This is a genomic window from Massilia orientalis (assembly GCF_030411975.2).
Classification (GTDB): Bacteria; Pseudomonadota; Gammaproteobacteria; order Burkholderiales; family Burkholderiaceae_D; genus Telluria; species Telluria orientalis.
In genome coordinates, this window is record NZ_JASNRB020000018.1 from 1 (window position 1) to 54,710 (window position 54,710).

Below are 54,710 nucleotides of genomic sequence, written 5' to 3' on the forward strand. Positions count from 1 at the left end.
TCCCACGCCCATTTATATTTGAACGGGACCAGCTGGTTGACGTCGGTCTTGGCGTTGATGATGCGCTTGTCGTCCGCATTCACGCGCTTGGCGACGTCGGCGGCGCTGGCTTCAGGATTGACGGCAGCAAGGTTAGCAACCGCGGCCGGTGCGGCGGCCGGTTCATCGTCCCAGGAGAGAGCCATGATATTTTTCCTTCTTGAATTCTTTTAGCGGCATCGCCCGGGAGCCCGGGCGATGCGTGGTTACGTTAAGGTTCTGATCTATTTACTGGCAGCTTATTGGCAAGCCTCGCACTCGTCGAAGCCCGCATCGCCCGGCCGCAGATAGCAGGCCGCGCCGTCCACGACGTCCGGAGCTGCTGCGGCGACCGGTGCCGGTGCTGCCGGTGCGGCTGCCCCGCCGGACAGGCCGCCATCGACCGCCACGGCGTTCAGCGCGCCGGTACGGGTGGTCGACTTCTCCATGTGCGTCGCGGCGATCGTGCGCAGGTAGTAGGTCGTCTTCAGGCCGCGCAGCCAGGCCAGTTTATAGGTCTCGTCCAGCTTCTTGCCGGAGGCGCCGGCCATGTAGATGTTCAGCGACTGGGCCTGGTCGATCCACTTCTGGCGGCGCGACGCGGCTTCCACCAGCCACTTCGGCTCGACTTCGAACGCCGTGGCGTAGATGTCGCGCAGGTCTTGCGGGACGCGGTCGATGCGCGACAGCGAGCCGTCGAAGTATTTCAGGTCGTTGATCATGACCTCGTCCCACAGGCCGCGCGCCTTCAGGTCGCGCACCAGGCAGGCATTGATCTCGGTGAACTCGCCCGACAGGTTCGACTTCACGTACAGGTTCTGGAACGTCGGCTCGATGCAGGCGGAGACGCCGATGATGTTCGAGATGGTCGCGGTCGGGGCGATCGCCACGCAGTTCGAGTTACGCATGCCGAACTGCTTGATGCGGCTACGCACCAGGCTCCAGTCCATCGATTCCGACGTGTCCTGCTCGAGGTAGCCGCCGCGTTCTTCGGCCAGCAGCTTGATCGAGTCCTGCGGCAGGATGCCGCGGTCCCACAGCGAACCTTCGTACGACTGGTACCGGCCGCGTTCCTCGGCCAGCTCGGTCGACGCCAGGTAGGCGTAGTAGCAGACGGCTTCCATCGAGCGGTCGGCGAATTCCACGGCTTTATCCGACGCGAACGGCACGCGCATCATGTGCAGGCAGTCCTGGAAGCCCATGATGCCCAGGCCGACCGGACGGTGGCGCAGGTTCGAGTTCTTCGCCTTGTCGACGGCGTAGTAGTTGATGTCGATGACGTTGTCGAGCATGCGCATCGCGGTGCGGATGGTCTTCTGCAGCTTGACCACGTCCAGCCCGTCGCCCTTCATGTGGGCCGGCAGGTTCACGGAACCCAGGTTGCAGACGGCGATTTCGTCTTCGTTCGTGTTCAGCGTGATCTCGGTGCACAGGTTCGACGAGTGCACGACACCGACGTGCTGCTGCGGCGAACGAATGTTGCACGGATCCTTGAACGTGATCCACGGGTGGCCCGTTTCGAACAGCATCGACAGCATCTTGCGCCACAGGTCGAGCGCCTGGATCTTCTTGTGCACGGTCATCTCGCCGCGGGCCGCCTTTTCCTCGTACTTCAGGTAGGCTTCCTCGAACGCCTTGCCGACCTTGTCGTGCAGGTCCGGGGCTTCCGACGGCGAGAACAGGGTCCATTCGCCCTTTTCCATCACGCGCTTCATGAACAGGTCCGGAATCCAGTTCGCGGTGTTCATGTCGTGCGTGCGGCGGCGGTCGTCGCCCGTGTTCTTGCGCAGGTCGAGGAATTCCTCGATGTCCAGGTGCCACGTTTCCAGGTAGGCGCAAACGGCGCCCTTGCGCTTGCCGCCCTGGTTGACGGCGACGGCGGTGTCGTTGGCGACCTTCAGGAACGGCACGACGCCCTGCGACTTGCCGTTCGTGCCCTTGATGCGCGAGCCGAGCGCACGCACCGGCGTCCAGTCGTTGCCCAGGCCACCGGCGAATTTCGACAGCAGCGCGTTTTCCTTGATGGCGTCGTAGATGCCTTCCAGGTCGTCGGCGACGGTGGTCAGGTAGCACGACGACAGCTGCGAGCGGCGGGTGCCCGAGTTGAACAGCGTCGGGGTCGAGCTCATGAAGTCGAACGTCGACAGCAGGTTGTAGAACTCGACGGCGCGCGCTTCGCGGTTCTCTTCACGCAGGGCCAGGCCCATCGCGACGCGCATGTAGAACGCCTGCGGCATCTCGATGCGGGTCTCGCGGATGTGCAGGAAGTAGCGGTCGTACAGGGTCTGCAGGCCGATGTAGCCGAATTGCAGGTCGCGGTCGGCGACGATGGCCTTGGCCAGCTTCTGCAGATCGAACTTGCCCAGTTCCTCGTCCAGCAGCTCGGCGGCTATGCCCTTGGCGATGTATTGCGGGAAGTAGGTGACGTATTCGGCGGCGGCGCCGGCTTGCGGCACCTCCTTGCCGAAGATCTCCTTGCGGATCGAGTGCAGCAGGATGCGCGCGGTGACCTGGCTGTAGGCCGGATCCTTTTCCATCAGCGCGCGCGCGGCCAGCACGGCCGACTTGTGCAGTTCCTCGACGGGCACGCCGTCGTACAGGTTCTTGACCGTCTCGGCCAGGATGGCGTCGGCGTCGACGTGCTTTTCCAGGCCGGCGCAGGCGGCGTCGATCAGGGACGACACTTCGTTCATGTCCAGCAGGCGGCGCGCGCCGCCGTCGACCACGTGGATCTGCGGGGCGGCGATTTGCGTCGTGCCGGCGGCTTCCTTGGCGGCGCGGCGCTCTTCCATGCGCTTGGCGCGGTACAGCACGTATTCGCGCGCGACGTCATGTTCGCCCGAGCGCATCAGGGACAGTTCCACCTGGTCCTGCACATCCTCGATGTGGAAGGTACCGCCGTTCGGCTGGCGGCGCACGAGCGCCGCGACCACGTTGTTCGTCAGTTGCGCGACCAGCTCGCGGATGCGTGCCGACTCGCGGCCCTGCTCGCCATTGACGGCCAGGAACGCCTTGGTCATCGCGACGGCGATCTTGCTCGGCGCGAACGGCACCACGGCGCCGTTACGGCGGATGATGCGGTAGTCGCTGCCCGCGACCAGTTCGTCCGCGCTCTTGCCGGCCGTCGTAGCTGCCGCGACGGTGTTGATGGAAATGTCCGAAGATGTTTGCATTGAGCCTCCCAGCATTGGCGTCACAGACTGCCACCGCCTTTACGAATTAGGTAGATATGGACCCCTCGGAGTGAATCCAGGGAACGCTGCCAACTCATCAAAATTGGCAACTCGATAACTTTCTGCCGATAAAAAATAGGAGCGGCAATATTGAGAAAAAAAGCGTCGCGCTCCTACTCAGCCTGTTCGGCATTAAGGCCGTTGACCACTAGATGTAGTAGACAACGGCCTTACAGACCTAATTGTAGTCGATGTCCGCGATTTTTATGAGCTCTGTGAGTAAGATTTTTTTCTTGACATCGATCAGTGCCGATACTTGAAGCCTCCACGGCGAAGTAAGCACTAACATTGAATTTGTAGCGCGAATTCGTGTGCTTATTAATCGTGCAAAATCGGCCTGTTTGGCGTTGCTGCGTTGGCGAAAAGACCACGCGCTTCACAGTCCCTGACTCAGGGCTCGGGCGCGTGGATATCCAGTTTCTGCATCTGGTAGCGCAGCTGCCGGACGCTGATGCCGAGCAGGCTCGCCGCCTGCGTGCGGTTGAACTGGGTCTGGTTCAGCGCGCGCAGGATGATGTCGCGCTCGACCTGGCTCAGGTAGTCCGGCAGGTTGCTCGGCAGCGCGCCGTACGCGAGCGGCGGCGGTGGCGCGGCCTGCTCCAGCGCCGCTGTCGGCGCCGGTGCCGCGCTCACCGGCGTCTGCGGCGGCTGCGGCACGACGGCCGCATCGCCCAGCTTCGCCCCTTTCAGCAGCAGGTCGCCCACTTCGATCACGCCGTCGTCGGCAAACGCGAGCGCGCGTTCCAGCACGTTTTCCAGCTCGCGCACATTGCCCGGGAACGCATAGCCGCGCAGCGCGTCCAGCACGCCGGGCCCCAGTCGCGCCCCGCCCGGCCCGGCCAGGCGCGCGAGGATGGCGTCCACCAGCAGCGGCAAATCGTCCAGCCGTTCGCGCAGCGGCGGCAACGTGAGCTCGATAACGTTCAGGCGATAGAACAGGTCCTGGCGGAAGCTGCCGTTTTCCACGCATCTGGCGAGATCCTTGTGCGTGGCGCTGATGATGCGCACGTCGACCGGTTCCTCGACCGTCGCGCCGATCTTGCGCACGCGCCGCTCCTGGATCGCGCGCAGCAGTTTGACCTGCATCGCGAGCGGCAGGTCCGCCACCTCGTCGAGCATCAGCGTGCCGCCGTTGGCGGCCTGGAAGAAGCCGTCGCGCTCGTCGTTCGCGCCCGTGAACGCGCCCTTGCGATAGCCGAAGAACTCGGCCTCCATCAGCGCCTCGGGGATCGCGCCGCAGTTCACGGCGACGAACGGCTTGCCGGCGCGCGCGCTCTGGGCGTGGATCGCGCGCGCGGCCAGTTCCTTGCCGCTGCCGGATTCGCCGTTGATCGCGATCGGCGCCTGCGAGCGGGCCAGCCGCGCGATCTGCGTGCGCAGCGCCTGCATCGCGGGCGATTGGCCAACCAGGCGCGACGTGTCTCCGGCCTGGCTGGCGGCCGGCGCCGCCGCGGGGTCGGACAGTTTCAAGGCCGCGCGCACCATGGCGCGCAAATCGTCCAGCACGACGGGCTTCGACACGTAGTCGAACGCCCCGGCTTTCAGCGCGACGACGGCATTCTCGGCGCTGCCATACGCGGTGATCACGGCGATGGGCGTGCTCTTATGATGGGCAGCGACTTCGCGCACCAGTTCCAGCCCGAGTCCGTCGGGCAGGCGCATGTCGGTCAGCACCAGCGCATAGGGCTTCTGCCCCAGCAGCGCACGCGCCTCGCGGACGGTCGCGGCGCTGTCGACGTCGAGCCCCATCTTGAGCAGGGTGATCTCGAGCAGCTCGCGCAGGTCGGGTTCGTCGTCGACCACCAGGATGCGGGGTGAGCTCATGCCTTCTTTCCGTGACATTAGATAGTTGCACCGAACGTGATCACGAAGCGGCCGCTGGCCTCACCCGTGCCGCCGGTGCCCGCGCCGGGCCGCACGTCCTCGGTGCGGTATTCGTAGTCGAGCATCGCGCCGTTGTTCAGGCACAGCTCGCGCGCCAGGTACAGGCCGAGGCCCGTGCCCTTGCTCGACGTCGTGTAGAACGGTTCGAACAAATGCGCCCGCACTTCCGGCGTAATGCCCGGACCGTCGTCCTGCACGTGCAATTCCATGCGGCCCGTCGCGTCGAGCACGGGGACCACGCGGATGCTGGCCGGCTTGCCGCTCGCGTAGCGGATCGCGTTGCCGAGCAGGTTCACGAGCACTTCGCGCAGGTGCAGGCCGTCGAAACGCACGGACCGGCCGCCCGCATCGCCTACCCACACTATATCACCGGCCATGCCGTGCATTTCCGTGAACTCGGCGCGCAGCTCGGGCAGGAAGTCGTCCAGCGCGACCGGCGTGCCGTTCGGCTGCACCTTGCGCGACAGTTTCAGGATGTCCTCGACCATGCGGTTCACGCGCGCCACGTTGTCGTTCACGATGCGCAGCAGGCGCGTTTCCGCCGGACCGTGCAGGTCTTCCGCGAGCAGCGACGTCGCGTGGCCGATTGCCGACAGGGGATTCCGCACCTCGTGCGCGATACTGGCCGTCAGGCGTCCCATCGATGCGAGCTTGAGTTGCTGCGCCTGGTTTTCGATGGCGCTCACGTCCTGCAGGAAGACGAGGCTGCGTTCGGCCGTGCCCTGCGGCGTGTCCACGCGCGCGAAGCGCAACTTCAGGTGCACCGGCTGGTCGAGGCGGCCGCACACCGGGCCGTCCGTCTCGTGCCAGCGCTTGACGGTGACGAAGCCGCCGGTCGCCGCCGCCGGCGCGTCCATGCAGCGGCCGACCCAGTCCGTGAAGCGCTGCGCCACGGGTTCCAGCGCCGCCAGGTCGGTCAATCGAAACGTGTTGCCGTCCTCGCCCGGCTGCGTCTCCAGCCCGAGCATGCGGCGCGCCGCCGGATTGCCGCCGAAGACGGTGCCATCGCGCCCCAGCACGAGGATGCCGTCGTCCACGTCGTCGACGACGATGCGGTAGATCGCCTGCTGGATGCGCAGGTCGGCGCCGTGCCGCGCGGCCAGCTCTTCCTGCTTGATGAGGCGCGCGGCCAGGCGGTTCACCACCAGCACCACCGCGAAGAATGCAGCGCCGGTGAGCCCGGCCTGGGTCAGCGGCGGGTCGTCCGCGCGCATGAAGATCCCCCAGGTACTCTCGCCCAGCACGAACAGCGTGGCCAGCGCGGCCGAGAACAGGGCCAGCACCAGCGGCGCGAGGATCGCGGCGCCCGCCAGCGGGAACAGGTACAGCAGCGCGAGGCCGCTGCGCATGCCGCCGGCGGCGAGGTACAGCAGCGAGATCGCGACGATGTCGACGAGGACCTGGGCCGACAACTGCCACAGGAAGCGCCGCCGCCAGCGCTGGGCGACGACCGCGAACATCAGCGCGGCCAGCACGTAGGCGATGCACGTCTCGGCATACGCGGTGCCGTCGACGCGGCCGCGCCGCACGTCGATCGACAGGTACAGCAGCAGCACGAACGCGATCACGATGCGCGTGACCGTGAGCGTTTGCAGGGAGCGCCAGAACGTCGAGCGCGACTCGGCGGAAAGGGAAAGCCGGCTCGCCATGCGGCGGCTTACCGGGCCTGCTGGTGCGCCTCGCGCGCGTGCGCCGTGCCGCAATAGTCGCGGCCATCGGCCCGCACGGCTTCCGACGCCGGGAAATAGATGCCGCAATGGGCGCAGCACAGCATCGTCTCGGATTGGTCCTCGACGCGGCTCCAGGCCTTCGTGTCCCCGCCGGCGGACGCCGGTGCCGGCCCGGTGCCGGTGGCCGGGCCTTGTGCGCGCGTCATCGCGGCGCGCAGTTTGCTGCGGATGGCGGCCACCACGAGGATGACGAGCGCAATCCAGAAAAGCAGTCGCGTCATACGAACCCCCGGTGCAGAACGACTTCGAAAACGAACCGGCTGCCGACGTAAGCCAGCGCCAGCGTGGCGAATCCCGCCAGCGTGAAGCGCAGCGCGGTCTTGCCGCGCCAGCCGCGCCAGCGGCGTCCGGCCAGCAGCGCGGCGAACAGCACCCACGACAGCAGCGCGAAAAAGTTCTTGTGGTCCCAGCGCAGCGCGCGGCCGAACAGCTGTTCGGAGAACACGATGCCCGACAGGACGGTCAAACTGAGCAGGACGAAACCGATGCCGATCATGCGGAACAGCAGCCGCTCCATCGTCAGCAGCGCCGGCAGCTGGTCGAGCGCGCCGGTAAACCAGCCCTTCTTCGCGCTCTTCGTGTGCAGACGCGCCTCCTGCAGCGCCATCAGCACGGCGTGGAAGGCGGCGATCGTGAGCGTGCTGTACGCCGACACGGCGACCGCGACGTGCCAGCCGAACGCGGGCGACTGGTCCTGCACGGGCATCAGGTTGCCGGGGAATAGCGGCGGCAGGATCGCCGCGACGGCCGCGCACGGCATGACCATGCGGCGCATGCCGTCCAGCGCGAAATTGCGGTTCTCGATCCAGTAGGCGGCGACGGAAATCCACAGGGCCGCCGACAGCATGAATGCGAAGCCGACACGCAGCGTGCCATTCGACACGATGTCCGGCCACAGCGCGGCACCGTGCACGGCCCAGGCGACGGCGGTCACGGCCGAAATGGCCGAGCCCTGCCGCGACGGCAGCAGGGCACATACCGCGTACAGGATTGCCGCGGCGATGAATAGGGTGAGTTGCATACGCGCGAGTCTACACCATCCGGAATGGGCGAGGTTAGGTTGTCAGAAGAGTAAGCGGCACGTCATTCCCGCGAAGGCGGGAATCCATGCTGAGTTACCGGAGTCGCGCCCGCTTCGCGATCACCAAGATTTCCGAGGCTCAGTATGGGTTCCCGCTTCCGCGGGAACGACGGCTGTTCAATCCACGGCCGCGGCCTTGATTTCCGCGTCGTGATGCCGCTGCTGCTCCTCCATCACCATCAGCCCCAGTTCGCGCTTGAGCGCATTGAACTCGGGCGCCGCCGGATCGCGCAGGCGCGGCAGGTCGACCAGGATGTCGCGCTTGATCGTGCCAGGCCGGTACGTCATCACGACGATGCGGTCGGCGAGATAGATCGCTTCCTCGATGCTGTGCGTGACGAAGATGACGGTCTTCTTCAGTTCCGCCCACAGGCGCAGCAGCTCGTCCTGCAGGTTGCGCCGCGTGAGGGCGTCGAGCGCGCCGAACGGTTCGTCCATCAGCAGGATCGGCGAATCCAGCGCCAGCACGCGCGCGATCGCCACGCGCTGGCGCATGCCGCCGGACAGGTCCTTCGGATAGCGTTTGGCGAAATCCTCCAGCGACAGGAGTTTCAACAGCCCGCCCACGCGCGCCGCGATCTGCGCGCGCGCCATGCCCTTGATCTCCAGGCCGAAGCCGACGTTCTGCTCCACCGTCATCCACGGGAACAGCGCATATTCCTGGAATACCATGCCCCGCTCCGGCCCGGGCCCGGCGACCGGCACGCCGTCGGCCAGCACGCGGCCGGTCGTCGGCGGCGCGAAACCGGCGACGGCGTTCAGCAGGGTCGACTTGCCGCAGCCGGACGGTCCCAGCAGGCAGACGAACTGGCCGTGCGGGATCTCCAGCGAGATGTCCTGCAGCGCGACCATGCGCCGGCCGTCCCCGTCGAACACTTTACTGACATGGTCAATCACGATGTGTGCGGTCATGGTCAGTGCTCCAGGCCGCGGTGCCAGCGCAGCAGATGGTTGTTCAGTTTATTCATGCCGACGTCGATGGCGAGACCGAGCAGGCCGATCGTGATCATGCCGGCGATGATCTTGTCCGACCAGAAGTACTCGCGCGCCTCCGAGATGCGGAAACCGAGGCCGTTGTTCACGGCGATCATCTCGGCCACGATCACGACGATGAACGCCGTGCCGATGCCGATGCGCATGCCGGTCAGGATGTACGGCACGGCCGCCGGCAGGATCACGCGCAGGAACAGCGTCGTCCCGCTCGCGCCCAGGTTGCGCGCCGCGCGCAAATAAATGCCGTCGACCTGGCGCACGCCCGCGATGGTGTTCATCAGCACGGGAAAGAAGGCGCCCAGCGCGATCAGGAAGAAGGCCGGCGGGTTCCCGAGGCCGAACCACAGCATCGACATCGGGATGTAGGCGATCGGCGGAATCGGGCGCAGCAGCTGGAACAACGGATTCAGCCAGGCATGCGCGATGCGGCTCGCGCCCATGGCGAGGCCGATCGGCAGCGCCAGCGCGGCGCCGACGAGGAAGCCGACGATCACGCGGTACATGCTGCCGATGGCGTCGGTGATCAATTCGCCGGAGACCATCCACGCCAGCCGCCCGCCGCCGTTGGCCTCGTGCCAGGCCGGGTAGTCCTGCAGCGGCAGCAGGTACGCGATCCACTTGTGCCAGACCTGCAGCGGGGACGGCAGGACGTGCTCGTTGACCCATCCCATGCTCGCCACCCACTGCCAGATCGCGATCGCGACGATCGGCACGACCAGGCCGATCGCGATGTCCTGCCACCTGCGTTTCAGCATCTCCGCTCCTTGCGTGGTTTCGTTTACTTGATGTTCAGGCTCTTCTTCGCCTCATCCAGCAAATCGGTCTTGACCCAGTCCTTCGCCACCGGCGGCTTGGCCATCCGGCCGACGCCCGTCTTGAACATGATGTCGGCCGTGGTCTGGATGTGCTCCGGCGTGATGTCGTAGGTATAGGGCGAATTGCTGATCGCGTCGTCGAAATCGTCCTTCGTGATCTGGCCCTTGAACACGACTTCGCGCACGTATTTCTCGGCCAGCGCGCGGTCGCGGATGAAGGCGCTCGTGGCCATGACGAAGCAGCGCATGAATTTCTCCGCCACGGGGCGCTTCGTGTTGTAGAACTTTTCCGTCATGACCATCGTCCGCACCGGTTCGCCGATCGGCGTGTCGTACGGTTTCAGGACCTCGACGCCGAAGCCCTTGTTGATCGCCTGCGACGACTGGGGTTCGGACTGCATCATGGCGTCGATGTTCTTGCCCAGCAGCGCCTGGTTGAGGTCGGCGTATGCCAGGTAGACGATCTGCACGTCCTTGCCGGGCGCCGGGTCGGCACTGAGGCCGGCCTTTTGCAACTCGGCCATCAGGAGCACTTCCTGGATGCCGCCGCGCGTCACGCCCACCTTCTTGCCCTTCAGGTCCTTCACGGCCTTGACGTTGGCATCCGCGCGCGCGACGAGCCGGGCGCCGCCCTTCGCGAAGCCGGCCACGACGTAGATCGGCGCACCGCCGGCGCGGCCCGAGATCGCGGCCTCGGACGCCGTCGTGCCGACGTCGAGTTCACCCGCGATGATGGCCTGCATCACGTCCAGGCCCTTCGCGAAGATGCGCTCCTCGACCTTGATCCCGCACTTGGGCGCGATCTCCTTGATGTATGACACCGCGCCGTAGTGCGCGAACTTGAGGTTGCCGAGGCGGACCACGTCCTGCGCCTGGGCGCCGCTCGCGGCCAGCAGCGCGGCGATGGCGAGGGTCTTGCCGAACACGTGTGCTTTCATTGCCTGTCTCTCCGATTGGGGTAGAACTTTTATTGGAATGAACTGCGTGACGCCTCTGGAACATAAACTCGAAGCAATACATTGTCAAACCGTCCAATCAGGTTTTACCAAGAATCAAATCGAATCGTTGACTATGCCGCTTGCGAATGGCTGAATTCGGGTCTTGACGGGGAAAAACCCGCCCCGACATGCGGTAAAATGGCGTGTTGCGCGCCCGCCGCTTATATATATCAGGGAACCTCGAAAAACCGTCGCGAGCGGCAGCAATGTCGTTCGAGAAGCGCAGCTGTACGAGCAGTACAGCGAGCATCGCAGGACGACAGTGCAACGCGCAGTAGGTTTTTCGACGTTCCCATCAGTACAAAAGGTAGAACATGCTGGATAACCTGACACAACGCCTTGCCAAGGTCGTCAAGACGATGCGTGGCGAGGCCCGCCTCACCGAGGCCAACACCGCCGAGATGCTGCGCGAAGTGCGCCTGGCCCTGCTCGAGGCCGACGTCGCGCTGCCGGCCGTGCGCGAATTCATCGCCAAAGTGAAGGAAAAGGCCCTGGGCGAGGAAGTCATCGGCTCCCTGTCGCCGGGCCAGGCCCTCGTCGGCGTCGTGCAGAAGGAACTGGGCGCGCTGATGGGCGCCGACCTCGGTCCGGACGCGTCGCAGCTGTCGTTCGCGCAGCAGCCGCCGGCCGTGATCCTGATGGCCGGCCTGCAGGGTGTCGGTAAAACGACCACCACCGGCAAGCTCGCCAAGTACCTCAAGGAAGAAAAGAAGAAAAAGGTCCTGACCGTCTCCGCCGACGTCTACCGCCCCGCCGCGATCGCGCAGCTGGAATCGGTGACGAAGCAGGTCGGCGCCGACTTCTTCCCGTCCACCGCCAGCGACAAGCCGGTCGACATCGCGAAGAACGCGATCGACTGGGCGAAGAAGCACTATCACGACGTCGTCATCATCGACACGGCCGGCCGCCTGGCCATCGACGAGGCGATGATGCAGGAGATCGCCGCCGTGCACGCGGCCGCGAATCCGATCGAGACGCTGTTCGTCGTCGACGCCATGGTCGGCCAGGACGCGATCAACACCGCGAAAGCCTTCAACGACGCGCTGCCGCTGACCGGCGTGATCCTGACGAAACTCGACGGCGACTCGCGCGGCGGCGCGGCGCTGTCCGTGCGCCACGTGACGGGCAAGCCGATCAAGTTCGCGGGCGTGTCGGAAAAGCTGGACGGGCTGGAAGCGTTCGATCCGGCCCGCATGGCCAACCGCGTGCTGGGCATGGGCGACATCCTCGCGCTGGTCGAGGAAGCGCGCAAGGGCGTGGACATGAAGGCCGCGGCCGACATGGCCAACAAGATCAAGTCGGGCGGCAAGTTCGACATGAACGACTTCCGCGCCCAGCTCGCGCAAATGAAGAAGATGGGCGGCATGGCCGGCCTGCTCGACAAGCTGCCGGCCCAGTTCCAGCAGGCCGCAAACGGCGCCAACATGGACCAGGCCGAGAAACAGGTGCGCCGCATGTGCGGCATCATCGATTCGATGACGCCGGCGGAACGCGCCAAGCCGGAACTGATCAAGGCCAACCGCAAGCGCCGCATCGCGGCCGGCGCCGGCGTGCAGGTGCAGGAAGTGAACCGCATGCTGACCCAGTACGATCAGATGAACACGATGATGAAGAAGCTCAAGGGCGGCGGCCTGATGAAGATGATGCGCGGGATGAAGGGCATGATGCCTGGTATGCGCTGATCCTTGATCCGCCCCAACGACGCCGTGCGCGACCACCGTCCCGCACGGCTTTTTTGTGCTTGGGAGGCCTGTTTTTTCGCTCTAGGGAGGTCCGGGTAACACAACGGGCTGTTTTAGGGCTTGTAAGAGTGAAAAAATTTCGAAAAAGACTTGCACGAACACTAAAACCCTACCAATATAAGCCGGGTGCGCTCAAGCGCAAATTTCCATGTGTTCCGTTTAGGAGGCTCGAAGATGGCAACAGCCAAAAAAACCACCGCAGCGCCCGCGAAGAAAGGCTCGGCTTCGCCAGTGGCGAAGCCGAGCGCCAAGCCGGCGGCGGCCGCTAAAAAGGCAGCAGCTCCTGCCAAAGCAGCAGCACCGAAAGCAACCGCAGCAGCAAAGAAGCCTGCCGCGGCACGCAAGCCCAACGCCGCTTTCATGAAAGAGATGACCCCGTCCGCAACGCTGGCCGCCGTCGTCGGCGCGAAACCGCTGCCGCGCACGGAAGTGACCAAGAAAGTCTGGGACTACATCAAGGCGCAAAACCTGCAGGACGCGGCCAACCGCCGCATGATCAACGCCGACGACAAGCTGAAAGCCGTCTTCGGTGGCAAGGCGCAGGTGTCGATGTTCGAAATGACCAAGCTGATCTCGGATCACCTCAAATAAGAACATCTGGCTGGCTGCCCCATGGCCCCATGCGAAAAGCCCCGGCGAGCCGGGGCTTTTTGCTTTACATGACCTCCGACATGAGATTCGACCTGGTCGACCTGCAGCTGTTCCTGCACGTGCTGGATGCCGGCAGCATCACGGCCGGCAGCCGGCGCGCGCACCTGGCGCTGGCGTCCGCGAGCGAACGCATCCAGCACATGGAAGAGACGCTGGGCGTACCCCTGCTCGTGCGCGGCCGGCGCGGCGTGCAGCCGACGGCAGCGGGCCTCGCCCTGCAGCGCCACGCCCGCCTCGTGTTCCAGCAGCTGGCGCGCCTGCGCGCGGAACTGGGCGAGCATGCGGCGGGCCTCAAGGGCCAGGTGCGGCTGCTGTGCAATACGGCGGCGCTGTCGGAGTACCTGCCGGAGCGGCTGGCCGGCTTCATGGCGCGCCATCCGGACGTCGACATCGACCTCGAAGAACGCACCTCCAGCGACATCGCGCGCGCCGTGCGCGAAGGCGGCGCGGACCTCGGCATCGTGGCCGACACGGTCGACCTGTCCGGCCTGGAGACCTTCCCGTTCTGCACCGACCGCATCGTCGCGGTCGCGCAGCCGGCATTGGCGCGCACGCTCGTCACGCAGGAGGGACAAGCCGTGACGTTCGCGCGGCTCGTGGATTTCGACCACGTCACGCTGACGGGCGACAGCGCCCTGTTCCGCTATCTGACGCAGCTGGCCGAACGCGCGGGCCGCACCTTGCGCGCGCGGGTGCGCCTGCGCAGCTTCGACGCCGTGTGCCGGATGGTGGAGAGCGGGGTCGGGATCGGCCTGGTGTCCGAACCGGCCGCGCGGCGCTGTGCGCGCACGATGGACCTCGCCGTGCTGGAGCTGGCCGACGCGTGGGCGGTGCGCCAGCTGTCGCTGTGCATGCGCAGCTTCGAGGGCTTGCCACGCCACGCGCAGCAGCTGATCGAGGAGATTCGGGCGTAGGCTGAGAAAAATCAGCGGCTGGACACCATCACGTCCTGCTTGAACTCCCAGTTCTTCCACGCCGCCAGCACCGCATTCGGATACTCGGGCTTGCCGCGGCTGCCGTTGTAGCGGCCGAGGGCGAGATACAGATTGCCCCCTTCCATGTCGATGTACATGCGCAGGATCGAGCAGCCGTAGCGCAGATTCGTCTGCATGTCGAACAGCGCGCGGCGGTTCGAGTCGCCGATCACCTTCGTCCAGAACGGCATCACCTGCATGTAGCCGCGCGCGCCGACCATCGACACGGCGTACTTGCGGTACGCCGACTCGACCTGGATCAGGCCCAGCACGAGCCCCGGATCGAGGCCCGCGCGCGTCGCTTCGTACCACGCGATTTCGAGGAATTCCGTGCGCGTCTGATCGTCCGGCAGGCGGCGCTTGAGGCGCGCCGACATCGCGTCGAACCACTGCTGGTAACGGACGCGCGCGACCTCGTCGCGGAGGACCGGCTTGGGCGGCCGGCCGTCGCGAATGGCGTTTTCCAGTGCAAGTCGGACCGCGTCTCCCAACGCTTCCTCTTTCTGGTTGCCGGCCTGCGCCGCGCCGCTGCTCATCAGTGCAGCGGCGAGCAAGACCGGGCCGAGCCGGGCTGCTGCCCGGCTGATCAACCGTCGCGCCATCACTTGCCCAGCTTGCCCTTGATGAAGCCGAGCATGTCCGCGGCAGGAACGGCGGTCGCTTCAAGCTCGCGGCGGCCCTGGTATTCCAGGTTGCCTTCCTTGAGGCCACGCTCGCCGATCACGACACGGTGCGGCACGCCGACCAGTTCCCAGTCGGCGAACATGGCGCCCGGACGCAGGCCGCGGTCGTCGACGATGACGTCCACGCCGGCCGCCTGCAGCTCGGCATACAGGCGATCGGTCTCAAGCTTCACCAGATCGCTGCGGTCATAGCCCATCGGGCACAGCACCAGCTCGAACGGCGCGATGGCGTCCGGCCAGATGATGCCCTTGTCGTCGAAGTTCTGTTCGATGGCGGCGCCCAGGATGCGGGTCACGCCGATACCGTAGCAGCCCATCTGCATCGGGGCCGGCTGGCCTTTCTCGTCCAGGTAGACGCAATTCATCGCGGCGGAGTACGCGGTACCCAGCTGGAACACGTGGCCCACTTCGATGCCGCGCTCGATCGCGAGCTGGCCCTTGCCGTCCGGCGAGGCGTCGCCTTCGACCACGTTGCGCAGGTCGGCGACGACCGGCTCGGCCACGTCGCGGCCCCAGTTGGCGCCGGTCAGGTGGTAGTCGGCTTCGTTCGCGCCGCACACGAAATCGGCCATGTTGGCGACGGTGCGGTCGGCCACGATGTTGACCGGCTGCTTCGTACCGATGGGGCCGAGGTAGCCCGGCACGGTGCCGTAGGCTTCCTGGATCTCGGCTTCGCTGGCGAAGCGGAAGTCCTTCAGGCCCGGCACTTTCGTGACCTTGACTTCGTTCAGTTCATGGTCGCCGCGCAGCAGCAGCAGCCAGTTTTCCCTGACCTGCCTGCCGTCGACGTCCTTCTCGACCGTCAGCGCGATCGACTTGACGGTCTGGTCCAGGCCGATGCCGAGCAGCTTGGCCACGTCTTCGCACTTGGTGGTCTTCGGCGTGGAGACCTTCGTCAGCGGCTGCGTCGCGGCGCCGCGCTGGGCGATCAGCGGCAGCGCCTCGGCCGCTTCCATGTTGGCCGCGAAGTCCGAGTTCGGGCAGTAGACCAGCGCGTCCTCGCCGGTGCTGGCGATGACGTGGAATTCGTGCGAGCCCGTGCCGCCGATGGCGCCGTTGTCGGCCGCCACCGCGCGGAACTTCAGGCCGAAGCGGTTGAAGATGTTGACGTAGGCGTTGAACATCGTCTCGTAGGACTTCTGCATGCCTTCGACGTCGCGGTCGAAGGAATAGGCGTCCTTCATCGTGAACTCGCGGCCGCGCATCAGGCCGAAGCGGGGACGGCGCTCGTCGCGGAACTTGGTCTGGATGTGATAAAAATTCAACGGCAGCTGGCGGTACGACTTGACTTCGGTACGCACGACGTCGGTCACGACTTCTTCCGAGGTCGGCTGCAGCGCGAAGTCGCGGCCGTGGCGATCCTTGAGGCGCAGCAGTTCCGGCCCCATCTTGTCCCAGCGGCCCGTCTCCTGCCACAGCTCGGCCGGCTGCACCAGCGGCATCAAGAGTTCGATCGCGCCCGCCTTGTTCATCTCTTCGCGGATGATGCCCTCGACCTTGCGAATGACGCGCAGGCCCAGCGGCATGTACGTGTAGATGCCGGAGCCGAGTCGCTTGATCATCCCGGCGCGCATCATCAGTTTATGGCTGACGATCTCGGCGTCGGAGGGCGCTTCTTTGAGCGTTGAAATAAAAAATCGTGAGGCGCGCATATCGGTGAATTCTTTTTAAAAAGAGAGGGTTATAATCGACCTAATTTTAAAGGATTAGCTGGCTGATGCATCCAATCTTTATACAAATGGATCCGAAACACGTGGTGCATGCTGTTGTTCCTGTGCAGGTTGCGCGACAGACGTATCTGGATTGCTAGGTGAAAACGTAAGTAAGAGGGATCAGCCGGCAGAAAGTTTCGAGGTGAATTATGCTCGATCGTGAAGGGTTTCGCCCCAACGTCGGCATCATCCTGCTGAACGCCAACAACGAAGTGTGGTGGGGCAAGCGGGTGCGTGAGCATTCTTGGCAATTTCCGCAAGGGGGTATCAAATACGGCGAGACGCCGGAACAGGCGATGTACCGAGAGCTCGAGGAAGAAATCGGCCTGCGCCAGGAGCACGTCAAGATCGTGGGCCGGACCCGCGACTGGCTGCGCTATGAAGTGCCCGATCACTTCATCAAGCGCGAAGTGCGCGGTCACTACCGCGGTCAGAAGCAGATCTGGTTCCTGTTGCGCATGGTGGCACGCGACAACGACGTCAACCTGCGCCTGACCGACCACCCCGAGTTCGACGCCTGGCGCTGGCACGATTACTGGGTCCCGCTGGACGTGGTCATCGAATTCAAGCGCGACGTGTACCAGCGCGCCCTGCAGGAACTGTCGCGTTTCATCACGTGGCCCGCGAACGGCGAACGCCGTCACAGCTCGCGCTACCTGCGCCAGCCGCACGAGCGGCGCAGCCAGGGCGGCAATGGCAACGGCGGTAACAAGGCCGTGGCGAATGGCGGCAACGCCAGCAAGGCGGTGGCGGCAGCCAGCAAGGCCATCGCCGACGCGGCCGGCAGCTCCAAGATGGTGTTGGCGCAGCAAGGTATAACGCGCAAGGAGTGATCTGCGCGATTAGCGCGGAAGCAACACAACAAAGGCAAAGCAGCCGCGCGAGCGGGTGTCTTTGCCTTTTTTACATTTTGGTAATGTTGTTTTTACAAAATTGCGAAGTAGAATCATCGTCATGACGATGCCGACTTTGCCGATTTTCCGTGCCCTCCCCCTCGTGCTGGCCGCGCTGTGCTCGTCCGCACGCGTCCACGCCGAAGACACGCCGCCCAAGTGCACCTACGTCGAAGTGGCCAGCCTGCCCATCCGCTACGTCGGCCAGGGCCTGGAGCCTGCGGTCGACGGCACGATCAACGGCACGCCGGCCACGATGCTGATCGACACCGGCTCCGACCAGACCCACATGACGATGAACGCCGCGACCCGGCGCGACCTGACCTTGTTCATGACGGGGCGGTACGTCGAAGGCCTCGGGGGCCTGTCGCGCCTGTACGCGGTACGGCTGAAGGATTTCGCCATCGGTCCGGCGCACGCGGGCCGCCGTCCGGAACTGACCGTGATCGGCAGCACCACGTTTACGCCGAGCTTCGACGCCATCGTCGGCGCCCCGTTCCTGCTGCAGGCGGACCTCGAGCTCGACCTGCAAGCCAAGCGGATGAAGTTCTACCGCCCGCTCGAATGCCAGAAGGCGGAGCTGCTCCTGTGGAAGGAAAACACGGTCGTGCTGCCGTTCGGGCGCAACTACGGCAAGAGTCCGAACCCGCATTTCACGGTCGTCGTGAACGGCAAGGAGATGGACGCGCTGATCGACTCCGGCGCGCACCGCAGTTTCATGATGCTGGACGCCGCGAAGAAAGCCGGCATCGACGTCAACGGCCCGGGCGCCGTGCGCATGGGCGACAGCGGCGGGATCGGGTCCGACCGCGCGCCCCACTGGATCGCCCCGGTCAAGACCATGCAGATCGGCCAGGAGACCATCAGCAACGTCGAATTGGGCATCATCGATTCGCAGGGCTCGCGCACCGCCGACGTGTACCTCGGCCAGGACTTCCTGCGCACGCACCGCGTGCTGTTCGCGATGAGCCAGGAAACACTGTACATCGCCTACCTGGGCGGCGACGTGTTCACGCGCGGCACGGGGCTGGAACCCTGGATGCGCGCCGAGGCCGACGCCGGCAATGCGGACGCCCAGTACGCGCTGGCCCAGGTCTACAACACCGGCCGCGGCGTGCCGCGCGATCCGCTCCAGGCCGGCGTCTGGCTGGACATGGCGGCGCAAGGCGGCCAACCGAACGCCAGCCTGCTGCGCGGCCGCCGGCAGATGCTGGCCGGGCAACTGGACACGGCGATCCCGCAACTGCGCCACGCGCTCGACCTGCTGCCGGCCGACCGTGTCGGCCCGCTGTGGCTGTACATCGCGCGCGTGCGCCACGGCGAGGCGGCGCTGGCGCAGACCGAGCTGGAAGCGGCGCTGAAACAGCAGAAGGAAGACGACTGGCCCGCGCCGATCGCCGACTTCTACCTCGGCAAGACCAACGCGGCGCGCCTGCTGGAAGAAGCCGGGAAGGACGCGAAGCTCGCGCATGCGCGCACGTGCATGGCCCAGACGTACATGGCGGAGTGGCACGACGCGCGCGGCGATGCGGCCGAAGCGAGCGCGCTCAAGGCCGCGCTGCGTGCGAACTGCGCGCCCGCGGCCGCACGCAAGCCGGCCCCATGACCGCGCCGGCAGGGTGTGCGCCATCGCGCTACAATGACGCCCTTCCTCCTGCTTTTCCGACGGTTCTTCCATGTTCACCCCCTCCTCCAACGACGTCCGCCGCTTCTTCTGCGAGGCCTTGCGCAAGCGCCGCGCCGGTGAGATCCTGACCCCGATGGACGCCATCGCCGCCGACTGGATCGAGCAGCATCCCGAATACCACGACGAGCTGGCGGATGCCGATGCGGCGGTGGCACGCGACTATGCCGTCGAAGGCGGCAAGCCGAATCCGTTCCTGCACCTGTCGATGCACCTGTCGATCACGGAACAGGTGTCGATCGACCAGCCGCGCGGCATCCGCGCCGCCTACGAGGCGCTGGCCGCGCGCGTGGGCGAGCACGAGGCGCACCACGGCATCATGGAATGCCTGGGCGAGATGATCTGGTCGGCGCAGCGTCACGGCACGCAGCCGGACACCGACGCGTACGTGGAGTGCGTGCGCAAGCGCGTGCGCTGAAAAACCTCTCACGAGCATCGCAGGCCGGCAGCGCAACGCGCAGCAGCCCGGGAGACGTTTTTAATCGAGTTTGTCGTCGGCGACCCGATAGCGCGGGTCTTCCGGCAGGTTCACCTCGATCATGTCCTTCGCGCGCTCGAGCAGCGCGCGACAGTCCGGGCTCAGGTGGCGCAGATGCAGCCGTTTGCCGAGGGCGCGGTAGCGTTCCGCCAGGCCGTCGATGGCCTGGATCGCCGAGTGGTCCGCCACGCGCGCGCGGCGGAATTCGACGACGACGTCCTGCGGGTCGTCCTTCGGCGTGAACAGCGCCTGGAAGCCGGCCACCGACGCGAAGAACAGCGTGCCCTCCAGTTCATAGACTTTCCAGCCGTGCGCATCCTGCCCCGATGTCACGCGGATCTGCTTGGCGTGCTGCCACGCGAACACCAGCGCCGACACGACCACGCCCACCAGCACCGCGGTCGCCAGGTTGAAGACGAGCGTCACGCCGGCCACCAGCACGATCACGAGCGCATCGGCGCGCGGCACCTTGCCGAACAGGCGGAACGTGCCCCACTCGAACGTCTTTTCGCACACGACGAACATCACGCCGATCAGTGCGGCCAGCGGAATTTGCTCGATCACGCTCGCGCCGAACAGGATGAACGACAGCAGGAACAGCGACGCGCAGATGCCCGACAGGCGGCCGCGCGCGCCGTTGCCCACGTTGATCATGCTCTGGCCGATCATCGCGCAGCCGCCCATGCCGCCGAAGAACCCGGTGACGACGTTCGCGACACCCTGGGCCAGGCTTTCGCGGTTCGGCTGGCCGCGGGTGTCCGTGATCTCGTCGATCAGCGTGAGCGTCAACAGCGTCTCGATCAGGCCCACGCCCGCCAGCACGAGCGAGTAGGGGAACACGATCTTCAGGGTCTGCAGGTCGAACGGCACGTCCGGCACGCGGAACGCCGGCAGGCCGCCAGCGATGGAGCCGAGGTCGCCCACGGTCTTCGTCTCGATGCCCGTGAAGTGCGCGAGCAGCGCGACGGCGAGGATGCCGACCAGCGTGGCCGGCACGGCCTTCGTGATGCGCGGCGTGAGGTACACGATCGCCATCGTCAGCGCGACGAGGCCGAGCATCGTCCACAGCTGCGGGCCCGCCATCCAGCCGCCGCCCACCTTGAAATGCTCGAACTGCGCGACGAAGATCACGATGGCCAGGCCGTTGACGAAGCCCAGCATCACGGGATGCGGCACCATGCGGATGAATTTACCGAGCCGCGCGGCCGCGAACAGCATTTGCAGCACGCCCATCAGCACGATGGCGGCGAACAGGTATTGCGCGCCGTGCTGGACGACCAGCGCGACCATGACGACCGCCAGCGCGCCGGCCGCACCGGAAATCATGCCGGGCCGGCCGCCGAACGCGGAGGTGATGAAGGAGACCAGCACGGCGGCATACAGGCCGGTCAGCGGCGACACGTGGGCCACGAGGGCGAAGGCGATGGCCTCGGGGACCAGCGCCAGCGCGACCGTCAGGCCGCTCAATACATTGGTCTTGATGTGGGAAGGGGATACGTCGGACACGGCGGAACTCCAAAAAACAAAATCCCCCCGGCCGCCAGGCGGCAGGAGGGATTCGGACAAACCGAAGAAGCCGTTATTGTAACGGCCCGCGTAGATCAGCGTTTCGTGACGAGCGCCGCAGGCAGGCCTTGCAGGTAGGCGGCGATGTCGGCCATGTCGCGATCCGACAACGGCTGGGCCATGCCGGCCATGATCGGGTTGTTGCGACCGTTGGCGGCTTTGGTGCCGCGCTTGTACGCGGTCAGTGCATGCACGAGGTAGTCGGCATGCTGGCCGGCCAGCTTCGGATAGCTGGGATCGATCGGGGTCTTGTAGTCGGCGCCGTGGCAGGACGCGCAGTTGTATTTTTTCGCCAGTTCGGCGCCGTTGGCGGCATTGCCGGAAGCCAGCGCCTGGCCGGACAGGGCCAGCGAGGCGGCGCCCAGGGTCAGCGCGACGATCAGTTTATTCATGGCGCGCTCCTTACTTGGACGGGGTCTGTTGCGAATAATACGCGGCGATATCGGCGATGTCCTGGTCGGACAGGCTGGCCGCGATACCCCGCATGGACGGGTGGTTGCGGTCGCCTTTCTTGTATGCCTGCAGCGCGGCTTCGATGTACTTCGCCGACTGGCCGCCGATCTTCGGTACGCGATAGACTTCAGGGAACGTGCCCTTGTACTCGGGGATGCCGTGGCAGCCGATACACTGTTCGATCTTGTTGGGTGCAGCCTTCGGATTGCCGACGATGTCGGCTGCGCCGGCCGTGCCGGCCATCGAGGCGCCGGCTGCTAGCACGAGTAATGCTGTTGAAATTTTCATGGATGACCTATCGTTGGGTTGAATCGATAGGGCGCCTTGCGACCCGTGCGGCGGCAGCAGGTTTTCTAGACCCCCGGTACTGCAACTGCAATGGCATTTTTGCCACGATCCAATCGATTCTATCCGAAGAATATAGTCGAGTCCATTGGGCAGCGCAGCATGGACGCCCTGCCCGCGCCGCGGTTCTGGCATATACTCGTTGGCATTCCCATACGATAGCCCCAGGCCCATGCACGCACCCCGACGCTTCGAAGGCAGCGATAACTATGTCGCCACCGCCGACCTGAAACTGGCGGTCAACGCCGCCCTCACCCTCGCCCGGCCCCTGCTGATCAAGGGCGAACCCGGCACCGGCAAGACGATGCTGGCCGAAGAGGTCGCGGCCGCGCTGGACATGCCCCTGCTGCAGTGGCACATCAAGTCCACGACCAAGGCCCAGCAGGGCCTGTACGAATACGACGCCGTCTCGCGCCTGCGCGATTCGCAGCTGGGCGACGAGCGCGTGCGCGACATCCACAACTACATCGTCAAGGGCGTGCTGTGGCAGGGGTTCACGGCGCCGGAGCCGGTCGTGCTGCTGATCGACGAGATCGACAAGGCCGACATCGAATTCCCGAACGACCTGCTGCGCGAACTGGACCGCATGGAGTTCTACGTGTACGAGACGCGCGAGATGGTCGTGGCGAAGCACCGCCCCCTCGTCATCATCACGTCGAACAACGAGAAGGATTTGCCGGACGCCTTCCTGCGCCGCTGCTTCTTCCACTACATCAAATTCCCGGACCGCGACACGATGGCGGAAATCGTCAAGGTCCACTACCCCACGCTGAAGGCCGACCTGCTGTCCGCCGCGCTGCAGAGTTTTTATGAACTGCGCGACGTGCCGGGTCTGAAGAAAAAGCCGTCGACGTCGGAATTCCTCGACTGGCTGAAGCTCCTGCTGGCCGAGGACATCCCGGCCGAGATCCTGCGCAGCCAGGACGGCAAGACGATCGTGCCCCCGCTCACGGGCGCCCTGCTCAAGAACGAGCAGGACGTGAGCCTGTTCGAGCGCCTGGTGGCGATGGCGAGGCACAACCGATGATCCAGGTCGCCCCCGTCACCCTCGAATTCAACGGCGTGCGCCTGGAGCCGCTCGGGCTGCACCACCTGGACGGCCTGCGCGCCGCAGCCGCCGACGGCGAACTGTGGAACCTGCGCATCACCTCCGTGCCCGAACCGCAGGACACGGAAGCCTATATCCGCACGGCGCTGGAGACACCGAACCGGGTCGCCTTCGCCGTGGTCGACGCGTCCAGCGACACCGTGATCGGCACGACCAGCTACCACGACATCATGCCCGCGATCGACCGCGTGGAAATCGGCTACACGTGGTATGCGAAGAGCCGCCAGCGCAGCCACGTCAACACGAGCTGCAAGCTCCTGCTGCTGTCGCACGCGTTCGACACCCTGGACTGCGCCGTCGTCGGCCTGCGCACCGATAATTTTAATTACGCGTCGCAGGCCGCCATCGAGCGGCTCGGCGCAAAGAAGGACGGCGTGCTGCGCCACCATGCGCCGCGCCGCGATGGGACCGTGCGCGACACGGTCATGTACAGCATCGTGCGCGGCGAGTGGCACGAAGTGAAGTCGCACCTGCACTATCGTCTCGCGCGCCACGCAGAGTAACAGGGGCGCGCGATGCTGATCGACTTCTTCTTCACCCTGCGCGACGCCAAGGTCCCCGTCACGATCAAGGAATTCCTCACGCTGCTGGAAGCGCTGCAGAAGCAGGTGATCGCGCCGTCGCTCGACGAGTTTTATTATCTCGCGCGCCTGACGCTGGTGAAGGACGAAGCCCATTTCGACAAGTTCGACCGCGCGTTCGGCGCCTTTTTCAAAGGCATCGAGACGGTGTTCGATAGCGGCGGCACTGCCGGCGCGCCGGATATTCCACTCGACTGGCTTTTGAAACGCCTGGAGCGCGAGCTGACGCCGGAGCAGAAGGCGGAGCTGCAGAAGCTCGGCTACGACAAGCTGATGGACCGCCTGCAAGAACTGTTGAAGGAACAGAAGGAGCGCCACGAAGGCGGCAACAAGTGGATCGGCACCGGCGGCACGTCCCCGTTCGGCAACGGCGGCACGAATCCCGAGGGCATCCGGATCGGGGGCAAGGGCGGCAACCGGTCCGCGGTCAAGGTGTGGGACCAGCGCACCTACCGCGACTACGACGGCGAGCGCGAACTGGGCATCCGCAACATCAAGGTCGCGCTGCGTCGCCTGCGCCGCTTCGCGCGCCAGGGCGCGCCGGACGAACTGGCGCTGGACGAAACGATCCGCTCGACCGCCAACAACGCCGGCTGGCTCGACATCAGGATGCAGCCGGAGCGGCGCAACCGCATCAAGGTGCTGATGCTGCTGGACGTGGGCGGCACGATGGACGACCACATCGAGCGCACCGAAGAACTGTTCTCGGCGGCGAAGGCCGAGTTCAAGCACATGGAGTTCTACTATTTCCACAACTGCGTCTACGACCACCTGTGGAAGAACAACCGCCGCCGCCACGCCGAGCGCTTCCCGACGTGGGACGTGCTGCGCACCTACCCGCCCGACACGCGCCTGATCTTCGTCGGCGACGCGACGATGAGTCCCTACGAGATCCTCGCGCCGGGCGGCTCCGTCGAATACGCCAACGAGGAAGCGGGCGCGGAATGGCTGGCCCGGTTCTGCCACGCGTTCCCGAAATTCGCATGGCTGAATCCGGAACCGGAGCACCTGTGGCAGTACCGCCAATCGATCGCCGTCATCCGCCAGATCATGGGTAACCGCATGTTCCCCGTGACGATCGACGGCCTCGAACGGGCGATGCGCCTGCTCAGCAAGTAGTCACCGGGCGCGTGCCGCCGCGCGCACGATCAACAAGCCGATGATGTCGATCCACAGGTGCACGAGCACCGCCGCGATCCAGCCGACGTACTGGTAGATCAGCCCCAGCGCGACGCTGCCGCCGAACACGCCGGCCGCCTGCGCCAGCGTGGCGAAGTCGAGCCGGCGGAAGCGGTATGCAGGCGTGTGCGTGACGACGAAGATCAGCGACGTGATCCAGATACCCAGCAGCGGCTGCAGCGCCGCGCGGAACAGCGTCTCTTCGCCGATGGCGGCGGCCAGCGCGATCCACAGCGGATTCAGGCCGCGCAGATCCAGCCGTGCATAGCTGGCGATCGTGTCGGTGGTCGACTTTGCCCGCGCCGTCAGGCGGAACATGACGTACGAGCCGGCGGCGGCCAGCAGCGCGAGGCCCTGCCCGACCAGCAGCTGCCGCATGGGCGCCATCGGGCCGCCGAACGCCGCGAGCGGATCGCGCTGGCCGAACCAGATGATGGGTGCGGCCAACAGGCAGAACATCAGGCACGTGAGCACCTGGGCCGTGAGGCGGATCGGGGGGCGCGAGGCCGGGGCGGAGATCGATTGGGTCATGCGGCATTCTACCTTCCGCAATTCCTACATGTAATCGTGCGCACATATCCCTCTTGTAGAATCGGTCGCAGGTCGTAACATTTTGACAAAGGAGCAGGTATGCAGGAATTCCTGTCTGTCCTCACGAGCCTTGCCTGGCCCTTCGCGATCACGCTGGCCTGGCTGGTCGGCGAATTCGGGCAGCGCTGGACCGGCCTGCCGCGCATCAGTTTCTATGGCCTCGTCGGCTTCATCCTGGCCGCGCCCCAGCTGGGCGTGCTGCCGTTGCCGCCGTCGGGAGGCGGCACGACCCTGCTGCTGGCCGACGTCGGGTTCGGGCTGATCCTGTTCGAGCTCGGCTACCGCATCAACCTGCGCTGGCTGCGCACGAATCCGTGGATCGGCATCACGGGCCTGTTCGAAGCGGGCCTCACCTTCGTCGGCGTGTACCTCGTCGCGAACGCGTTCGGCGCGGCGCTGATCGACCGGCTGATGCTCGCGTCGCTGTCGATGGCGACGTCGCCGGCGACCGTCGTCCGCGTGATCAACGAACAGAAAAGCTCGGGCCAGGTGACGGAACGGGCATTGCACCTGTGCGCGCTGAACTGCGTGCTGGCCGTGTTCGCGTTCAACGCCACCGTCGGCCTGTGGATCTTCCGCACGTTCGAGGACGTCGGCGACGCGCTGTGGAACAGCCTCGTCGTGCTGGGCGTCTCGGCATTCACGGGCGCCGTGTTCGGCCTCGTCGTGCCGGGCATCCTGCGCCTGCTGGGCAAGCTGGCGCAGGACGCGACCGTCGCCTTCGCACTGGCCGTGATCCTGCTCGTCGCGATCACGTACGCACTGGGCCTGTCGCCCGTCGTCGCAGCGCTCGCGTTCGGACTGGCGGCGCGCCACCGCCGCGTCGCGTTCAGCCAGGCGCAGCGCAATTTCGGCGCGCTGGGCGAACTGCTCACCGTCGTGCTGTTCGTGTTCGCCGCCTCGACGCTCGACTGGCGCCGCGTGTGGGCCGGCGCCCTGCTTGCCGGCGCCCTCGTGCTCGTGCGCCTGCTCGCCAAGACGGCCGGCGTGACCGCGTTCGCGCATTTGTCCGGCATCTCGTGGCGCAAGGGCGCGCTGACGGGCGTGGCGTTGACGCCGTTGTCCGTGTTCGTGATCCTCTTGATCGAGCATGCGCGCCACGCCGGCGTGCAGGTCGTCGAGGAATTGCGCGCGGTGGCCGCCGTGACGATGCTGCTCGAAGTATTCGGTCCCATCATCCTGCAGCGCGCCCTCGTGTGGGCGCGCGAAGCGCCGGAGGTCAACCATGCCGCTTGAACCCTTCGCCACCTCGGCACCGCTGACGTTCGGCGTGGAGCTGGAACTGCAGCTCGTCAGCCTGTCCGACTTCGACCTCACGCCGGCCAGCCCCGACCTGATGCATCTGCTGAAGCGCAAGCCGTTCCCCGGCAACGTCACGCCCGAGATCACGGAAAGCATGATCGAGATAAATTCGAGCGTGCAGACGCACTACCGCACGCTGCTGGCCGAGTTGCTCGACATACGCGATACGCTGGTCGCCGCCAGCGACGTGCTGAACATCGGCATCGCCGGCGGGGGCACGCATCCGTTCCAGCACTGGTCCGAACAGCGCATCTCGGCCAAGCCGCGCTACCAGGAATTGTCGGCGCTGTACGGCTATCTCGCCAAGCAGTTCACCGTGTTCGGCCAGCACGTGCACATCGGCTGCGCCAGCGGCGACGACGCGCTGTTCCTGCTGCACGCCCTGTCGCGCTACATCCCGCACTTCATCGCCCTGTCCGCGTCGTCGCCGTTCGTGCAGGGCCACGACAGCGGCTTCGATTCGGCGCGCCTGAATTCGGTCTCGGCCTTTCCGCTGAGCGGCCGCGCGCCGTTCACGCTCAGCTGGGCGGACTTCGCCGACGTCTACTTCGCCAAGATGGAGCGCACGCGCATCATCAAGAGCATGAAGGATTTTTACTGGGACCTGAGACCGAAACCGGAATACGGCACGATCGAGCTGCGCGTGTGCGACACGCCGCTCACGGTCGAACGGGCCGCGGCCCTCGCGGCCTACCTGCAGGCGCTGTGCCGCCACCTGCTCGAACGGAAGGAAGCGCCGCCGCTGGAAGACGACTACCTCGTCTACAACTACAACCGCTTCCAGGCCAGCCGCTTCGGGCTCGACGGTGTGATCACGCATCCGAAGACCTATGAACAACTCCCGCTGCGCGAGGACATCATCGCCACGCTGGACCTGATGGAACCGCACGCGCAGGCGCTGGGCAGCCTGGACGCGCTGCCGCACCTGGCCGCGGCGGCCAGCGACGGCGGCGACGCGAGTTTCCTGCGCGGGCAGTACGAACGCCAGGGCAGCGCGGAGGGTATGGTCGACGCGGCGATCCGGCGCTTCCGCGGACGATAAATTTTTTATCCTCGTGTCGATCCGCAGGCCGCTCGTTCGTCGTAGGATCAGAGGGATGTCCTCTGCCACTTTCGCCAAGGAGACCGATCATGTCCACGAATACCGTCGAGCTGCACCGCGTCCTGAAATCCACCGCCGACCGCGTCTACCGCGCGTTCGTCACGCCTGCCGCCGTCGCCAAATGGCTGCCGCCGCACGGCTTCACCTGCACCGTGCACGAACAGGACGCCCGCGTCGGCGGCCGCTACCGGATGTCCTTCACGAATTTCACGACGGGCGGCAGCCACTCGTTCGGCGGCGAATACCTGGAACTGGAACCGGGCAAGCGCCTCGTCTACACGGCCGAATTCAACGATCCCAACCTGCCCGGCCGCATGCAGACGACCGTGGAACTGCGCGAGGTGTTCTGCGGGGTCGACATCAAGGTCAAGCAGGAAGGCATCCCGGCCGCGATTCCCGCCGAGATGTGCTACCTCGGCTGGCAGGAGTCGCTGCTGCTGCTCGCTCAACTCGTCGAGCCCGAGATCAAGGAGTAACAAGGTCGGGCGGCACCTCGTCGCGCTCGTGCAAGCCATAGTCGCGCACCACCGCGGCCACGCGCAGGCGGTAGTCGGCAAAGAGGCCGGCCCGCCCCGCCGCCTGCATGGCGCGATGCGCGGGCAAGGTGCGCCAGCGTTTCACAGCGTCCTCGTCGCGCCAGAACGACAGCGACAACATCTTCTCCGGCCGCGTCAGCGATGCGAAACGTTCGATCGAGATGAAGCCGTCGATCGCTTCCAGCGCGGGACGCAGCGCGGCGGCCGCGTCCAGGTAATCCTGGCGCTTGCCGGGCGCCGGTTCGACTTCGAAGATCACGGCGATCATGCGACGTTCTCCAGGAACGTCCGCTCCTCGCGCAGGATGAAGCGTTTTTCGCGCGCAAACTGGAAATTCGCCACTGCCTCGCCGTCGTTCTTCAAGCGCAGCCGATACGCTTCGTAGTCGGCCAGGCTGTCGAAGCCGACGAGACCCCATGCCTCGTAATTGGTGCCTTCGTGCGGCAGGAAGTAGCCGAGCAGGCGGCCACCCAGGCGCGGAATGATGCGGCCCCAGTTCCCGGCATACTCGCGGAAGGCGTCGCGCTGGATGGGGTCGATCTCGTAGCGGATGAAACAGGTGATGGGCATGATGGCTCCTCGTGACGTTGAAGCCCCATGGTAGCCACTGGCCCTGACGCTATGCTTCGGCTAAGATCGAAGCATATGAGAGACGGACCGAATATCGCCAACATCGCCGCCCTGATCGGCGACCAGGCGCGCGCCGAAGTGCTGAACGTGCTGATGAGCGGCATGGCGCTGACGGCGACCGAACTGGCCGACGCCGCCGGCGTCACGCGCCAGACGATCAGCACGCATCTCGCCAAGCTGCGCGAGGCGGGCCTGCTCGCCGTCGAGGCGCAGGGCCGGCACCGCTATTTCCGCATCGCCGACGCCGACGTCGCGCACCTGCTCGAATCCATGATGGGCATCGCGTTCGGCACAGGATCCGTGCGCGTGCGTTCCAGTCCACGCGAACCGGCGCTGCGCAAGGCGCGCGTCTGCTATGACCATCTGGCGGGCGAACTCGGGGTGCTCGTCTACGAAAGCCTGGCCCGGCGCGGCGCGTTCGCGCTGGATGCAGGCGGCGTCACACTGACCGACCGTGGGCGCGCACTGATCGCGGCCATCGGCATCGATCCCCTGCCGTCCGCCACGCGGCGGCCGTTGTGCCGCCATTGCCTGGACTGGAGCGAGCGGCGCCATCATTTGGCGGGCGCGCTCGGGACGGCGCTGCTGGAGCGTTTCCAGCAACTGGGCTGGGCGCGCCGCGTGCCGGAGTCGCGCGTGCTCGCGTTCAGCGCGGACGGCGAAGCGGCGCTGCGGGCCTGGCTCGACTGAGTCAAGCCAACGACGGCCGGCCCTGCCCCAGGATCCGCGCCAGCAGCGGGCGCTTGACGGGCGCCGGCAGGCCGCGGTCGACGAGGCCCGCCCATTTCACGCTCAGCTGCTCGCAGGTGGCGCGCAGCACCGGATCGGCATCCGGCAGGCGCGCCAGCGCATTCAGGTGGCGCTCGATCACCGAGGCCAGTTTCACGCACGGCCCGTCGCCGCTCGCGCGGTCGCAGGCGTCCGCATTGTTCACGGTGTATTGCGACATCAGGTGCAGCAGCGCCGCCACGAGCAGTTCGTGGCGCGTGGTGCGCCGCCCGTCCGGCGTGTTCAGTTCGTCCAGCAGATCGTCGTCCATACAGCCTCCTCGCATTTAAATGAGAATGATTCTCGTTTAGATTATGGAGCGGGACGAGACCGAACGCAAGCGCAATCTGTTATTGCCGGACCACGGCCATGAACCCCGCCGCGAGCAACACCATGCCGCCGGCCGAACCGTCGATCACCCGGCGCCGCTTGTCGCTGAGCTTGCGGCCACCGACCCGGCCCAGGGCAAGGCAGAGCGAGGTGTACACGACCCCGCACCAGAACATGAAGGCCGCGGACAGGGCGACCGCCTGCAGCGTCGTGTCGCCGCCGTGCCGGTCCATGAACTGGGGCAGGATGGCGACGTAGACCATCATCCCTTTCGGGTTCAGCAGGGACGTGAGGAATCCCCTGGAGAGCTGGTTCGCGACCTGCCCCTGCGGCACGACGAGCTCGCCGGCGCGCAGCGCCGCCCGGATCAGCTTCGAGGCCAGGTAGACCAGGTACGTGATCCCCGCCCAGCGGATCACCTCGAACAGGAGAGGCGACGCGGCCACGACGGCGGCAAGGCCGAGCGCCACCAGGAAGGAATGGACGCAGTAGCCGAGTAGCACACCCGTCGTGGCGCGCAGGCCAGCGGGCGTCCCGCCGGACATCGCTTGCGACGCGATGAAAAGGATGTCGGGGCCGGGCGTGCAGATCAACGGCAGCACGGTGGCGGAAAACAGCAGGAGGGTATGGGTATTCATGAGGAACAGCGTACTGCGCCGCCACGAAAATGTGCTGCCTAAGGCTTGTCAACCAACCACGATTTCGGGCAACATCTCCCGCATGGACGATTACGACCGGAAGATTCTTGCGGAACTCCAAAAGGATGGGCGCCTTTCTCTCACCGACCTGGGAGAACGCATTGGCTTGAGCCTGTCGCCGTGCCACCGGCGCGTGCGGGCACTGGAAGACGCGGGGATCATTGCCGACTACCGCGCGACCATCGAGCCGGCGGCCGTCGGACTGAATTTCTCGGCCATCGTCTTCGTTACCTTGCGCGCCACGGACCGGGAGAGCGTACGTGCCTTCGAAGAACGCGTGCCCGGCGTTCCGGAAATCATCCAGGCGCAGCGCCTGTTCGGCGACCCGGACTACATCCTGAACGTCATCACGACGGACCTGGCGGCGTACCAGAAACTGTGGGACGACAGCCTGTCGACGTTGCCGAACGTGTTGCGGCTGACGTCGACGCTCGTGATGAAGAGCGTCGTCCAGGGGCGGCCCTTACCATTTTGATCAGAGGCGTGTCTCGCGCGCGGCGCGCAGGAATTCATCCAGCACCGGCGTGCAGTCGAGCAGGTCGCCGCCCGTGGCGCGGTGGAATTCCGGATGCCACTGCAGGCCCATCACGAACGGCGCGCGCTGGTAGCGGATCGCCTCGACGACGCCGTCCGGCTCGGACATCGCTTCCACGTGGATATCGCGCCCGAGGTCCTTGACGGCCTGGTGGTGGATCGAGTTCACGACGGCGCGCTCATGCTGGGGAAACATCTTGCGCAGCGACGACCCGTGTGGGAACACGATGGCGTGGCGGTGGGCGTCGTAGATGTCGTGCACGTGCGGCTGGGCGCCGGTCACGTTCGTCACGATGTCCTGGTGCAAGGTCCCGCCGAATGCGACGTTGATCAGCTGGCAACCGCGGCAGATGCCCAGCACGGGCTTGCCCGCGTCGACGAATTCGTGCAGCAGTTCCAGTTCGTACACGTCGCGCGGGCGGTCGCCGCTCCATTCGGGCCGCGTCGGCGTTTCGGAATATGTCATCGGCGACACGTCCGCCCCGCCCTGCAGCACGAGGCCGTCCAGGTGGCGCGCGTAATGACGCATTGTGATGTTGCTGGGGTGCAGCAGCCCGTTCGTATTCACGGTCGGGACCATGAACACGAGCACGTCCCGCGACATCACCCATTGCGCGATCGATTCTTCGAGGTATTGGAGGTTCTTGCTGCGCAGGCCTTTCGCGCCCTCTTCCGGGTGGAAGATGCGGGCGGAGACGCCAATGCGCAGCGTGCGCCGCATGAAGTCGCGGTTGAACTTGTCGGCCAACGCGCGCCAGCGCGAGCGCAATACGCGGCCGGCCAGGTTCAGCGGCGTGTCGTCGGTACGCAGGTAGCGTGACACGCCGCCGTTGGCGCGCCGGTCGGGCACACGCGGCGGCGGTCCGTCCTGCGGCGGGCCGGCGTCGTTAGCATACTTGTCATTGTCCTCAGCCATGATCTCAATATATCCTTGCGACGGTCGCGCACGATTCGTTTTAAAAAAAATATCGTTTTAGTAATGAAATTCCCGCAGCCACCCGCATATGCACAGGATGCCGCGATGCCGCTTACTTGGCAATCCGTGCAACGAACACTTGCAAACTTGCGCTTAACAAGCAAAAATACTGTGCTTCCATACAGTTGTTTCGACCGCACGCCGCGTCCCGCCCTGTAGAACCCACCGCGTGAAGTCGCTTATTTTCCGCGCGACAAGATAGAATGCGCAGCATTCGAATGATTGAAGATCAAGCATGGCCACCAAGAAACCCGCACCCGATTACAGCGAATCATCCATCCGCGTCCTGAAAGGACTGGAGCCCGTCAAGCAGCGTCCGGGCATGTACACCCGCACCGAGAATCCGCTGCACATCATCCAGGAAGTGATCGACAACGCCTCGGACGAGGCGCTGGGCGGCCACTGCAAGAACATCGACGTGACGATGAATGCGGACGGTTCCATCACCGTCGAGGACGACGGCCGCGGCATCCCGGTCGGCCTGCATCCGGAAGAAGGCGTCTCGACCGTCGAGATCGTGTTCACCCGCCTGCACGCCGGCGGCAAGTTCGACAAGGGCTCCGGTGGCGCCTACGCGTTCTCGGGCGGCCTGCACGGCGTCGGCGTGTCCGTCACGAACGCGCTGTCGAAGCGTCTCGAAATCACGGTGTGGCGCAAGGACGACGACGGCAACGGCGTGCACAAGCTCGTGTTCGCCGACGGCGACGTCATCGAACCGCTGACCTCCGAACCGTTCGAACGGGGCGGCAAGAAGAACGGCACGCGCGTCACCGCCTGGCCGGACGGTAAATACTTCGATTCGCCGAACATCCCGATGAGCGAGCTGCAGCGCCTGTTGCGCTCGAAAGCCGTGCTGCTGCCGGGCGTCACCGTCACGCTGACCAATGCCAAGACCGGCGACAAGCAGACCTGGCGCTACGACGAAGGCCTGCGCGGCTACCTGACGGAAGCGCTGGCGCAGACGGCCGGCGGCGGCCAGACCGTGATCCCGCTGTTCGAAGGCGCGCAGTACGCCGCCGCCGGCGATGAAGGCTTTGCCGAGGGCGAAGGCGCGGCTTGGGTCGTGGCCTGGACCGAGGAAGGTTCGGTGGTACGCGAATCGTATGTCAACCTGATCCCGACGGTCAGCGGCGGCACGCACGAGTCCGGCCTGCGCGACGGCCTGTTCGGCGCCGTGAAGGGCTTCGTCGAGATGCACTCGCTGCTGCCGAAGGGCGTCAAGCTGCTGCCGGAAGACGTGTTCGCGCGCGTCTCGTTCGTGCTGTCCGCGAAAGTGCTGGACCCGCAATTCCAGGGCCAGACGAAGGAACGCCTGAACTCGCGCGACGCGGTGAAACTCGTGTCGGCGTTCACCAAGCCGCCGCTCGAACTGTGGCTGAACCAGCACGTCGAATATGGCCGCAAGCTGGCGGAACTCGTCATCAAGCAGGCGCAATCGCGTCTCCGCTCGCTGCAAAAGGTCGAGAAGAAGAAGTCGTCGGGCGTGGCCGTTTTGCCGGGCAAGCTGACCGACTGCGAATCGACCGACATCACCCGCAACGAGCTGTTCCTCGTCGAGGGCGATTCGGCGGGCGGCTCCGCGAAGATGGGCCGCGACAAGGAATTCCAGGCGATCCTGCCGCTGCGCGGCAAGGTCCTGAACACGTGGGAAACGGACCGCGACCGCCTGTTCGCGAACAACGAGATCCACGACATCGCGGTGGCGATCGGCGTCGATCCGCACGGCCCGGACGACAATCCGGATATCTCGGGCCTGCGCTACGGGAAGATCTGCATCCTCTCCGATGCGGACGTCGACGGCTCGCACATCCAGGTCCTGCTGCTCACTTTGTTCTTCAAACATTTTCCGGCCCTCTTCAAGAACGGCCACGTGTGCGTCGCGCGCCCGCCGCTGTACCGCGTGGACGTGCCGGCGCGCGGCAAGAAGCCGATCCAGAAGCTGTACGCGCTGGACGACGGCGAACTGCTCGCCATCGAGGACAAGCTGAAAAAAGAAGGCCTGAAGGAAGGCACGTGGAGCATTTCCCGCTTCAAGGGCCTGGGCGAGATGAACGCCGAGCAGCTGTGGGAAACGACGATGAACCCGGACACCCGCCGCCTGCTGCCGGTGGCCTTCGGCGACTACGGCCTGGCCGAATCGTCGGCGCGCTTCAACATGCTGATGGGTAAAGGCGAAGCCGCCGCCCGCCGCGCGTGGCTGGAAGAGCACGGAAACGAGACGGAAGCGGATATTTGATCTGAAAAGCAAATTGGGCCCCTGCCTTCGCAGGGACGACGTATCCGAGTGCGTTGGCCTTAATACCGTCGTTCCCGGCCTCGGCGGCCCCCTTGGCGGGAACCCAAGTTCGGCGAGCAGCCAACAGCGCCACCAGAAACGAACCAAACATATGACCCAAGCAAGCCTCTTCGAACAAACCACTCCCCCCGGCGGCGGCGACGACGCCGAGACGCTGACCCTCTCGACTTTCGCCGAGCGCGCCTATCTGGACTATGCCGTCTCGGTCGTCAAAGGCCGCGCGCTGCCGGACGTCTCGGACGGCCAGAAGCCCGTCCAGCGCCGCATCCTGTATTCGATGAACGAACTGGGTCTCGGCCCGACCGCGAAGCCCCGCAAGTCCGCGACCGTCGTCGGCGACGTGCTCGGCAAGCTGCACCCGCACGGCGACCAGTCGGTGTACGACGCCCTCGTGCGCATGGCCCAGGACTTTTCGCTGCGCTATCCGCTGATCGACGGCCAGGGCAACTTCGGCTCGCGCGACGGCGACGGCGCCGCCGCGATGCGTTACACGGAAGCCCGTCTGACGCCCGTCTCGCGCCTGCTGCTCGACGAGATCGACATGGGCACCGTCGACTTCCAGCCGAACTACGACGGTTCGAGCGAGGAACCGCGCACCCTGCCCGCGCGCCTGCCGATGCTGCTGCTGAACGGCGCATCCGGCATCGCGGTCGGCATGGCCACCGAGATCCCGTCGCACAACCTGCGCGAAGTGGCCGCCGCCGCCGTCGCGATGATCCGCAATCCGAAGATCACGCACGCCGAGCTGATGACCCTCATGCCCGGTCCGGACTATCCGGGCGGCGGCCAGATCATCACCCCGGCATCCGCCATCGCCGACATGTACGCGTCGGGCCGCGGCTCGATGAAGGTGCGTGCGCGCTGGAAGATCGAGGAGCTGGCGCGCGGCCAGTGGCAGGCCGTCGTCACCGAGCTGCCGCCCGGCGTGTCGTCGCAGCGCGTGCTGGAAGAGATCGAGGAACTGACCAACCCGAAGATCAAGGTCGGCAAGAAGACCCTGCTGCCCGAGCAGCTCACGCTGAAGCAGACGATCCTCGGCGCGCTGGATGCCGTGCGCGACGAATCCGGCCGCGAAGCGCCGGTGCGCCTCGTGTTCGAGCCGAAGTCGAAGAACCAGGACCAGACCGAATTCATGCTGATGCTGCTGGCGCACACGTCGCTGGAAACGTCGGCCCCGATCAACCTCGTGATGATCGGCGGCGACGGCCGTCCGCGCCAGAAGGGTCTCACCGAGATCCTGCAGGAATGGATCGAGTACCGCTTCGTCACGGTCCGCCGCCGCACGGAATTCAAGCTGGGCAAGGTCAACGACCGCATCCACATCCTGGAAGGCCGCGAGATCGTCCTGCTGAACATCGATGAGGTCATCCACATCATCCGCAATTCGGACGATCCGAAGGCCGCGTTGGTCGAGCGTTTCCGCCTGTCCGAGCGCCAGGCCGAGGACATCCTCGAGATCCGCCTGCGCCAGCTGGCGCGCCTGGAAGCGATCAAGATCCAGCAGGAGCTGGCCGAGCTGCGCGGCGAAAAGGAAAAACTGGAAGACATCCTCGAGAACCCGTCGTCGATGAAGCGCCTGATCATCCGCGAGATCGAGGCCGATTCGAAACAGTACGGCGACGACCGCCGCACGCTGATCGAGGAAGCGCAGAAGGCCGTGGCCGAGCAGAAGATCATCGACGAGCCGGTGACGGTCATCGTCTCCGAAAAAGGCTGGGTGCGCGCGCGTACCGGCGTCGGCCACGATCCGGCCCAGTTCACGTTCAAGGCGGGCGACTCGCTGTACGGCGCGTTCGAGTGCCGCACGGTCGATACGCTGTTGTGCGTCGGCGACAACGGCAAGGTGTATTCCGTGCCCGTGGCCGCCCTGCCCGGCGCGCGCGGCGACGGCGTCCCCATCACGACGTTGGTCGACCTGTCGGGCGGCGGCCGTATCCTGTACTACTACGTGGGCCCGGCCGAGACACGCCTGCTGCTCGCGACGACGACCGGCTTCGGCTTCATCACGAAGGCCGGCGACATGATCACGCGCCTGAAAGGTGGTAAATCGTTTATCACGCTGGACGACGGCGCCGTGCCGCTGGCGCCGCGCGTCGTGGTGGACAACGCAGGCGCCATCGCCTGCCTGTCCGAGAAGGGCCGCGTGCTGGTGTTCGGCATCGACGAGATGAAGGTGCTGCAGAACGGCGGCCGCGGCGTGATCCTGATGGGCCTCGAGCCGAAGGAAAAGCTGCTGGCCGTGCAGCCGATCAGCCAGAAAGGCCTGAACGTGGTCGGCACCTGGGCCGGCGACAAGCCGCGCACGGTGGAGTTGTTCGCCTCCGGCCTGGAGCCGCACTTCGGCAAGCGCGCCAACAAGGGCAAGCCGTTGTCGGCCAAGCTGAAGGCGAAAGACCTCGCGATGCGCCAGACGGACGGCGGTTGATGAAAAAACAAACGGACCCACGCGGGTCCGTTTGTTTTTGGGCGACCGCAGGATTACTTGGCGGCGTCCTTGTGTGCCTCGGCAGTGGCTTCGGCACGCTTTTCGTTGGCCTTGGCGTGGGCCTTGGCTTTATCGGCGTTGGCGTCCACGACCTTCTTCTGGGCCTTTTCGTCGGCCTTGATCATGGTCTTCTGGGCGTCGTAATTGGCTTCGGCGGTCTTTTCCTCGGCCTTGGCAGCAGCCTTGGCCTTGTCTTCCGGATCAGCCTTGGCGACTTTCTCGTGAGCCTTGGCAACCTTCTTCTCCGCCTTGTCGTGTGCCTTGGCCTTCTTCTCGTTGGCCTTGTCGACGGCCTTGTTAATCTTCTCGTCCTGTTTCGACATCTCCTTGGCTTCCTTCTCGTTGGCCTTGGCGATCTTCTTGTCGGCGTCCGCATTGCCGGTCGAGGTCGTACCAGCGGTGCCGCTCTGGCCCGACGACATGGTGGTGTCGGTGGTGGTCGTGACCGGGGTCGCCGGTGCGGTCGTGGTCTGGGCGTAGACCGAGGTGGCGAACAGGCCGGCGATCAGGGTGGCGAGCAGTTTATTCATCGTAGTTCTCCTGAAGATTATGGTGGGGCGCGCCGTGACGCGCCATATGTTTTTGTTAAGTCAGGGCTTCAGAATATGCTTCGGACAACTTTCGCTCTGTTCGGCAGCGCACGCAGTACATACTGGCCATCATCCAATTTGTGACAAGATTTTTCAGCGTTGGGCCGCCTTCTCGGCACCCTTGCGTTTCGACTCCGCATGCTTTTTCTTGCTTGCCTTCACGGCCGCTTGCGTTTTCATGCGGCTTCCCGGCGGCTCTTTCACGGAGCGCGCGTTCGCCCGCATGACTTCGCTCTCGGCCTTCGTGCCGGCCTTGCCGCGCCCGCCGGTAGCGGCCGCATCGGTGTCGGTGTTGTTGGGTGCCGTCGTGTTGGTGGCCTGGGCATTCACGCTGTCGGCCTTGCCCGGCGCGGGATTGATGACGGCCGTGCTCTTGCCGACGACCTGGCCGGCGTTGTTGACGCCGGCGGCCTGGCGGCCCGTGGCGTCATGCGCGGAACCGGTGTTCGCCGTGCCATCCGTGCGCAGGCCCGTGCCGGACACGCCGGCGGCCGTGGTGTTGTGGCCGGAGACAGCCTGGCCGATGGGCGCCGTATTGGCCGTGGTCTGGGCCCAGGCCGACGATGCCAGCAGCGCACACACGAGGGTGGGGAGGAATTTGTTCATGATGATCTCGTTTCGTAAGGTGAGTAACTCGAAACGAGGATAGGTGCGCCGCCCGGGTGACTCTGTTCGGCAGCGCACCCGCCGGTGCTACTTTTTGGCAGGACGGCCCGCGTACAGGTCGATGATGTCGCTGATGCCGTCCTGGCAGACGGGGCAGAACTCGCCGCTGCGGTCGAACATGATGCATTGCATGGCCGGACGGTAATAGCCGGTCGCTTCATAGTTCGCCCCTTCGAACGCGCCGATCGCCTTGCGGTACCTGGCCTGCGCAAACAGGGCGTTCGAGTGCGCCAGGTCTTCGCGGAACAGCGCGCTCATCTCCGACTCCGGCCGGTTGGCCGCCCGCAGCGCCGCCCGCTTTTTCTGGTACTCGCGCGAATACGCTTCGTACTCGGCCTTGGGCCACGGCGTCGGCAACGGCGTGCCGGCCTGCACGTATTGCTTCCACTTCAGGCGGGCCGGATCGCGCAACGCCGTCACGTTCGGCTCCCACGGCTCCATGCGCGCGCCGCTGGACTGGTACGCGACGGGCGACGTGTAGTACTCGTCGGCCAGCCCGGCGAAGTGGTGGCCGAACTCGTGCACGAACAGATAGTCCGCCCAGTCGTTGTCCGCGGCCGCCGTGCTGAACTGGCCGAAGATGCCGCCGCCGCCATACGTGTCGTTGTTGACGAGGATCTCGATGAATTCGTAAGGCGCGTACTGCGCGATGTCGCGCAGCGCACGGTTGTCCAGGGTCAGCACATAGCGCTCGCTGCCGAAAATGTCGTAGCGCGTGCCCAGCGCGGACGCGTGATGGACGCCTGTCGACGGCCGCGACACGCCCGATTCCTGCGTCGGCACGGCCAGCGCCCACACGTTGAAATCGTTCGCGCGCTCCCTGAACGGCGACACCTCGAACAAATGCTGCGCGAGGCGGCGCACCGCGGCTTCGAACTTCGGCATCTCGGCCTGCGTGTAGCCGTCGCCCAGCACGAGCAGGTCGACCTTGCGCGGCGACGGTCCGCTCACGCGGATCGGAATCGGCCTGGCCGGCGCCGGCCCCTGCGCGCGCACGACATCCTGCGCATCCGTATCCACGTCCACGCTCCACGCGACGGAGAACTGGTTGCGCTCGTCGCGCTTCAGGATGCGCACGCGCACGGGACGGTCGGGCTTCGGAAAGCGCACGGACTCATGGAACCCGCGGCTGAGTTTATTTGCCTCTTCCGTCGTCTTCCACTCGCCGAACACGGTGGAAAAGTCGCGCGAATACAGCACATCTCCCGTCTTCGCATCGGCCACCTCGACGCGGTTGTTGCCGCGGTTGGTGTCGTCGAACGGCCGCGCCATGTCGCCCGGCCATGGCAGCGGTTCGATCAGCACGCGCTCGATCGCGTATTGTTCGGACAGGGCATTGCCGCTGTGGATGTAGTCGAGGCGGACGGTGGCGGGCTGGGCGGCGAGTGCCAGTGAGGGGAAGGCGCAGGCGGCCAGCAGGGAGAACAGGGATCGGATCATGGGGCGCTCCGTCGTCAGTTTGGCAGGCTCTTCAGCAAGCCTTGCAGGTTGCCGTCGATGCTGCCGTAAGCGCTGCGTATCTGGGTCAAGGTCTTGAGCATCTGGTGCGGTGTCGCGATGCCCGTTTCGAGGTCGCTCAACATGTCCATCATGCGCGGGCCGTCGAGGAAATTCGCACTGCCGGCGCCCGTGAGCGTCTGTACGTCACGCATGTTGGCATAGGCCGTCACATAGCGCTGCAACTGCTCGTCCTGCATCCACGTCACGGCCTGGTTGGCGACGGCGGCGTCCCATGCTTCGTGGCGCAACGTGGGTACCTGGATGCCGAGGGTGATGCCTTCCTTCCAGTCGGTCTTGAAGCGCGCCATCAACACATCGTCGACCACCTTGTCGCGGATGCCCTGCAACAATTCGGCGCGAACCCGCTTGACTTCTTTCAGGTCGCTCTCGTTATGCGCGAGCACGGTCTGGACGTCCTTCGCATTGAGGCGCAGTTCGGCCTCGATCTTCTCGGCGGCCTCGTGCGCAAGATGCTTGTGATGGATGGTCTGTACGGCGTGCTCGAGCGCCAGGGCGGTCAGGATACTGATGACGATCATCACGTACTCGCCGCCGAACTCCTTCAGCTTCTTCGATTTCGGGACTTCGAAATGCATAGTCAAACCCGCAGATATAGGAAAGTTGCAATCTAGCGCAGGTTTGGCTTTCTGACAATCAACCTTCGGTTGACACCTCGGGCAACGCGAGCCGCCAGTGTTCCCAATCCGGATCGGGCGCGCCGCCGAAGCGGCGGTACAGCCGTTTCGCGCCAACGTTGGTGGGGAGCACGAGCCAGGTGATCTGTCCGGCGCCGATGCATTCCGCCTCGCGCCGCAAGTGGGCAAACAGATCCGCCGCAATGCCCCGGTTTCGGTACGCGGCGTCGACGAACAATTCCTTCAGAGTCACAGTTGGGCGCAGGTCGAACGTGAATGCCTGGACGAGCCAGACGGCATAGCCGGCAAGCCTCCCGCCCTCGCCCTGTGCGACGAGGATCCCGCACTGTGCACCCGGCCCGAAGGCACGGGTACGCAGGTCGCGGGCCGTCACCCGGAACCGGGGCAGATAACCCTCGCATGCCGCCAGCGCGCGCATCATGCCGATGAGCGCCTCCGCGTCTTCCGGCCGCGCGGGCCGGATCGGACAGCGATCATGCGCCATCGCCGGTCGCCAGTTCGAACCCTTCGTCGATCCAGCCCGTGACCCCGCCGATCATCAGCTTGACGGGCCGCCCCAGCTTCGCCAGCCGGTACGCGGCGCGGTGCGCGCCATTGCAATGGGGGCCGGCGCAATAGACGACGAACAAGGTGTCCAGCGGATAATCGCGGAGCTTCGCCTCGACGATCTTCCCGTGCGGCATGCTAATGGCCTGCGGAACATGTCCCCGAGCATATAGGTCAGGGCTGCGCGCATCGAACAGGACGAAATCCTGCGTTCCACTGGCGATCGCGTCGTACACGTCCCAGCAATCCGTCTCGAATTCGAAGGCGGTACCAAAATGAACCATCGCGCGCTCGCCGGAGGCTGCGGGGATGGCGGATACGGATGAAGTCATGGATCTTTCCTGTGTATGAGACGCTAGTGTCGCAGCGCCGGCGCACTGGCGGCAGTGCCTTGCGCGACAGAAATTGGTAACATCGTGCCATGTCCCATCACGTCTCCATCATCGCCTACGACGGCCTGTGCACCTTCGAATTCGCCTGCGCCATCGAGCTGTTCGCCCTGGAGCGTCCGGAGCTGGGCGTGCATTGGTACAGCCATACGGTGTGCGCCATCGAGCCGGGCCCCCTGCGCGCCAGGGGCGGCCTGACGGTGCAGGTCCCGCACGGCCTCGACGCGCTCGACCGGGCCGACACGATCGTCATTCCCGGCTGGCGCGACCTGGCGGACGTGCCGCCGCGCGCCCTGATCGACGCGTTGCGCGCCGCCCATGCACGAGGTGCGCGCATCTGCTCGATCTGCACGGGCGCGTACGTGCTCGCCTATGCCGGCCTGCTCGACGGCCGCGTGGCGACCACGCACTGGCACTACCTGGACGACATGCGCGCCCGCTTTCCCGACATCGCGATCGATACCGACGCACTGTATGTCGACGCGGGACGCATCGTCACGTCGGCCGGGTCGGCGGCCGGCCTGGACATGCTGCTGCATATCGTCCGCTCCGACTTCGGCGCGGACATCGCCAACAAGGTCGCACAACGCCTCGTGATCCCGGCTCACCGCGACGGCGACCAGGCGCAACTCGTGGCGCGCCCCCTCCCCACCGCCGGCGCGGACACCATTGCCCGCCTGATGGACTGGGTGCGCGAGCACATCCGCGCCAATCACACGGTCGCCTCGATGGCCGACCAGGCACGCCTTGGGACGCGCACGTTCCAGCGCCGGTTCAAGGAGCGAACGGGCCTGCCGCCTCTCGCATGGCTCGTGCGCGAGCGCATCGCGCTGGCGACCCGGTTGCTCGAATCGCGACAGGCGCTCGACATCGACGCGATCGCCGACCTGGCCGGGCTCGGCTCGGCCGAATCGCTGCGCCGCCATTTCCGCGCGCATGGCCTCGCGCCGCCGGGACGGTATCGCCGCCAGCGCAGCGAGCGGAGCATGGCGTGACTTTTATCGAATCGATCGGAGAATCCAATGTACGTGGTGCTTCTGAAATTTGCGGAGAACAAGAGTCGGGCCGGCGACTTCATGCAGGACCACAATGCGTGGATCCGGCAAGGCCTCGACGACGGTGTGTTCCTCCTCGTCGGCAGCCTGCACCCGAGCCTGGGCGGTGCGATCCTGGCCCACGGCGTGTCGCCGGCGGACCTGCAGGCGCGCGTGGATGCCGATCCGTTCGTCGTCCATGGCGTGGTCCAGGCCGAGATCCTGGAGATCAAGCCGGGCAAGGCCGATCCCCGTCTGGAATTCCTGCTCCAGTGAGCACGCGACCTATTTGTACTGGTATAGCGGACGGCGGATGAGGATCGGCCGGATGTCCAGCCGCACGTCGTAGATCGAATAGGATTCCATCGACGACGACTGGTAGCCGACGCTGTCGTCCGTACGTGTAAAGCGGAATTCGAAGCCGAGGTCGGGCTGGACGCCGTTCGGGCTGCCGAGCGTGATGCCGATCGCGTCCGGCTGGTCGCTGTCGATCAGCTTGCTCATCAGGTCGACGACGGTGCTGTTGCCGAGGATGTCGGCGGTGAACAGCGGTTCGCGGTAGTACGGCCGCGACGGGTCGAGCTTGTTGTCGGCCTTGTCCTCGGACGGCGTGCATTCGCGCGTGACGATATTGAAGTGGTCGCCGTTGTCGAGGTAGCTGACGCGCACGTTGGTCACGTTGAACGCGCCCTCATGCACGATCGCGTTCGACAGGTCGAGCACGAGCGCACCCTTGTAGCCGATCACCTCGACGTCGCGGTTGGGCAGCACCACCATCGCCGTGTCCTCGTCGATGCCCAGGCCCAGCTTGTAGCCTTTCTTGAGCATGGCGGGCAGCATGCGCGCGAAACGGCCGCGCACGAGCAGGTGCTGGTCGATGAATACGTCGTCGCCGACGAAGCCGAGCCCGTCCGTGATTTCCTCGCCCTCTTCCACGCCCAGCTTGAGCGTGGCCAGCACGGTGCGGGGCCGGCCGAACATCGTGCTGCTCATGATGGCGGCACCGGCGCTGGAGCCGGCGATCACGCCGCCGCGCCGGTACATGTCCCACAGGGCATCCAGGACGCGGGTATTGCTGCCGTCCTCGTGGCGCAGTGCGCGCGTGATCCGGCTCTGGTCGCCGCCCGCGAAGAACGCACCGTTCGCGTTGCGCACGGCTTCGGCCAGGCCCCGGTCGTCGGCCGCCGCCTGGTAATTACTGCCGGACAGCTTGACCGCGACGGGGACGAAAAATGCTTTGGCGCCATAGCTGTTGAGGCGCTCGACGAGGCTCTTGCCGGACCGTTCCGGCGTGCCCGACGCGGACGCGAACACGGCGATGCGCGCCCCCTTCCCGCCCGCGAGCTGGATGATGCGTTCCCACACGGGACCATTCGAGGGGCGCAGATTGCCGCCGATGATGACGAGGGATCCCTTGGGCTGTACCACCGCATCGGCGGCGGCGCACCAGGGCGCGCCGGCCAACAGCAGCACGGCCAGGAAAAGACGCAACGCAGACCGAACCATAAAACCCTTCCCGACTTCGACAAACAGTAAGCCTGATTGTAGAGGACCGGCAGCGTGTTGCGTCCGGTCAGGAAAGATATATGTTCGGGTAGTAGCGTTCCATCAGTGTGTCAGGACGCTCGGACGGCGCGAAGCCGAAGCGGGAAAACAGGCTGTGCGCGTCGTTCGTGTTGAGGGTGAACCGGCGCATGCGCTGCAGACTCGGATGCTCCATGACGATGCGGATCAGCTGCTTCGCGTAGCCGCGCCCGCGGTACTCGGGCACGACGAAGACGTCGCACAAGTGGGCCATCGTCGCATAGTCGGTGATGACCCGCGCGAACGCGATCTGGCGGCCGTCGATGTAGCCGCCGAAGCACAGCGAATTCTCGATCGAGCGCTCGACCACGGTACGCGAGATGCCGACGGCCCAGGTCGACTGCTCGCTGAGGAAGCGGTAGATCATGGGAATATCGAGCGTCGTCCGGTCCGTGCTGACCTGGAAACTGGAATCGTTGGTGGTTGGAATCATGGACACGCCAAACCGTCAATCTGGTAAAAAAACCAATTCTAGCCCCGTTCCGGTCCGCATGGACGTTTCCGCCAATCGTGCGCGCATGAACCGGTCAGCGCCTGGGCAGATAGCGCTCCGGCAGGCGCAGCGACGCGTCCTCGGCGCGCCACAACAAGTTCACGATCCACCAGCGCTTTCCGTCGTGGTACAGCTGGATGCTGTTGATGCCGCGCTGGAACGGTACGGCGTCCCCGCGCGCATGCCGCGATTCGTATGTGCTGAACACATGGACGATCTGGCCGAACGTCTCCGTGCTGCGCGCTGCCTCGCGCTCGAAAAAGCCCATCGTCGCGAACGCCTTCGAGTTACGGGCGATATAGTCCTCGACCGTCATGGCACGCAGGGCATACACGCCCTCCGGCCGCGCGCCGACGGCCATCAGCCGGCCTTCCGGTGCGAACAGCGAGCGCATCCGGTCCCAGTCGCGCGGCTGGCCGGCCGTGCCGGAAATGATGTCGTACAGCGCGGCAACGATGCCGTCGACAGTGGCGACGTCGACCGGGCGGGCGGCAGGGCTCGCCGCCGGGGTTGCGGCCGGCGTGGTCGCGGCGGCCACCGGCCCCGCCGGCGGCACCTGTCCCGGCTGGGCATGCGCCCCGCCCACGATCGCCATCGCCGCCATCCAACCCATCCAGTGTCTCGCTGACATGTCCGTCTCCCGTCGTTATGTTATGGAATTACCAATAACAACGACATCATCGGCCATTTGCGGATGAAAGTCATCGGGGCGCAATCGCCGGGGGTAAGTCTGCACAGTTTATAATCAGGAAATCCAAGAACATCCCGTCACCCGTCTCCCATCATGACTGATCAATTTGCCAAAAAAGCGGAAGCCTGGTCGGCCCGCTTCTCCGAACCCGTCTCCGACCTCGTCAAGCGCTACACCGCGTCCGTCTTCTTCGACAAGCGCCTGGCCCTGTTCGACATCCAGGGTTCGCTCGCCCACGCCGAGATGCTGGCTGCCCAGGGCATCATCAGCGCCGCAGACCGTGCCGAGATCGAGCGCGGCATGGCGCAGATCCGCAGCGAGATCGAAGCCGGCCAGTTCGAGTGGCTGCTCGACCTGGAAGACGTGCACCTGAACATCGAAAAACGCCTGACGGAACTGGTCGGCGACGCCGGCAAGCGCCTGCACACGGGCCGTTCCCGCAACGACCAGGTGGCGACCGACATCCGCCTGTACATGCGCGCCGCCATCGACGACATCCTCGCCCTCTTGAGAAGCCTGCGCGGCGCCCTGACCGACCTGGCGGAACGCAACGCGGACACCATCATGCCGGGCTTTACGCACCTGCAGGTGGCGCAGCCGGTGACCTTCGGCCACCACCTGCTGGCCTATGTGGAAATGTTCGGCCGCGACGCCGAGCGCATGGCCGACACGCGCCGCCGCGTGAACCGCCTGCCGCTGGGTGCCGCCGCCCTGGCGGGCACCACCTTCCCCATCGACCGCCTGCGCGTGGCCAGGACCCTCGGTTTCGAAGACGTCTGCCACAACTCGCTCGACGCTGTATCTGATCGCGATTTCGCCATCGAGTTCACGGCGGCCGCATCGGTCTTGATGATGCACATCTCGCGCATGTCGGAAGAGCTGGTGACGTGGATGAGCCCGCGCATCGGCTTCATCGACATCGCCGACCGCTTCTGCACCGGCTCGTCGATCATGCCGCAGAAAAAGAACCCGGACGTACCGGAACTGGCGCGCGGCAAGACGGGCCGCGTCTACGGTCACCTGATGGGCCTGCTGACCCTGATGAAGGGCCAGCCGCTCGCTTACAACAAGGACAACCAGGAAGACAAGGAGCCGCTGTTCGACACCGTCGACACCGTGCTGGACACCCTGCGCATCTTCACCGACATGGCTTCCGGCATCACCGTCAAGCCCGACAACATGCGCGCCGCCGCCCTGCAGGGCTATGCGACGGCGACCGACCTGGCCGACTACCTCGTCAAGAAGGGCCTGCCGTTCCGCGATGCGCACGAAGCCGTGGCGCACGCCGTGCGCGCGTGCGACGACGCGAAATGCGACCTGTCGGAGATGTCGCTGGAGCGCCTGCGCGAGTTCTCGCCGCTGATCGAGCAGGACGTGTTCGCCGTGCTGACCTTGGAAGGTTCCGTCGCGGCGCGCGACCACGTGGGCGGCACGGCGCCGAACCAGGTGCGCGCGGCCATTGCCCGTGTCCGGGCACAATTGGCGGAATAAGGACGCCCCGGGTGTCCGCCCTGACGGAGGACACCCATGCAACGCTACGGCGACCAGAGTCGTGAATCCGGCGTCGTCGCCTACGACATCGACGCCGGCCAGATCATCGTCCAGTTCAGGAACGGCGAACGCTATCTCTACACGGAAGACAGCGCCGGCGCCGCCAACATCGCGCGCATGCAGGAACTGGCCCGGGCCGGCCGCGGGCTGTCGAGCTTCATCAGCCAGCACGTCCACGACCGCTACGCCCGCAAGATCAACTCGCGCCGACTGTAACCCACAAGAAAGATTCATGACTGCAACGCCAGCACTGCCCCAACGCGATTTTTCCGCCTTCCTGTTCGACATGGACGGCACCATTCTCACTTCGATCAAGGCCGCCGAGCGGGTCTGGGGCGACTGGGCCGCCGGCCACGGGCTCGACGTGGCCGCCTTCCTGCCCACGATCCACGGCAAACGCACCGAGGAAACCATCCGCGCACTGGAACTGCCCGGCGTGGACCCGGTAGCGGAAGCCGCGTTCATCACGCGCGCGGAGATCGAGGACGTGGCCGGTATCGAAGCCATCGAAGGCGCGGCCGACTTCATCGCCAGCCTGCCGGCCGGGCGCTGGGCCATCGTCACGTCCGCGCCGCGCGCGCTGGCCGAAGCGCGCATCGCGGCGGCCGGCCTGCCGTTGCCGGCCGTGCTGGTGGCCGCCGAGGACGTCGAACGGGGCAAGCCCGCGCCCGATCCTTTCCTGCTGGGCGCGCGCAAGCTGGGCGTGAAGCCGGAAGACTGCCTCGTGTTCGAAGACACACTGGCCGGCCTGCGTTCGGCCGCCGCTGCCGGCATGGACAGCATCGTCGTAACGGTCACCCACGCACATCCGCTCGAGACCGATGTTGCTTCCGTGCTCGATTACGCGGATCTGCGCGCCGTAACGACGGCCGACGGCCTGCTGCGCGTGCAGCGCCGGCCGTAACGTCTGTGAGGTGCCGCTAGCGGGGTTCGTCCGGCACGATGCCGGCCTGCTCCCCGTGGTCGGCCCGGAACACGCGCGGGTCCAGCGTCTTTTCGTCCGTTTCGAGCGCTGCGGCCGGCGCGGCCGCCGGCATGGACGAGGTGCGCGTATCACGCTTGGGATACGGCGTGCCGTCGCGGTGGGCATAACTGTCGGTCTTGCCGTCGTACACGAGGTCGATGTCCGGATACTCGGCGCGGTCCTCGGGAATGCGCGAGCCCACGCACAGGAGCAGCGCATTGCCCCAACCGCGATTGATGAGCTGGTGGCCATTCGGCCGCCCGGCCGGGAACGCCGCGCAGTCGCCCGCGCGCATCAGGGTTTCGCCTTCGTCCGTGACGAGCGTCAGCTCGCCGGAGACGACCATCACGAATTCATCCTCGTGGCTGTGCCAGTGGCGCTGCGACGAGGCGGCGCCGGGCAGCAGCTCGACGAGGTTGACGCCGAACTGCGTCAGGCCGCCGGCATCGCCCAGCGCCTGCTTGCTGCGGCCATTGACGGCTTCGGCAAAGGGATCGGGATACCCGGTACCGGTCAGGACGGGAATACTGCTCAGGTCTAGCCGCGACATGATCACTCCTTATCAGGTTTGCGCGCGGCCTTGGCCCTTCCTCAGCCGCGTTTTTGCACCAGCGTCAGGATATCGTAACTTGCGACAAGTTCGTCGTTCTGATTCGTCACCTGGACGTCCCACGCCACCACGCCCTGCCCCCGCCCCTGGTCGTCCGTGCGGTTGCGGTCGACCTTGCGCTTGCACGTGAGGCGCGCGCGGATCGTGTCGCCGATCGCCACCGGCGCCACGAAACGCAGGTTGTCCAGGCCATAGTTCGCCAGCACGGGGCCGGGCGCCGGCGACACGAACAGGCCCGCCGCCGCCGACAGCACGAAGTAGCCGTGCGCGATGCGCTTGCCGAACTGCGTATCCTTCGCCGCGATCTCGTCGAAGTGCATGTAGAAATAATCGCCCGAGACGCCGCCGAAGTTCACGATGTCCGCCTCGCTGACCGTCCGGCGGTGCGTCAGCAGCGAGTGGCCGGTCTCCAGGTCTTCGAAATAGCGCCGGAACGGGTGCACTTCCGATTCCTTGACGGCCGCGCCGCGCACGTATTCTCCCGTGACGGCCGCCAGCATCGTCGGCGAACCTTGCACCGCCGCCCGCTGCAGGAAGTGTTTGACCGCGCGGATACCGCCGAGTTCCTCACCGCCGCCGGCGCGGCCCGGGCCGCCGTGCTTGAGCATCGGCAGCGGCGAGCCGTGGCCCGTGGAGTCCACGGCCGCGACGCGGTCGAGGATGTGCACGCGGCCATGCGATGCCGCCGCCACGGGCACCGCATGCGCCGCGATGGCCGGGTCCTTCGTCACCAGGGTCGTCACGAGGCTGCCCCTGCCGCGCGCCGCCAGCGCCAGCCCTTCGTCGATGTCGCGGTAGGTCATCATCGTGCTGACGGGGCCGAACGCCTCGATGTCGTGCACGGCATCGTTGACCATCGCGTTGCGGCACAGCAGCAAGGTGGGTGCGAAGAACGCACCAGCCGCGCAGCCGTCGCCGACAGGCTGGAAACCGTCGCGGGCGCTGAACAGCACCTCGTTGCCGCGCGCGAGCATCTCGACGCGCTCGCTGACGTCGCGCTGCTGGTCCAGCGACGCCAGTGCCCCCATGCGCACGCCCTCGACCTTCGGATTGCCGACGACGATCTTCGCGAGGCGCGCACGCAGGCGCTCGCCGACGACGTCCGCCAGGTGTTCGGGCACGATCACGCGGCGGATCGCCGTGCACTTCTGGCCCGCCTTGCCCGTCATCTCGCGCGCCACTTCCTTGACGAACAGGTCCAGTTCTTCGTCATCGGGCGTGACGTCCGGCGCGAGGATGGCGGCGTTCAGCGAATCCGCCTCCCCCGTGAACGGCACGGATTCGCGGATCAGGTTCGCGTTGCCGCGCAGCTTCGCGGCCGTGTCGGCGGAACCCGTGAACGTCACCGCATCGAAGCCGTTCAGGCGGTCGAGCAGGTCGCCCGTCGAGCCGATGACGAGCTGCAGGCAGCCCTCCGGCAGCAGCGCCGACTCCATCATCATCTTGACCACCGCATGCGTGAGGTAGCTGGTGGCGGTGGCCGGCTTGGCGATGCAGGGCATGGCCGCGAGGAAGCTCGGCGCGAATTTCTCCAGCAGGCCCCAGATCGGGAAATTGAAAGCATTGATGTGCACGGCGACGCCGCCGCGCGGCACGAGGATGTGCGTGCCCGCGAAGCCGCCCCGCTTCCCGAGTGCCAAGGCCGGCCCTTCGTGCAGCACGTTCGACGACGGCAGCTCGCGCCCGCCGATGCTGGCATACGCGAACAGCGTGCCGATGCCGCCTTCGACGTCCACCCAGCTGTCCTGCCGCGTGGCGCCGGTCAGGTGCGAGATCTCGTACAGTTCTTCCTTCCGCTCCATCAGGTAAGCCGCGAGGGCTTTCAGGCGCTGGGCGCGCTTCTGGAAGTCCATCGCCATCAGCGCCTGCACGCCCGTCTTGCGGGCATACGCGACGGCTTCGCCGAAGTCGATCCGGTCGGCGTGCGTGTGATAGATCAGCTGGTTGTCCAGGGCGCTGTGCAGCGGCTGGTGCGCTTCGCTGCCGAGCCAGCGGCCGGCGATCAGGCTTTGCAGGGTGGTTGGGGTGTGCATCCTCGTCTCCTTATGTCTTTGGCTTGTGCGGCTCGTCGAACACGATGCGCTGCCGCTCCGGTTCCACTTCCGTGTACGCTTCCACTTCACGCATCGTGCGCATCGACCTGACGTTCAGGTCGTGGTACTGCCGCGTGCCATAGCTCTTCCATGCGATCTCCTCGTCCGACACGGCCCGCACGATCTTCGCCGGCGCGCCCAGCACGAGGCTGCGCGGCGGGATCACCATGCCCGCCTTCACGAACGCCGCCGCGCCCACGATGGATTCCGCGCCGACGACGGCCTTGTCCATCACGACCGCATTCATCCCGACCATCGCGTTCCTTCCCACGCGGCAGCCGTGCAGCACGGCGCCGTGGCCGATGTGGCCGTCCACTTCGACGACCGTGTCGTCTTCCGGAAAGCCATGCATCACGCACGTGTCCTGCACGTTCGCGCCCTCTTCCAGGATCAGCCGCCCGAAGTCGCCGCGCAGCGACGCCAGCGGCCCGACATAGCAGCGCGGACCGACGATCACGTCGCCGATCAGCACCGCCGTCGGGTGCACGTACGCCGTCGGGTGCACGACGGGGCGCAGTCCGTCGATTTCATAGACTTTCACCATGACGTTCTCTCTTCCTTACACGCGTTCCACGATCATTGCGATGCCTTGGCCGACGCCAATGCACATCGTGCACAGCGCGTAGCGGCCACCGGTGCGGTGCAGCTGGTTGACGGCCGCCGTGACGAGCCGCGCACCGGAGGCGCCCAGCGGATGGCCGATGGCGATGGCGCCGCCGTTCGGGTTCACGTGCGCGGCGTCGTCCGGCAAGCCCAGGTCGCGCAGCACGGCCAATCCTTGGGACGCGAACGCTTCGTTCAGTTCGATCACGTCCATCTGGCCGATGCTCAAGCCGGTCATCGCCAGCAGTTTCTTCGTCGCAGGCGCGGGGCCGAAGCCCATGATGCGCGGCGCCAGGCCCACCGTCGTCATGCCGACGACGCGCGCGCGCGGCGTCAGGCCGAATTTGTCGATGGCCGCGCCGGAGGCGACCAGCACCGCACAGGCGCCGTCGTTGACGCCGGACGCGTTGCCTGCCGTGACCGTGCCGTCCGGCGTCACGACGCCTTTCAGACGGGACAGCGATTCCAGGCTCGTGTCGGGGCGCGGGTGCTCGTCGGTGTCGAATACGCGCGACTCGCCTTTCTTGCCATGCAGCGTCACCGGCACGATCTCGTCCTTGAACACGCCGGCCGCCTGCGCCGCCGCCCAGCGCTGCTGGCTGCGCAGCGCGAACGCATCCTGGTCGCCGCGCGCGATGCCGAAATCGCGCGCCACGTTCTCCGCCGTCTCCGGCATCGAGTCGATGCCGTACTGCGCCTTCATCTTCGGGTTGACGAAGCGCCAGCCGATCGTCGTGTCTTCGATCTTCGCGCTGCGCGAGAACGCGCTGTCCGCCTTGGCCATCACGAACGGCGCGCGCGTCATGCTCTCCACGCCGCCGGCGACGATCAGGTTCGCCTCGCCCGCGCGGATCGCGCGCGCGGCGCTGCCGACGGCGTCCAGGCTGGAGCCGCACAGGCGGTTGATCGTGGAACCCGGCACGGATGGCGGCAGGCCGGCCAGCAGCGCGGCCATGCGCGCGACGTTGCGGTTGTCCTCGCCGGCGCCGTTGGCGCAGCCGTACAGCACGTCGTCGACCTGGGACCAGTCGACGCCGGGATTGCGGGCCATGAGCGCGGCGATCGGCAGCGCGGCCAGGTCGTCCGCACGCACGCCGGACAGGGCGCCGCCGAAGCGGCCGAACGGGGTGCGGATGGCGTCGACGATGAATGCGTCAGTCATTGGAATCTCCTTAGTTATTCTTGGGCCGCCTGTCGACCACGCGGCGCGCCTTGCCCGTGAGCGAGCGTTCGATGCCCTGCGCGGGCAGCAGGGTGACGGCCGTCGTCACGCCGATATACGTCTTGATGCGGTGCTGCAGCTCGCGGGCCAGCGCGTCCACGTTGTCCGCGCCCTCTTCGCGCAGCTCGCAATGGACGGCCAGCGCATCGAGGTGTCCGTCGCGCGTGACGACGAGCTGGTAGTGCGGCGCCAGCGCCGGCATCTGCAGGATCTGTTCCTCGACCTGGCTGGGGAACACGTTCACGCCGCGGATGATCAGCATGTCGTCCGAGCGGCCGTTGATGCGGCCCATGCGGCGCATGGAGCGCGCCGTCGGCGGCAACAGCTTCGTGAGATCGCGCGTGCGGTAGCGGATGATCGGCAGCGCTTCCTTCGTCAGCGACGTGAATACGAGCTCGCCCTCTGCGCCGTCCGGCAGCACCTCGCCCGTGTCCGGGTCGATGATCTCGGGGTAGAAGTGATCCTCCCAGATCACGGGGCCGTCCTTCGCTTCGATGCATTCGCCGGCGACGCCGGGCCCCATCACTTCCGACAGGCCGTAGATGTCGACGGCGTCGATGCCGGCGCGTTCCTCGATCTCGCGGCGCATGGCGTCCGTCCACGGCTCGGCGCCGAAAATGCCCACCTTGAGCGAGGACGCGGCCGGATCGAGGCCCTGGCGCCTGAATTCCTCGACGATGTTCAGCATGTACGACGGGGTCACCATGATGATCGAGGGTTTGAAGTCCTGGATCAGCTGGACCTGCTTTTCCGTCTGCCCGCCCGACATCGGCACGACCGTGCAGCCCAGGCGCTCCGCGCCGTAGTGGGCGCCGAGACCGCCCGTGAACAGGCCGTAGCCATAGGCGATGTGCACCATGTCGCCGGGACGTCCGCCCGCCGCGCGGATCGAGCGGGCGACGACGCCGGCCCACGTGTCGATGTCGCGCTGCGTGTAGCCGACGACGGTCGGCTTGCCCGTCGTGCCGGACGACGCGTGCACGCGCACGACCTGCTCGCGCGGCACGGCGAACAGGCCGAACGGATAATTGTCGCGCAGCGTCTTCTTGTCCGTGAACGGGAATTTCGCCAGGTCGGCCAGCGTCTTCAGGTCGTCCGGATGCACGCCCGCCTCGTCGAACGCGCGGCGGTAGTGCGGCACGTTGTCGTAGGCGTGCTTCAGGCTCCACTTCAGCCGTTCCAGTTGCAGGGCCTGCAGTTCGTCGCGGCTGGCGCACTCGATCGGCTCCAGTTCACCCGGTTGCGGAATGCGTTGCACCATCGTTGTCTCCTCCGTTTATAGATCGACGACATGGCCCGCGACGCGATGCGACTTCCCGCGGAACAGCGCGACCTTGCGCCCGTCCTGGTCGGTCACGACGACGTCGTAGACACCCGTCTTGCCGGCCAGCGCCTGCTCGACCGCTTCGGCCACGAGCACGTCGCCCGCGCGGCCCGGCGCGAGGTAGTCGATCGTGCAGCCGGCGCCCACCGTGTTGAAATTGTGCGAGTTGCAGGCGAATGCGAACGCGCTGTCGGCCAGCATGAAGATATAGCCGCCGTGGCAGGTGCCGTGGCCGTTCAGCATGTCCTCGCGCACCCGCATGCGCATGCGCGCAAAGCCGGGGCGGATCGCGTCGAGCGTCATGCCCAGCGCCTGGCTGGCGGGATCGCGTTCGTACATCGTTTTGCCGGCCAGTTCGGCCAGCGCTTGTGCGTCACTGTGCATGGATGCGTGCTCCGGTCGGGTTGGCGGCGAGCTTGCGGCGCAGCAGCGGCGACACGCGGTAGCGGTCTTCGCCATACGTCGCGCCCAGGTTGGCCAGCACGGTGAACACATGATGCAGGCCGATCGCATCGGCCCAGGCCAGCGGACCGCGCGGGTAGTTCACGCCCTTCTGCATCGCGATATCGACGGCGGCCGCGCTGCACACGCCCTGGTTGACGGCGTCGAGCGCCTCGTTGGCCAGCATCGCGACGGTGCGCATCACGGCCAGGCCCGGCACGTCGTCGAGGCGCGTCACGGTGAACCCGGCCTGCTGGAACAGGCCCACGGCGGCATTCCAGGCGGCGGCGCTGCACTGGTCCGCGCGCGCCAGCGCGATGCGCGTGGCCTTCACGGGGTCCAGCAGCAGGTCGAACAGAATCGTGTCCGGGCGGCCTTCATCGAGAGCGCGCTGGGTGGCGCTGCGGCCGTCGGTCAGGAAGATCGTGGCGGCGCCCTCCGAGCTGCCCACACGCGCTTTCAGGGCAGCGGTTACCGGATCGGCGCCGCCAAGCGTCGCCTGTGCGGCCCCCTGCTGCGCGGACTCGGCCTGCGCCTGCGGCGGCACCACGTCGTCGCCGTAGCGATAGAATCCACGGCCCGTCTTGCGGCCCAGGAAGCCGGCATTCACCAGTTCCTGCTGCACGACCGACGGCGCGAAGCGAGGGTCGCCGTAGTAGGCATTGAAGACGGATTGCGTGACCGAGTAATTGACGTCGTGGCCG

At 65.9% G+C, this 54,710-nt stretch carries 56 protein-coding genes and 1 pseudogene (1 of these 57 running past the window's edge); 21 read left to right on the forward strand and 36 right to left on the reverse strand.

The genetic code is table 11. The annotated features are described in order from the left end of the window. The 9 genes and pseudogenes from QPK29_RS24700 to QPK29_RS24740 all read right to left on the reverse strand — a co-directional run. Positions 1 to 185 (reverse strand): annotated as a pseudogene (locus QPK29_RS24700) (ribonucleotide-diphosphate reductase subunit beta); the annotation flags it as partial. Positions 186 to 278: 93 nt separating this feature from the next. Beyond that, complete coding sequence (locus tag QPK29_RS24705; protein ID WP_371768933.1) at positions 279 to 3,191, reverse strand: ribonucleoside-diphosphate reductase subunit alpha; 2,913 nt, start codon at positions 3,189 to 3,191, stop codon at positions 279 to 281. A 450-nt stretch (positions 3,192 to 3,641) separates the two neighbouring features. Beyond that, on the reverse strand, positions 3,642 to 5,075 hold the full coding sequence (locus QPK29_RS24710) for a sigma-54-dependent transcriptional regulator (RefSeq protein WP_371768932.1): 1,434 nt from the start codon (positions 5,073 to 5,075) through the stop codon (positions 3,642 to 3,644). Positions 5,076 to 5,092: 17 nt separating this feature from the next. Then, entirely contained in the window at positions 5,093 to 6,784 is a 1,692-nt protein-coding gene (locus tag QPK29_RS24715; RefSeq protein WP_056124232.1) for a two-component system sensor histidine kinase NtrB, read from the reverse strand. An 8-nt stretch (positions 6,785 to 6,792) separates the two neighbouring features. Further along, on the reverse strand, positions 6,793 to 7,086 hold the full coding sequence (locus QPK29_RS24720; protein ID WP_056124235.1) for a PP0621 family protein: 294 nt from the start codon (positions 7,084 to 7,086) through the stop codon (positions 6,793 to 6,795). Continuing rightward, positions 7,083 to 7,886 (reverse strand): cytochrome C assembly family protein, encoded by an 804-nt coding sequence (locus QPK29_RS24725; RefSeq protein WP_056124239.1) that lies wholly within the window; start codon positions 7,884 to 7,886, stop codon positions 7,083 to 7,085. Before QPK29_RS24725 ends, QPK29_RS24720 begins: the two co-directional genes overlap by 4 nt. A 177-nt stretch (positions 7,887 to 8,063) precedes the next feature. Continuing rightward, positions 8,064 to 8,858, reverse strand: a complete 795-nt coding sequence (locus QPK29_RS24730; protein WP_371768931.1) for an ABC transporter ATP-binding protein — start codon at positions 8,856 to 8,858, stop codon at positions 8,064 to 8,066. Positions 8,859 to 8,860: 2 nt separating this feature from the next. Continuing rightward, a complete protein-coding gene (locus QPK29_RS24735) occupies positions 8,861 to 9,694 on the reverse strand; it encodes an ABC transporter permease (RefSeq protein ID WP_056124244.1) in 834 nt (277 codons plus the stop codon). Positions 9,695 to 9,717: 23 nt separating this feature from the next. Then, a complete protein-coding gene (locus tag QPK29_RS24740; RefSeq protein ID WP_056124248.1) occupies positions 9,718 to 10,692 on the reverse strand; it encodes an ABC transporter substrate-binding protein in 975 nt (324 codons plus the stop codon). 374 nt (positions 10,693 to 11,066) lie between these two features. Between QPK29_RS24740 and ffh the strand changes: the two genes are divergently transcribed. The 3 genes from ffh (at position 11,067) to QPK29_RS24755 (ending at position 14,059) form a co-directional block, all read left to right on the forward strand. Beyond that, entirely contained in the window at positions 11,067 to 12,434 is a 1,368-nt protein-coding gene (gene ffh, locus QPK29_RS24745) for a signal recognition particle protein (protein WP_056124251.1), read from the forward strand. 234 nt (positions 12,435 to 12,668) lie between these two features. After that, on the forward strand, positions 12,669 to 13,085 hold the full coding sequence (locus QPK29_RS24750; protein WP_082577110.1) for an SWIB/MDM2 domain-containing protein: 417 nt from the start codon (positions 12,669 to 12,671) through the stop codon (positions 13,083 to 13,085). Positions 13,086 to 13,165: 80 nt separating this feature from the next. Next, a complete protein-coding gene (locus QPK29_RS24755) occupies positions 13,166 to 14,059 on the forward strand; it encodes a LysR substrate-binding domain-containing protein (protein ID WP_056124257.1) in 894 nt (297 codons plus the stop codon). A gap of 11 nt (positions 14,060 to 14,070) precedes the next feature. Here the strand turns inward: QPK29_RS24755 and QPK29_RS24760 are convergent, their stop codons facing one another. Together QPK29_RS24760 and QPK29_RS24765 are read right to left on the reverse strand one after the other, a co-directional pair. Beyond that, positions 14,071 to 14,721 carry a lytic transglycosylase domain-containing protein gene (locus tag QPK29_RS24760; RefSeq protein ID WP_371768930.1) on the reverse strand — a complete coding sequence of 217 codons (651 nt, stop codon included), beginning with the start codon at positions 14,719 to 14,721 and terminating at the stop codon, positions 14,071 to 14,073. Then, positions 14,721 to 16,454 carry a proline--tRNA ligase gene (locus QPK29_RS24765; RefSeq protein ID WP_371768929.1) on the reverse strand — a complete coding sequence of 578 codons (1,734 nt, stop codon included), beginning with the start codon at positions 16,452 to 16,454 and terminating at the stop codon, positions 14,721 to 14,723. The genes QPK29_RS24760 and QPK29_RS24765 overlap by 1 nt, the downstream gene beginning before the upstream one ends. Positions 16,455 to 16,663: 209 nt before the next feature. Here QPK29_RS24765 and QPK29_RS24770 point away from each other — a divergent pair, with 209 nt between their 5' ends. The 3 genes from QPK29_RS24770 (at position 16,664) to QPK29_RS24780 (ending at position 19,509) form a co-directional block, all read left to right on the forward strand. Next, positions 16,664 to 17,347, forward strand: coding sequence for an RNA pyrophosphohydrolase (locus QPK29_RS24770; protein WP_371768928.1), 684 nt, complete (start codon positions 16,664 to 16,666; stop codon positions 17,345 to 17,347). A 121-nt stretch (positions 17,348 to 17,468) separates the two neighbouring features. Then, positions 17,469 to 19,013: an aspartyl protease family protein gene (locus QPK29_RS24775; protein ID WP_371768927.1), complete on the forward strand. Its 1,545-nt coding sequence runs from the start codon at positions 17,469 to 17,471 to the stop codon at positions 19,011 to 19,013. Between the two features lie 70 nt (positions 19,014 to 19,083). Further along, positions 19,084 to 19,509, forward strand: coding sequence for a DUF1841 family protein (locus QPK29_RS24780; RefSeq protein WP_056124268.1), 426 nt, complete (start codon positions 19,084 to 19,086; stop codon positions 19,507 to 19,509). 60 nt (positions 19,510 to 19,569) lie between these two features. On the opposite strand, the gene QPK29_RS24785 is transcribed toward QPK29_RS24780, so the two are convergent. The 3 genes from QPK29_RS24785 to QPK29_RS24795 form a co-directional block, all read right to left on the reverse strand. Continuing rightward, entirely contained in the window at positions 19,570 to 21,075 is a 1,506-nt protein-coding gene (locus tag QPK29_RS24785) for a SulP family inorganic anion transporter (RefSeq protein ID WP_160409425.1), read from the reverse strand. A gap of 95 nt (positions 21,076 to 21,170) precedes the next feature. Further along, complete coding sequence (locus tag QPK29_RS24790) at positions 21,171 to 21,527, reverse strand: c-type cytochrome (RefSeq protein WP_056124275.1); 357 nt, start codon at positions 21,525 to 21,527, stop codon at positions 21,171 to 21,173. A 10-nt stretch (positions 21,528 to 21,537) separates the two neighbouring features. Continuing rightward, positions 21,538 to 21,876 (reverse strand): c-type cytochrome, encoded by a 339-nt coding sequence (locus QPK29_RS24795; RefSeq protein ID WP_105376421.1) that lies wholly within the window; start codon positions 21,874 to 21,876, stop codon positions 21,538 to 21,540. 229 nt (positions 21,877 to 22,105) lie between these two features. Here QPK29_RS24795 and QPK29_RS24800 point away from each other — a divergent pair, with 229 nt between their 5' ends. The 3 genes from QPK29_RS24800 to QPK29_RS24810 are packed head-to-tail and all read left to right on the forward strand — an operon-like array spanning position 22,106 to position 24,741. Beyond that, the gene (locus QPK29_RS24800; RefSeq protein ID WP_371768926.1) at positions 22,106 to 22,960 is read left to right on the forward strand and encodes an AAA family ATPase; all 855 of its coding nucleotides are present in this window, start codon (positions 22,106 to 22,108) and stop codon (positions 22,958 to 22,960) included. Further along, positions 22,957 to 23,544 carry a GNAT family N-acetyltransferase gene (locus tag QPK29_RS24805; protein ID WP_371768925.1) on the forward strand — a complete coding sequence of 196 codons (588 nt, stop codon included), beginning with the start codon at positions 22,957 to 22,959 and terminating at the stop codon, positions 23,542 to 23,544. The genes QPK29_RS24800 and QPK29_RS24805 overlap by 4 nt, the downstream gene beginning before the upstream one ends. A 12-nt stretch (positions 23,545 to 23,556) precedes the next feature. Then, complete coding sequence (locus tag QPK29_RS24810) at positions 23,557 to 24,741, forward strand: vWA domain-containing protein (protein ID WP_056124286.1); 1,185 nt, start codon at positions 23,557 to 23,559, stop codon at positions 24,739 to 24,741. Here QPK29_RS24810 and QPK29_RS24815 read toward each other — a convergent pair whose 3' ends face one another. Continuing rightward, a complete protein-coding gene (locus QPK29_RS24815; RefSeq protein WP_056124289.1) occupies positions 24,742 to 25,332 on the reverse strand; it encodes a CPBP family intramembrane glutamic endopeptidase in 591 nt (196 codons plus the stop codon). Between the two features lie 99 nt (positions 25,333 to 25,431). Between QPK29_RS24815 and QPK29_RS24820 the strand changes: the two genes are divergently transcribed. From QPK29_RS24820 to QPK29_RS24830, 3 genes are all read left to right on the forward strand, one after another. Next, positions 25,432 to 26,628, forward strand: coding sequence for a cation:proton antiporter (locus QPK29_RS24820; RefSeq protein ID WP_056124292.1), 1,197 nt, complete (start codon positions 25,432 to 25,434; stop codon positions 26,626 to 26,628). Further along, positions 26,618 to 27,736 (forward strand): YbdK family carboxylate-amine ligase, encoded by a 1,119-nt coding sequence (locus QPK29_RS24825; protein ID WP_056124296.1) that lies wholly within the window; start codon positions 26,618 to 26,620, stop codon positions 27,734 to 27,736. Before QPK29_RS24820 ends, QPK29_RS24825 begins: the two co-directional genes overlap by 11 nt. Positions 27,737 to 27,825: 89 nt before the next feature. Next, complete coding sequence (locus tag QPK29_RS24830) at positions 27,826 to 28,272, forward strand: SRPBCC family protein (protein WP_371768924.1); 447 nt, start codon at positions 27,826 to 27,828, stop codon at positions 28,270 to 28,272. On the opposite strand, the gene QPK29_RS24835 is transcribed toward QPK29_RS24830, so the two are convergent. Further along, on the reverse strand, positions 28,262 to 28,600 hold the full coding sequence (locus QPK29_RS24835) for an antibiotic biosynthesis monooxygenase family protein (protein ID WP_371768923.1): 339 nt from the start codon (positions 28,598 to 28,600) through the stop codon (positions 28,262 to 28,264). The genes QPK29_RS24830 and QPK29_RS24835 overlap by 11 nt on opposite strands. Further along, positions 28,597 to 28,902 (reverse strand): NIPSNAP family protein, encoded by a 306-nt coding sequence (locus tag QPK29_RS24840; protein WP_056124303.1) that lies wholly within the window; start codon positions 28,900 to 28,902, stop codon positions 28,597 to 28,599. The genes QPK29_RS24835 and QPK29_RS24840 overlap by 4 nt, the downstream gene beginning before the upstream one ends. A gap of 75 nt (positions 28,903 to 28,977) precedes the next feature. Between QPK29_RS24840 and QPK29_RS24845 the strand changes: the two genes are divergently transcribed. Next, positions 28,978 to 29,652, forward strand: a complete 675-nt coding sequence (locus QPK29_RS24845; RefSeq protein WP_056124305.1) for an ArsR/SmtB family transcription factor — start codon at positions 28,978 to 28,980, stop codon at positions 29,650 to 29,652. Between the two features lies 1 nt (position 29,653). On the opposite strand, the gene QPK29_RS24850 is transcribed toward QPK29_RS24845, so the two are convergent. Beyond that, positions 29,654 to 30,001, reverse strand: a complete 348-nt coding sequence (locus QPK29_RS24850; protein ID WP_056124306.1) for a hypothetical protein — start codon at positions 29,999 to 30,001, stop codon at positions 29,654 to 29,656. A 79-nt stretch (positions 30,002 to 30,080) separates the two neighbouring features. Then, positions 30,081 to 30,698, reverse strand: a complete 618-nt coding sequence (locus tag QPK29_RS24855; RefSeq protein ID WP_056124310.1) for a LysE family translocator — start codon at positions 30,696 to 30,698, stop codon at positions 30,081 to 30,083. A gap of 82 nt (positions 30,699 to 30,780) precedes the next feature. Between QPK29_RS24855 and QPK29_RS24860 the strand changes: the two genes are divergently transcribed. Continuing rightward, entirely contained in the window at positions 30,781 to 31,233 is a 453-nt protein-coding gene (locus QPK29_RS24860) for an Lrp/AsnC family transcriptional regulator (protein WP_056124313.1), read from the forward strand. Here the strand turns inward: QPK29_RS24860 and QPK29_RS24865 are convergent, their stop codons facing one another. Then, the gene (locus QPK29_RS24865; protein WP_371768922.1) at positions 31,234 to 32,208 is read right to left on the reverse strand and encodes a gamma-glutamyl-gamma-aminobutyrate hydrolase family protein; all 975 of its coding nucleotides are present in this window, start codon (positions 32,206 to 32,208) and stop codon (positions 31,234 to 31,236) included. A gap of 295 nt (positions 32,209 to 32,503) precedes the next feature. Here QPK29_RS24865 and QPK29_RS24870 point away from each other — a divergent pair, with 295 nt between their 5' ends. Together QPK29_RS24870 and parC are read left to right on the forward strand one after the other, a co-directional pair. Next, complete coding sequence (locus tag QPK29_RS24870) at positions 32,504 to 34,504, forward strand: DNA topoisomerase IV subunit B (protein ID WP_056124316.1); 2,001 nt, start codon at positions 32,504 to 32,506, stop codon at positions 34,502 to 34,504. A gap of 151 nt (positions 34,505 to 34,655) precedes the next feature. Then, entirely contained in the window at positions 34,656 to 36,989 is a 2,334-nt protein-coding gene (gene parC, locus QPK29_RS24875; protein ID WP_371768921.1) for a DNA topoisomerase IV subunit A, read from the forward strand. 53 nt (positions 36,990 to 37,042) lie between these two features. Here parC and QPK29_RS24880 read toward each other — a convergent pair whose 3' ends face one another. The 6 genes from QPK29_RS24880 to QPK29_RS24905 form a co-directional block, all read right to left on the reverse strand. Next, complete coding sequence (locus tag QPK29_RS24880) at positions 37,043 to 37,579, reverse strand: hypothetical protein (RefSeq protein ID WP_371768920.1); 537 nt, start codon at positions 37,577 to 37,579, stop codon at positions 37,043 to 37,045. Between the two features lie 153 nt (positions 37,580 to 37,732). Further along, the gene (locus tag QPK29_RS24885; protein WP_371768919.1) at positions 37,733 to 38,245 is read right to left on the reverse strand and encodes a hypothetical protein; all 513 of its coding nucleotides are present in this window, start codon (positions 38,243 to 38,245) and stop codon (positions 37,733 to 37,735) included. A gap of 87 nt (positions 38,246 to 38,332) precedes the next feature. Next, positions 38,333 to 39,745: an IgA Peptidase M64 gene (locus QPK29_RS24890; RefSeq protein ID WP_371768918.1), complete on the reverse strand. Its 1,413-nt coding sequence runs from the start codon at positions 39,743 to 39,745 to the stop codon at positions 38,333 to 38,335. A 14-nt stretch (positions 39,746 to 39,759) separates the two neighbouring features. Then, positions 39,760 to 40,401, reverse strand: coding sequence for a hypothetical protein (locus tag QPK29_RS24895; RefSeq protein WP_371768917.1), 642 nt, complete (start codon positions 40,399 to 40,401; stop codon positions 39,760 to 39,762). A gap of 58 nt (positions 40,402 to 40,459) precedes the next feature. After that, a complete protein-coding gene (locus tag QPK29_RS24900) occupies positions 40,460 to 40,945 on the reverse strand; it encodes a GNAT family N-acetyltransferase (RefSeq protein ID WP_371768916.1) in 486 nt (161 codons plus the stop codon). After that, complete coding sequence (locus tag QPK29_RS24905) at positions 40,935 to 41,339, reverse strand: rhodanese-like domain-containing protein (protein WP_371768915.1); 405 nt, start codon at positions 41,337 to 41,339, stop codon at positions 40,935 to 40,937. The genes QPK29_RS24900 and QPK29_RS24905 overlap by 11 nt, the downstream gene beginning before the upstream one ends. 89 nt (positions 41,340 to 41,428) lie before the next feature. Between QPK29_RS24905 and ftrA the strand changes: the two genes are divergently transcribed. Next, entirely contained in the window at positions 41,429 to 42,391 is a 963-nt protein-coding gene (ftrA, locus tag QPK29_RS24910; RefSeq protein ID WP_160409435.1) for a transcriptional regulator FtrA, read from the forward strand. 27 nt (positions 42,392 to 42,418) lie between these two features. After that, positions 42,419 to 42,706, forward strand: a complete 288-nt coding sequence (locus QPK29_RS24915; RefSeq protein ID WP_371768914.1) for a YciI family protein — start codon at positions 42,419 to 42,421, stop codon at positions 42,704 to 42,706. Between the two features lie 9 nt (positions 42,707 to 42,715). On the opposite strand, the gene QPK29_RS24920 is transcribed toward QPK29_RS24915, so the two are convergent. The 3 genes from QPK29_RS24920 to QPK29_RS24930 form a co-directional block, all read right to left on the reverse strand. After that, entirely contained in the window at positions 42,716 to 43,921 is a 1,206-nt protein-coding gene (locus QPK29_RS24920) for a cyanophycinase (RefSeq protein ID WP_229411982.1), read from the reverse strand. Between the two features lie 82 nt (positions 43,922 to 44,003). Beyond that, on the reverse strand, positions 44,004 to 44,447 hold the full coding sequence (locus tag QPK29_RS24925; RefSeq protein WP_056124352.1) for a GNAT family N-acetyltransferase: 444 nt from the start codon (positions 44,445 to 44,447) through the stop codon (positions 44,004 to 44,006). Between the two features lie 94 nt (positions 44,448 to 44,541). Next, positions 44,542 to 45,138: a hypothetical protein gene (locus QPK29_RS24930; RefSeq protein WP_371768913.1), complete on the reverse strand. Its 597-nt coding sequence runs from the start codon at positions 45,136 to 45,138 to the stop codon at positions 44,542 to 44,544. 153 nt (positions 45,139 to 45,291) lie between these two features. On the opposite strand from QPK29_RS24930, the gene argH reads away from it, so the two are divergent. The 3 genes from argH to QPK29_RS24945 are packed head-to-tail and all read left to right on the forward strand — an operon-like array spanning position 45,292 to position 47,653. After that, positions 45,292 to 46,689, forward strand: coding sequence for an argininosuccinate lyase (gene argH / locus QPK29_RS24935; RefSeq protein ID WP_056124355.1), 1,398 nt, complete (start codon positions 45,292 to 45,294; stop codon positions 46,687 to 46,689). Between the two features lie 36 nt (positions 46,690 to 46,725). After that, a complete protein-coding gene (locus QPK29_RS24940) occupies positions 46,726 to 46,965 on the forward strand; it encodes a hypothetical protein (RefSeq protein ID WP_160409437.1) in 240 nt (79 codons plus the stop codon). Between the two features lie 16 nt (positions 46,966 to 46,981). Next, a complete protein-coding gene (locus QPK29_RS24945) occupies positions 46,982 to 47,653 on the forward strand; it encodes an HAD-IA family hydrolase (protein ID WP_160409438.1) in 672 nt (223 codons plus the stop codon). Between the two features lie 16 nt (positions 47,654 to 47,669). Here the strand turns inward: QPK29_RS24945 and QPK29_RS24950 are convergent, their stop codons facing one another. The 7 genes in view from QPK29_RS24950 to paaH are tightly spaced (at most 41 nt apart) and all read right to left on the reverse strand, a layout consistent with a single transcriptional unit that may run on beyond the window. Continuing rightward, positions 47,670 to 48,263: a cupin domain-containing protein gene (locus tag QPK29_RS24950; RefSeq protein WP_160409439.1), complete on the reverse strand. Its 594-nt coding sequence runs from the start codon at positions 48,261 to 48,263 to the stop codon at positions 47,670 to 47,672. Between the two features lie 41 nt (positions 48,264 to 48,304). Then, positions 48,305 to 50,356: a phenylacetic acid degradation bifunctional protein PaaZ gene (gene paaZ, locus QPK29_RS24955; protein WP_371768912.1), complete on the reverse strand. Its 2,052-nt coding sequence runs from the start codon at positions 50,354 to 50,356 to the stop codon at positions 48,305 to 48,307. Positions 50,357 to 50,366: 10 nt separating this feature from the next. Next, on the reverse strand, positions 50,367 to 50,960 hold the full coding sequence (gene paaY, locus QPK29_RS24960; protein WP_056124366.1) for a phenylacetic acid degradation protein PaaY: 594 nt from the start codon (positions 50,958 to 50,960) through the stop codon (positions 50,367 to 50,369). Positions 50,961 to 50,975: 15 nt separating this feature from the next. Next, the gene (gene pcaF / locus QPK29_RS24965) at positions 50,976 to 52,181 is read right to left on the reverse strand and encodes a 3-oxoadipyl-CoA thiolase (protein ID WP_371768911.1); all 1,206 of its coding nucleotides are present in this window, start codon (positions 52,179 to 52,181) and stop codon (positions 50,976 to 50,978) included. Between the two features lie 10 nt (positions 52,182 to 52,191). Beyond that, positions 52,192 to 53,502, reverse strand: a complete 1,311-nt coding sequence (paaK, locus tag QPK29_RS24970; RefSeq protein ID WP_371768910.1) for a phenylacetate--CoA ligase PaaK — start codon at positions 53,500 to 53,502, stop codon at positions 52,192 to 52,194. A 15-nt stretch (positions 53,503 to 53,517) separates the two neighbouring features. Further along, positions 53,518 to 53,949 (reverse strand): hydroxyphenylacetyl-CoA thioesterase PaaI, encoded by a 432-nt coding sequence (gene paaI / locus QPK29_RS24975; RefSeq protein ID WP_371768909.1) that lies wholly within the window; start codon positions 53,947 to 53,949, stop codon positions 53,518 to 53,520. Then, positions 53,939 to 54,710 carry the 3' portion of a 3-hydroxyacyl-CoA dehydrogenase PaaH gene (gene paaH, locus QPK29_RS24980; RefSeq protein WP_371768908.1) on the reverse strand. It continues 719 nt past the right edge of the window, so the window shows 772 of its 1,491 coding nt (coding positions 720–1,491); the start codon falls outside the window, past its right edge — the gene reads right to left on this strand; the stop codon is at positions 53,939 to 53,941. The genes paaI and paaH overlap by 11 nt, the downstream gene beginning before the upstream one ends.

Coding starts and splice junctions, on each gene's coding strand:
- QPK29_RS24705 (WP_371768933.1), bottom strand. CDS start 3,191: ATGCAAACATCTTCGGACATTTCCATCAACACCGTCGCGGCAGCTACG.
- QPK29_RS24710 (WP_371768932.1), bottom strand. CDS start 5,075: ATGAGCTCACCCCGCATCCTGGTGGTCGACGACGAACCCGACCTGCGC.
- QPK29_RS24715 (WP_056124232.1), bottom strand. CDS start 6,784: ATGGCGAGCCGGCTTTCCCTTTCCGCCGAGTCGCGCTCGACGTTCTGG.
- QPK29_RS24720 (WP_056124235.1), bottom strand. CDS start 7,086: ATGACGCGACTGCTTTTCTGGATTGCGCTCGTCATCCTCGTGGTGGCC.
- QPK29_RS24725 (WP_056124239.1), bottom strand. CDS start 7,886: ATGCAACTCACCCTATTCATCGCCGCGGCAATCCTGTACGCGGTATGT.
- QPK29_RS24730 (WP_371768931.1), bottom strand. CDS start 8,858: ATGACCGCACACATCGTGATTGACCATGTCAGTAAAGTGTTCGACGGG.
- QPK29_RS24735 (WP_056124244.1), bottom strand. CDS start 9,694: ATGCTGAAACGCAGGTGGCAGGACATCGCGATCGGCCTGGTCGTGCCG.
- QPK29_RS24740 (WP_056124248.1), bottom strand. CDS start 10,692: ATGAAAGCACACGTGTTCGGCAAGACCCTCGCCATCGCCGCGCTGCTG.
- ffh (WP_056124251.1), top strand. CDS start 11,067: ATGCTGGATAACCTGACACAACGCCTTGCCAAGGTCGTCAAGACGATG.
- QPK29_RS24750 (WP_082577110.1), top strand. CDS start 12,669: ATGGCAACAGCCAAAAAAACCACCGCAGCGCCCGCGAAGAAAGGCTCG.
- QPK29_RS24755 (WP_056124257.1), top strand. CDS start 13,166: ATGAGATTCGACCTGGTCGACCTGCAGCTGTTCCTGCACGTGCTGGAT.
- QPK29_RS24760 (WP_371768930.1), bottom strand. CDS start 14,721: ATGGCGCGACGGTTGATCAGCCGGGCAGCAGCCCGGCTCGGCCCGGTC.
- QPK29_RS24765 (WP_371768929.1), bottom strand. CDS start 16,454: ATGCGCGCCTCACGATTTTTTATTTCAACGCTCAAAGAAGCGCCCTCC.
- QPK29_RS24770 (WP_371768928.1), top strand. CDS start 16,664: ATGCTCGATCGTGAAGGGTTTCGCCCCAACGTCGGCATCATCCTGCTG.
- QPK29_RS24775 (WP_371768927.1), top strand. CDS start 17,469: ATGACGATGCCGACTTTGCCGATTTTCCGTGCCCTCCCCCTCGTGCTG.
- QPK29_RS24780 (WP_056124268.1), top strand. CDS start 19,084: ATGTTCACCCCCTCCTCCAACGACGTCCGCCGCTTCTTCTGCGAGGCC.
- QPK29_RS24790 (WP_056124275.1), bottom strand. CDS start 21,527: ATGAATAAACTGATCGTCGCGCTGACCCTGGGCGCCGCCTCGCTGGCC.
- QPK29_RS24795 (WP_105376421.1), bottom strand. CDS start 21,876: ATGAAAATTTCAACAGCATTACTCGTGCTAGCAGCCGGCGCCTCGATG.
- QPK29_RS24800 (WP_371768926.1), top strand. CDS start 22,106: ATGCACGCACCCCGACGCTTCGAAGGCAGCGATAACTATGTCGCCACC.
- QPK29_RS24805 (WP_371768925.1), top strand. CDS start 22,957: ATGATCCAGGTCGCCCCCGTCACCCTCGAATTCAACGGCGTGCGCCTG.
- QPK29_RS24810 (WP_056124286.1), top strand. CDS start 23,557: ATGCTGATCGACTTCTTCTTCACCCTGCGCGACGCCAAGGTCCCCGTC.
- QPK29_RS24815 (WP_056124289.1), bottom strand. CDS start 25,332: ATGACCCAATCGATCTCCGCCCCGGCCTCGCGCCCCCCGATCCGCCTC.
- QPK29_RS24820 (WP_056124292.1), top strand. CDS start 25,432: ATGCAGGAATTCCTGTCTGTCCTCACGAGCCTTGCCTGGCCCTTCGCG.
- QPK29_RS24825 (WP_056124296.1), top strand. CDS start 26,618: ATGCCGCTTGAACCCTTCGCCACCTCGGCACCGCTGACGTTCGGCGTG.
- QPK29_RS24830 (WP_371768924.1), top strand. CDS start 27,826: ATGTCCACGAATACCGTCGAGCTGCACCGCGTCCTGAAATCCACCGCC.
- QPK29_RS24835 (WP_371768923.1), bottom strand. CDS start 28,600: ATGATCGCCGTGATCTTCGAAGTCGAACCGGCGCCCGGCAAGCGCCAG.
- QPK29_RS24840 (WP_056124303.1), bottom strand. CDS start 28,902: ATGCCCATCACCTGTTTCATCCGCTACGAGATCGACCCCATCCAGCGC.
- QPK29_RS24845 (WP_056124305.1), top strand. CDS start 28,978: ATGAGAGACGGACCGAATATCGCCAACATCGCCGCCCTGATCGGCGAC.
- QPK29_RS24850 (WP_056124306.1), bottom strand. CDS start 30,001: ATGGACGACGATCTGCTGGACGAACTGAACACGCCGGACGGGCGGCGC.
- QPK29_RS24855 (WP_056124310.1), bottom strand. CDS start 30,698: ATGAATACCCATACCCTCCTGCTGTTTTCCGCCACCGTGCTGCCGTTG.
- QPK29_RS24860 (WP_056124313.1), top strand. CDS start 30,781: ATGGACGATTACGACCGGAAGATTCTTGCGGAACTCCAAAAGGATGGG.
- QPK29_RS24865 (WP_371768922.1), bottom strand. CDS start 32,208: ATGGCTGAGGACAATGACAAGTATGCTAACGACGCCGGCCCGCCGCAG.
- QPK29_RS24870 (WP_056124316.1), top strand. CDS start 32,504: ATGGCCACCAAGAAACCCGCACCCGATTACAGCGAATCATCCATCCGC.
- parC (WP_371768921.1), top strand. CDS start 34,656: ATGACCCAAGCAAGCCTCTTCGAACAAACCACTCCCCCCGGCGGCGGC.
- QPK29_RS24880 (WP_371768920.1), bottom strand. CDS start 37,579: ATGAATAAACTGCTCGCCACCCTGATCGCCGGCCTGTTCGCCACCTCG.
- QPK29_RS24885 (WP_371768919.1), bottom strand. CDS start 38,245: ATGAACAAATTCCTCCCCACCCTCGTGTGTGCGCTGCTGGCATCGTCG.
- QPK29_RS24890 (WP_371768918.1), bottom strand. CDS start 39,745: ATGATCCGATCCCTGTTCTCCCTGCTGGCCGCCTGCGCCTTCCCCTCA.
- QPK29_RS24895 (WP_371768917.1), bottom strand. CDS start 40,401: ATGCATTTCGAAGTCCCGAAATCGAAGAAGCTGAAGGAGTTCGGCGGC.
- QPK29_RS24900 (WP_371768916.1), bottom strand. CDS start 40,945: ATGGCGCATGATCGCTGTCCGATCCGGCCCGCGCGGCCGGAAGACGCG.
- QPK29_RS24905 (WP_371768915.1), bottom strand. CDS start 41,339: ATGACTTCATCCGTATCCGCCATCCCCGCAGCCTCCGGCGAGCGCGCG.
- ftrA (WP_160409435.1), top strand. CDS start 41,429: ATGTCCCATCACGTCTCCATCATCGCCTACGACGGCCTGTGCACCTTC.
- QPK29_RS24915 (WP_371768914.1), top strand. CDS start 42,419: ATGTACGTGGTGCTTCTGAAATTTGCGGAGAACAAGAGTCGGGCCGGC.
- QPK29_RS24925 (WP_056124352.1), bottom strand. CDS start 44,447: ATGATTCCAACCACCAACGATTCCAGTTTCCAGGTCAGCACGGACCGG.
- QPK29_RS24930 (WP_371768913.1), bottom strand. CDS start 45,138: ATGTCAGCGAGACACTGGATGGGTTGGATGGCGGCGATGGCGATCGTG.
- argH (WP_056124355.1), top strand. CDS start 45,292: ATGACTGATCAATTTGCCAAAAAAGCGGAAGCCTGGTCGGCCCGCTTC.
- QPK29_RS24940 (WP_160409437.1), top strand. CDS start 46,726: ATGCAACGCTACGGCGACCAGAGTCGTGAATCCGGCGTCGTCGCCTAC.
- QPK29_RS24945 (WP_160409438.1), top strand. CDS start 46,982: ATGACTGCAACGCCAGCACTGCCCCAACGCGATTTTTCCGCCTTCCTG.
- QPK29_RS24950 (WP_160409439.1), bottom strand. CDS start 48,263: ATGTCGCGGCTAGACCTGAGCAGTATTCCCGTCCTGACCGGTACCGGG.
- paaZ (WP_371768912.1), bottom strand. CDS start 50,356: ATGCACACCCCAACCACCCTGCAAAGCCTGATCGCCGGCCGCTGGCTC.
- paaY (WP_056124366.1), bottom strand. CDS start 50,960: ATGGTGAAAGTCTATGAAATCGACGGACTGCGCCCCGTCGTGCACCCG.
- pcaF (WP_371768911.1), bottom strand. CDS start 52,181: ATGACTGACGCATTCATCGTCGACGCCATCCGCACCCCGTTCGGCCGC.
- paaK (WP_371768910.1), bottom strand. CDS start 53,502: ATGGTGCAACGCATTCCGCAACCGGGTGAACTGGAGCCGATCGAGTGC.
- paaI (WP_371768909.1), bottom strand. CDS start 53,949: ATGCACAGTGACGCACAAGCGCTGGCCGAACTGGCCGGCAAAACGATG.